The 57671-nt window shown below is 46.3% G+C and carries 48 protein-coding genes (1 of these 48 running past the window's edge); 21 read left to right on the top strand and 27 right to left on the bottom strand.

From position 1 onward, the window contains the following. From HMPREF9446_RS08740 to HMPREF9446_RS08725, 4 genes are all read right to left on the bottom strand, one after another. Positions 1 to 3, bottom strand: the start of a protein-coding gene (locus HMPREF9446_RS08740) for a DUF4491 family protein (RefSeq protein WP_009125228.1). It extends 309 nt beyond the left edge of the window; only the first 3 of its 312 coding nucleotides appear in the window; it begins with the start codon at positions 1 to 3; its stop codon lies off the left edge, out of view. Positions 4 to 42: 39 nt separating this feature from the next. Next, a complete protein-coding gene (locus tag HMPREF9446_RS08735) occupies positions 43 to 507 on the bottom strand; it encodes an Lrp/AsnC family transcriptional regulator (RefSeq protein WP_009125227.1) in 465 nt (154 codons plus the stop codon). 186 nt (positions 508 to 693) lie between these two features. Then, positions 694 to 1557, bottom strand: coding sequence for an FKBP-type peptidyl-prolyl cis-trans isomerase (locus HMPREF9446_RS08730; protein WP_009125226.1), 864 nt, complete (start codon positions 1555 to 1557; stop codon positions 694 to 696). Positions 1558 to 1575: 18 nt separating this feature from the next. Beyond that, a complete protein-coding gene (locus HMPREF9446_RS08725; protein ID WP_009125225.1) occupies positions 1576 to 2169 on the bottom strand; it encodes an FKBP-type peptidyl-prolyl cis-trans isomerase in 594 nt (197 codons plus the stop codon). 194 nt (positions 2170 to 2363) lie between these two features. Here HMPREF9446_RS08725 and HMPREF9446_RS08720 point away from each other — a divergent pair, with 194 nt between their 5' ends. Further along, a complete protein-coding gene (locus HMPREF9446_RS08720; protein WP_009125224.1) occupies positions 2364 to 3062 on the top strand; it encodes an SIR2 family NAD-dependent protein deacylase in 699 nt (232 codons plus the stop codon). A 275-nt stretch (positions 3063 to 3337) separates the two neighbouring features. Here the strand turns inward: HMPREF9446_RS08720 and HMPREF9446_RS08715 are convergent, their stop codons facing one another. Beyond that, positions 3338 to 4084, bottom strand: a complete 747-nt coding sequence (locus tag HMPREF9446_RS08715; RefSeq protein WP_009125222.1) for a glycosyltransferase family 2 protein — start codon at positions 4082 to 4084, stop codon at positions 3338 to 3340. After that, positions 4077 to 5342: a glycosyltransferase family 4 protein gene (locus HMPREF9446_RS08710; RefSeq protein ID WP_009125221.1), complete on the bottom strand. Its 1266-nt coding sequence runs from the start codon at positions 5340 to 5342 to the stop codon at positions 4077 to 4079. Before HMPREF9446_RS08710 ends, HMPREF9446_RS08715 begins: the two co-directional genes overlap by 8 nt. Before the next feature lie 117 nt (positions 5343 to 5459). Here HMPREF9446_RS08710 and wecC point away from each other — a divergent pair, with 117 nt between their 5' ends. Both wecC and wecB read left to right on the top strand, forming a co-directional pair. Beyond that, positions 5460 to 6659 carry a UDP-N-acetyl-D-mannosamine dehydrogenase gene (wecC, locus tag HMPREF9446_RS08705; RefSeq protein WP_009125220.1) on the top strand — a complete coding sequence of 400 codons (1200 nt, stop codon included), beginning with the start codon at positions 5460 to 5462 and terminating at the stop codon, positions 6657 to 6659. A 101-nt stretch (positions 6660 to 6760) separates the two neighbouring features. Beyond that, positions 6761 to 7909 (top strand): non-hydrolyzing UDP-N-acetylglucosamine 2-epimerase, encoded by a 1149-nt coding sequence (wecB, locus tag HMPREF9446_RS08700; RefSeq protein WP_009125219.1) that lies wholly within the window; start codon positions 6761 to 6763, stop codon positions 7907 to 7909. A gap of 20 nt (positions 7910 to 7929) precedes the next feature. Here the strand turns inward: wecB and HMPREF9446_RS08695 are convergent, their stop codons facing one another. Genes HMPREF9446_RS08695 through metG form a run of 6 tightly spaced genes read right to left on the bottom strand, consistent with a single transcriptional unit; the run spans position 7930 to position 15880 of the window. After that, positions 7930 to 9144 (bottom strand): glycosyltransferase family 4 protein, encoded by a 1215-nt coding sequence (locus HMPREF9446_RS08695; RefSeq protein ID WP_039968844.1) that lies wholly within the window; start codon positions 9142 to 9144, stop codon positions 7930 to 7932. Positions 9145 to 9165: 21 nt separating this feature from the next. After that, positions 9166 to 10296: a glycosyltransferase gene (locus tag HMPREF9446_RS08690; protein ID WP_009125217.1), complete on the bottom strand. Its 1131-nt coding sequence runs from the start codon at positions 10294 to 10296 to the stop codon at positions 9166 to 9168. Further along, complete coding sequence (locus tag HMPREF9446_RS08685; protein WP_009125216.1) at positions 10293 to 11471, bottom strand: glycosyltransferase family 4 protein; 1179 nt, start codon at positions 11469 to 11471, stop codon at positions 10293 to 10295. Before HMPREF9446_RS08685 ends, HMPREF9446_RS08690 begins: the two co-directional genes overlap by 4 nt. A gap of 2 nt (positions 11472 to 11473) precedes the next feature. Next, on the bottom strand, positions 11474 to 12391 hold the full coding sequence (locus HMPREF9446_RS08680; RefSeq protein ID WP_009125215.1) for a beta-1,6-N-acetylglucosaminyltransferase: 918 nt from the start codon (positions 12389 to 12391) through the stop codon (positions 11474 to 11476). After that, entirely contained in the window at positions 12388 to 13833 is a 1446-nt protein-coding gene (locus tag HMPREF9446_RS08675) for a lipopolysaccharide biosynthesis protein (RefSeq protein WP_009125214.1), read from the bottom strand. Before HMPREF9446_RS08675 ends, HMPREF9446_RS08680 begins: the two co-directional genes overlap by 4 nt. A gap of 4 nt (positions 13834 to 13837) precedes the next feature. After that, on the bottom strand, positions 13838 to 15880 hold the full coding sequence (metG, locus tag HMPREF9446_RS08670; protein WP_009125213.1) for a methionine--tRNA ligase: 2043 nt from the start codon (positions 15878 to 15880) through the stop codon (positions 13838 to 13840). 163 nt (positions 15881 to 16043) lie between these two features. Here metG and HMPREF9446_RS08665 point away from each other — a divergent pair, with 163 nt between their 5' ends. The 8 genes from HMPREF9446_RS08665 (at position 16044) to HMPREF9446_RS08630 (ending at position 27864) form a co-directional block, all read left to right on the top strand. Continuing rightward, on the top strand, positions 16044 to 16889 hold the full coding sequence (locus HMPREF9446_RS08665) for a PepSY-like domain-containing protein (protein ID WP_009125212.1): 846 nt from the start codon (positions 16044 to 16046) through the stop codon (positions 16887 to 16889). A 253-nt stretch (positions 16890 to 17142) separates the two neighbouring features. Further along, on the top strand, positions 17143 to 17709 hold the full coding sequence (locus tag HMPREF9446_RS08660; RefSeq protein ID WP_009125211.1) for an RNA polymerase sigma-70 factor: 567 nt from the start codon (positions 17143 to 17145) through the stop codon (positions 17707 to 17709). A 90-nt stretch (positions 17710 to 17799) separates the two neighbouring features. Then, positions 17800 to 18732, top strand: a complete 933-nt coding sequence (locus HMPREF9446_RS08655) for a FecR family protein (RefSeq protein ID WP_009125210.1) — start codon at positions 17800 to 17802, stop codon at positions 18730 to 18732. 227 nt (positions 18733 to 18959) lie between these two features. After that, complete coding sequence (locus tag HMPREF9446_RS08650; RefSeq protein WP_039968843.1) at positions 18960 to 22214, top strand: TonB-dependent receptor; 3255 nt, start codon at positions 18960 to 18962, stop codon at positions 22212 to 22214. Between the two features lie 27 nt (positions 22215 to 22241). Continuing rightward, a complete protein-coding gene (locus HMPREF9446_RS08645; RefSeq protein ID WP_009125208.1) occupies positions 22242 to 24020 on the top strand; it encodes a RagB/SusD family nutrient uptake outer membrane protein in 1779 nt (592 codons plus the stop codon). 53 nt (positions 24021 to 24073) lie between these two features. After that, positions 24074 to 24916 carry a discoidin domain-containing protein gene (locus tag HMPREF9446_RS08640; RefSeq protein ID WP_039968835.1) on the top strand — a complete coding sequence of 281 codons (843 nt, stop codon included), beginning with the start codon at positions 24074 to 24076 and terminating at the stop codon, positions 24914 to 24916. Positions 24917 to 25117: 201 nt separating this feature from the next. After that, entirely contained in the window at positions 25118 to 26605 is a 1488-nt protein-coding gene (locus HMPREF9446_RS08635; protein WP_009125206.1) for a sulfatase-like hydrolase/transferase, read from the top strand. A 98-nt stretch (positions 26606 to 26703) separates the two neighbouring features. Beyond that, positions 26704 to 27864: a metallophosphoesterase family protein gene (locus tag HMPREF9446_RS08630; RefSeq protein WP_009125205.1), complete on the top strand. Its 1161-nt coding sequence runs from the start codon at positions 26704 to 26706 to the stop codon at positions 27862 to 27864. Positions 27865 to 28022: 158 nt separating this feature from the next. Here HMPREF9446_RS08630 and HMPREF9446_RS08625 read toward each other — a convergent pair whose 3' ends face one another. Next, positions 28023 to 28694 carry a lipocalin-like domain-containing protein gene (locus HMPREF9446_RS08625; RefSeq protein ID WP_009125204.1) on the bottom strand — a complete coding sequence of 224 codons (672 nt, stop codon included), beginning with the start codon at positions 28692 to 28694 and terminating at the stop codon, positions 28023 to 28025. Positions 28695 to 28878: 184 nt separating this feature from the next. Here HMPREF9446_RS08625 and HMPREF9446_RS08620 point away from each other — a divergent pair, with 184 nt between their 5' ends. After that, positions 28879 to 30942, top strand: a complete 2064-nt coding sequence (locus HMPREF9446_RS08620) for an acetate--CoA ligase family protein (RefSeq protein WP_009125203.1) — start codon at positions 28879 to 28881, stop codon at positions 30940 to 30942. A gap of 54 nt (positions 30943 to 30996) precedes the next feature. On the opposite strand, the gene HMPREF9446_RS08615 is transcribed toward HMPREF9446_RS08620, so the two are convergent. The 4 genes from HMPREF9446_RS08615 to xerD form a co-directional block, all read right to left on the bottom strand. After that, on the bottom strand, positions 30997 to 32535 hold the full coding sequence (locus tag HMPREF9446_RS08615; RefSeq protein WP_009125202.1) for a YifB family Mg chelatase-like AAA ATPase: 1539 nt from the start codon (positions 32533 to 32535) through the stop codon (positions 30997 to 30999). A gap of 5 nt (positions 32536 to 32540) precedes the next feature. After that, complete coding sequence (locus tag HMPREF9446_RS08610; RefSeq protein ID WP_009125201.1) at positions 32541 to 33572, bottom strand: TlpA disulfide reductase family protein; 1032 nt, start codon at positions 33570 to 33572, stop codon at positions 32541 to 32543. Positions 33573 to 33684: 112 nt separating this feature from the next. After that, positions 33685 to 35379 carry a tetratricopeptide repeat protein gene (locus HMPREF9446_RS08605; protein ID WP_009125200.1) on the bottom strand — a complete coding sequence of 565 codons (1695 nt, stop codon included), beginning with the start codon at positions 35377 to 35379 and terminating at the stop codon, positions 33685 to 33687. A 137-nt stretch (positions 35380 to 35516) separates the two neighbouring features. Further along, positions 35517 to 36470: a site-specific tyrosine recombinase XerD gene (gene xerD, locus HMPREF9446_RS08600; protein WP_009125199.1), complete on the bottom strand. Its 954-nt coding sequence runs from the start codon at positions 36468 to 36470 to the stop codon at positions 35517 to 35519. A gap of 138 nt (positions 36471 to 36608) precedes the next feature. On the opposite strand from xerD, the gene aroQ reads away from it, so the two are divergent. From aroQ to HMPREF9446_RS08575, 5 genes are all read left to right on the top strand, one after another. After that, on the top strand, positions 36609 to 37025 hold the full coding sequence (gene aroQ / locus HMPREF9446_RS08595) for a type II 3-dehydroquinate dehydratase (RefSeq protein ID WP_009125198.1): 417 nt from the start codon (positions 36609 to 36611) through the stop codon (positions 37023 to 37025). 96 nt (positions 37026 to 37121) lie between these two features. Further along, the gene (pyk, locus tag HMPREF9446_RS08590; protein WP_009125197.1) at positions 37122 to 38579 is read left to right on the top strand and encodes a pyruvate kinase; all 1458 of its coding nucleotides are present in this window, start codon (positions 37122 to 37124) and stop codon (positions 38577 to 38579) included. A 22-nt stretch (positions 38580 to 38601) separates the two neighbouring features. Further along, complete coding sequence (locus HMPREF9446_RS08585; RefSeq protein WP_009125196.1) at positions 38602 to 39231, top strand: O-methyltransferase; 630 nt, start codon at positions 38602 to 38604, stop codon at positions 39229 to 39231. Between the two features lie 60 nt (positions 39232 to 39291). Continuing rightward, entirely contained in the window at positions 39292 to 39624 is a 333-nt protein-coding gene (rbfA, locus tag HMPREF9446_RS08580) for a 30S ribosome-binding factor RbfA (RefSeq protein WP_009125195.1), read from the top strand. Positions 39625 to 39642: 18 nt separating this feature from the next. Further along, the gene (locus HMPREF9446_RS08575; protein ID WP_009125194.1) at positions 39643 to 40872 is read left to right on the top strand and encodes an FtsX-like permease family protein; all 1230 of its coding nucleotides are present in this window, start codon (positions 39643 to 39645) and stop codon (positions 40870 to 40872) included. 229 nt (positions 40873 to 41101) lie between these two features. On the opposite strand, the gene HMPREF9446_RS08570 is transcribed toward HMPREF9446_RS08575, so the two are convergent. After that, complete coding sequence (locus HMPREF9446_RS08570; protein WP_009125193.1) at positions 41102 to 43621, bottom strand: YfhO family protein; 2520 nt, start codon at positions 43619 to 43621, stop codon at positions 41102 to 41104. A 150-nt stretch (positions 43622 to 43771) separates the two neighbouring features. Here HMPREF9446_RS08570 and HMPREF9446_RS08565 point away from each other — a divergent pair, with 150 nt between their 5' ends. After that, a complete protein-coding gene (locus tag HMPREF9446_RS08565; RefSeq protein WP_009125192.1) occupies positions 43772 to 44479 on the top strand; it encodes a 5'-methylthioadenosine/adenosylhomocysteine nucleosidase in 708 nt (235 codons plus the stop codon). 26 nt (positions 44480 to 44505) lie between these two features. Next, positions 44506 to 44991: an S-ribosylhomocysteine lyase gene (locus HMPREF9446_RS08560; RefSeq protein WP_009125191.1), complete on the top strand. Its 486-nt coding sequence runs from the start codon at positions 44506 to 44508 to the stop codon at positions 44989 to 44991. A gap of 153 nt (positions 44992 to 45144) precedes the next feature. On the opposite strand, the gene HMPREF9446_RS08555 is transcribed toward HMPREF9446_RS08560, so the two are convergent. The 8 genes from HMPREF9446_RS08555 to HMPREF9446_RS18685 form a co-directional block, all read right to left on the bottom strand. Next, positions 45145 to 46791 (bottom strand): AMP-binding protein, encoded by a 1647-nt coding sequence (locus tag HMPREF9446_RS08555; RefSeq protein ID WP_009125190.1) that lies wholly within the window; start codon positions 46789 to 46791, stop codon positions 45145 to 45147. A 95-nt stretch (positions 46792 to 46886) separates the two neighbouring features. Further along, positions 46887 to 47462, bottom strand: a complete 576-nt coding sequence (locus HMPREF9446_RS08550; protein ID WP_009125189.1) for a helix-turn-helix domain-containing protein — start codon at positions 47460 to 47462, stop codon at positions 46887 to 46889. A gap of 142 nt (positions 47463 to 47604) precedes the next feature. Then, positions 47605 to 48087 carry a hypothetical protein gene (locus tag HMPREF9446_RS08545; RefSeq protein WP_009125188.1) on the bottom strand — a complete coding sequence of 161 codons (483 nt, stop codon included), beginning with the start codon at positions 48085 to 48087 and terminating at the stop codon, positions 47605 to 47607. Positions 48088 to 48106: 19 nt separating this feature from the next. Next, positions 48107 to 50311 (bottom strand): peptidase domain-containing ABC transporter, encoded by a 2205-nt coding sequence (locus tag HMPREF9446_RS08540; RefSeq protein ID WP_009125187.1) that lies wholly within the window; start codon positions 50309 to 50311, stop codon positions 48107 to 48109. A gap of 274 nt (positions 50312 to 50585) precedes the next feature. After that, a complete protein-coding gene (locus HMPREF9446_RS08535) occupies positions 50586 to 52949 on the bottom strand; it encodes an outer membrane beta-barrel protein (RefSeq protein ID WP_009125185.1) in 2364 nt (787 codons plus the stop codon). A gap of 46 nt (positions 52950 to 52995) precedes the next feature. Continuing rightward, on the bottom strand, positions 52996 to 54270 hold the full coding sequence (locus HMPREF9446_RS08530; RefSeq protein ID WP_039968830.1) for a radical SAM/SPASM domain-containing protein: 1275 nt from the start codon (positions 54268 to 54270) through the stop codon (positions 52996 to 52998). A gap of 142 nt (positions 54271 to 54412) precedes the next feature. Further along, positions 54413 to 54625 (bottom strand): hypothetical protein, encoded by a 213-nt coding sequence (locus HMPREF9446_RS08525; protein ID WP_009125183.1) that lies wholly within the window; start codon positions 54623 to 54625, stop codon positions 54413 to 54415. 107 nt (positions 54626 to 54732) lie between these two features. Beyond that, positions 54733 to 54888 carry a bacteriocin gene (locus HMPREF9446_RS18685; protein ID WP_009125182.1) on the bottom strand — a complete coding sequence of 52 codons (156 nt, stop codon included), beginning with the start codon at positions 54886 to 54888 and terminating at the stop codon, positions 54733 to 54735. Between the two features lie 130 nt (positions 54889 to 55018). Between HMPREF9446_RS18685 and HMPREF9446_RS08520 the strand changes: the two genes are divergently transcribed. Further along, the gene (locus tag HMPREF9446_RS08520) at positions 55019 to 56392 is read left to right on the top strand and encodes a sensor histidine kinase (RefSeq protein ID WP_009125181.1); all 1374 of its coding nucleotides are present in this window, start codon (positions 55019 to 55021) and stop codon (positions 56390 to 56392) included. Positions 56393 to 56410: 18 nt separating this feature from the next. Next, the gene (locus HMPREF9446_RS08515) at positions 56411 to 57088 is read left to right on the top strand and encodes a response regulator transcription factor (protein ID WP_009125180.1); all 678 of its coding nucleotides are present in this window, start codon (positions 56411 to 56413) and stop codon (positions 57086 to 57088) included. 174 nt (positions 57089 to 57262) lie between these two features. On the opposite strand, the gene rpsO is transcribed toward HMPREF9446_RS08515, so the two are convergent. Continuing rightward, entirely contained in the window at positions 57263 to 57532 is a 270-nt protein-coding gene (gene rpsO / locus HMPREF9446_RS08510) for a 30S ribosomal protein S15 (protein ID WP_009125179.1), read from the bottom strand. Between the last annotated feature and the right edge of the window lie 139 nt (positions 57533 to 57671).

Below are 57671 nucleotides of genomic sequence, written 5' to 3'. Positions count from 1 at the left end.
CATTTTTATTGTAGTGAGCTATCGGTTATAATAACTCGGTTTTTACTTTTCAGGACAAATAGGTATCTCTTTCTTGATGCTCTGCTCCAAAGAAATTAGCGTTTCAGTGGCAGTGACACCCGGGATTTCCTGCATCTTGTTATTCAGCAGATCCATCAGGTGCTCGTTGTCGCGTGCATATACTTTGGTCAGCATGGTGTATGGACCGGTAGTGAAATGACATTCCACAACTTCGGGAATCTTTTCCATCTCGGTCACTACCGCTTTGTACATGGAACCTTTCTCAAGCTTGATTCCTACATACGTGCAGGTTCTGTAGCCCAAGGACTTGGGGTTGACATGGTAACCGGAACCGATGATAACTCCTAAGTCAATCAAGCGTTGTACGCGTTGGTGAATGGCAGCACGTGATACACCGCATTCAGCAGCTACATCCTTAAAAGGAATACGGGCGTTTTGGGAAATGATTTCCAAAATCTGCCGGTCAAGATTGTCTATTTTTTCCATAATAGTAAATAAGTAAAGTTCTTATTGTTATCAAATAGTAAGCAAATATAGAACTTTATTTTAATTTATCTATGAAAAGGGAAGAAAAAAAGCGGAAAAGATAAAAAAGAGGCGGACAAGACTGATGATTTTGATTCATCTGTCTTGCCCGCCTCAAATAACGTTCTGATAGAAAAACGGGGCGGATTATTTCTCGATGCCCAGCAGTTCTACTTCAAATATCAACGTAGAATACGGTTTGATTTGGCCGCCGGTTTCTCTTGTGCCGTATGCCAGGTCATAAGGGATGTAAAGTTCCCACTTGGAACCTACAGGCATCATGGTCAGAGCCTCTGTCCAGCCTTTGATTACTTGGTTGGCGCGGAATGTAGCAGGCTCATTGCGCTTGTAAGAGCTGTCGAACTCGGTTCCGTCAATCAAAGTACCCTTGTAGTTTACCTTCACTTTGCTGCTGTCGGCGGGGATGGCACCGTTGCCTTTCGTGATAATTTTATACTGCAAGCCGCTCGGAGTTGTTACAACGCCTTCCTTGGCTTTGTTTTCAGCCAAGAATTTCTCGCCTGCAGCTTTGTTGTCAGCGTATTTTTCAGCGTTTGCTTTTTCCTTGATGGCGTCCATTGAAGTCTGGGTAAAGGCACGGGCTTCTTCTTTGCTCATCACGCCTTTGTTGATTACACCTGCAACGAAACCTGCCAACAGATTTTCGCGGCTGATGGTTTTTGTAGAATCTGTACCGAAGATCTGCTGGTTGAGACCTTCTACCCAACGCTTGCTTACCATTTGTCCAAGTTGGAGACCGGCGATGTATGCGGCATCTTTCTTGCCCAGTTTGGTGGCGCCTTCATTGAAACCTTTCAGGAAATCTGCCATTTGGGTAGAGTCGATGCCCTGTTGCATGAAATACTGTTCAATACCTTCAGTCTGTGACATACCGAAAGCGTAGGACAGTGAGTCAACGTCTGTTTTCAGATTTGCTTTCGGACTTTGTGCAGTACAGGATGCCAGGCCGGCAGCTACTGCAAGAGCCATAAGAAATGTTACTTTTTTCATTTTGCTTTTACTTGTTTTTTATTTAGATAAAATTTTCATCAGTTCTACTTCGAATACGAGTGTGCTGTGGGGAGGAATCATTTCACCTGCTCCCTGTGCGCCGTATGCCAGGTCGGAGGGAATGTAAAGTTTCCATTTGGCTCCTTCGGGCATCAGCTGCAGGGCTTCTACCCATCCCGGTATAACCTGGTTCACGCCGAAAGTGGCGGGTTGTCCGCGTTTGATGGAGCTGTCGAACAGGGTCCCGTCAATCAAGGTGCCTTCATAATGACATTGCACCTGGTCGGTTGCCTTGGCGTAGTGTCCTACATTTCCTTCGTTGATGACCTCGTATTGAAGTCCGCTGGGCAATGTGACGACGCCCGGGCGTTTTGAGTTCTCTTCCAGGAATTTTTTGCCGGCCTCGATGTTGGCGGCATTCATTTTCTCCTCCAGTTCGGCGAAGTATTTATTTACTATATCGCGGGCTTCGGTGTGGCTGATTGCCGTCTGGTTGCCCTCCAACACGTCTTTGATTGCTTGTGCGAAGTCATCTACTGCGATGCCCTTAGCACCCATGCTTAAAAGATTCTGACCTATTCCAAGGCCGATAGCGTAACTGAATTTATCCATAAAATGATTTTGTTGGCGACCGGAGTGATTCTTTTCCAGTCTGTTGCAAATTAACGAATGGCAAAAGTAAGTCTTTTATTTGAATGATAAGACTTTTCGTTATTTAATTTTTCTTATTTATGTACCAACTTGAGCTATCTTTTGTATTTTTGTGAGAGAATGTAATTAATAATAGTAAGGGGAGGAGTAGGGAAATGAAGAACTTGGTTATTTTGTCCGGTGCCGGGATGAGCGCCGAAAGTGGTATCAGTACCTTCCGTGACGCAGGCGGATTGTGGGACAAGTATCCGGTGGAACAGGTGGCTACCCCCGAGGGGTATGCCCGCAATCCGGAATTGGTCATCAACTTCTATAACGAGCGCCGGAAGCAACTGTTGGACGTTGAGCCGAATGCAGGACACGTTGGAATTGCCGGGCTGGAGAAGGATTTTAATGTAACTGTAGTAACCCAGAACGTCGATAATCTGCACGAACGGGCGGGAAGCGCGAAGGTGATACATCTGCATGGGGAGCTGACGAAGGTCTGTTCCAGCCGCGACCCTTACAACCCGCACTTCGTCAAGGAACTGAAGCCGGAGGAATATGAAGTGAAACTGGGCGATAAGGCGGGTGACGGTTCACAGCTCCGCCCGTTCATCGTATGGTTCGGCGAAGCGGTGCCCGAGATTGAGACGGCCATTCGGTATGTGGAGAAAGCAGCTATTTTTGTCATCATCGGCACGTCCATGAATGTGTATCCGGCGGCTGGGCTTTTAAACTACGTGCCGCGTGAGGCAGAGGTTTATCTTATCGATCCGAAACCGGTGGATACGCATTCCATGAGGAAAATACATGTCATTGGGAAAGGGGCTTCGGAAGGGGTTAAGGAGCTGCGGCGGATATTACGGCCTTAACTAAGTCAACCCATTCTACGGATTGGAAAGGAAGCAGCCAACTGGAAGCGTCAAGTTCAGAAGCTATTTCCTTATATTACAGGACTCTATTTTGCCAAAGCTTGCCATCCTTTTGGCAAAGTTTTGCCACCGCTTTGGCAAAGAATTGCCACCGCTTTGGCAAAACTTTGCCAACGAATAGGCGAAACCTTGCCACCGAACAGGCAAAACCTTGCCGATAGGACGGCAAAACGCAGGCAAATTAGAACGGTTTTAGTTTGTAGTTTAGAGCTCTTTTACTTTTTCAATACCGCCCGCAGTACGAACCATGCGTGATGTGCCGTTGTGCTGAGCCATCCATAATGCCGCGCCATGATGCGGAAGCGTTCCCGGAGCGATGCTTTCCGGTTCTGTGTAGTTATTCCCTCTTCCAGATAGTCGATGATGGTAAGATGGGTATTGTGCAAAGTCCGTGCTTTTTTCATTACACGGATGCACCAGTCAAAGTCTGCGGAAAAGCGGTATTGCAGGTCGTAGGGTTCCACCAGGGAAGTTTTGGCGAAGAATGCCTGGTGGCAGACCAGCATGCCCTGCTTGAAACTTTTCCAGGTAAGCGCTTGGGGGGCCGAGAGGCGGCGCATGCGGAGGAAATGCCCCTCCTTATCTACCAATGCCGTTTCACCGTACAGGATGTCGGGCAGTTCTTTTCCGGTGATGGAGTGCACCATCTGTTGCAGGGTATCGTCTTCGTGAAAACTGTCGCCGGCGTTGAGAAAGCAAAGATAATCTCCCGTTGCCAGTTTGATACCCTTGTTCATGGCGTCATACAAGCCCTTGTCCGGTTCGCTCACGATGCGGGAGATATGTTCCTTGTAGCGGTTGATGACGGAAAGGGTATTGTCTTTGGACGCACCGTCCACAATGATATATTCCACATGGTGGTAAGTCTGTGAGATAACGCTCTGGATTGTATCTTCCAATACCGCTTCGGCGTTATAGGTCACGGTGATGACGCTGAATTTCGGTGTAAGATGATTATGCATTTCTTCCGGTCACTTTATTGTAAAGGTCTATATACTTCTTGGCAATGGTACTCTCCGAATAATGGGTGACGGCTTTCCGGCAGGCTTGTTCGGAAAGGTTCGGATAATCCGGGTCGGTCAGCGTCCAGTAGATGCCGTTGGCAAAGTCTTCAGATGACTTGTACTGTGCCACGTATCCGTTGTGCAGATGGTCTATCATCTCCGGGATGCCGCCTACGTTGAAGCCGATGCAGGGGATGCCGCAAGCCATGGCCTCCATGATGGTATTGGGCAGGTTCTCTTCCAGAGACGGGGTGACAAAGATATCTACGGCGTTGTAGATATCCACGAGTTGGTGTTCGTTAGTGACGAAATCCAACGGATAGACCTTGAAAGGCAATGAGTTTTCCAGTTGCCGGGCATGGTTGCCGAAGACTGCCACGCCCAACTGCTCCTTCAGTTCGGGATGTTTCTCCGCCAGTAGCCTGCACGACTCCATCAGGTAATCAATCCCTTTCCGCTTGTCTGTGATCTTGACGGAGCCGAACAGCATGAGTTTCTTGTCCTGCGGGAGCAGGCATTTGCTGCGGGCGTCTTTCTTGTTGCGGGGCTTGAAGAGGTTGGTATTGATGGGATTGGGAATGCATGTGATGGAATGCCCGCAGAAAAGGGCGCTTTTCCGGGCACGCTCTTCCAGCCAGTGGCTGCATGTCACGAAGCTGATGTGCCTGCCTTTATACAAGTCCTGCTTTTTCCGGAAGATGCGGTAGGAGAGGTCCCTTCTGCTCCCGCCGCCATGGATGAAGGGGCAGTTGTGGCATTCTTCCTGATAGCTGGTGCACTCGCGGGCATGATGGCAGATGCCGGTACACGGCCACATGTCGTGCATGGTCCAGACCACGGGCTTGCCGGATGCAAGGATTTTCTCGATATTTTTCAGTGACAGCATTCCCTGGTTTATCCAATGGAGATGGATGACGTCCGCTTGCTGGAACTCGGGCAGTGTGGTGATGTCCGTACCCGTGTTGGCTATATCTACGGCAAAGATGTTGTCCTTTTTGAAACGGTTGGCTTTCCAGATGACAATACGTTCCCACACGAACTTCCAGACCATGCGCCAGTTCTGGTTCAGTGACACGACGGTAATCTGGTCTGTCTGCTTGTCGCGTACCAGCAACTTGGCCTTGATGCCGTGGTTTTTCAGTGATTCCATGAGGCGGCTGGCGGCGATGGCTGCTCCGCCGATACGTTCGGACGTATTGATTAATAGTACTCTCATTGTTCTTTTAAGGATCTCGGAATGTTGATGCAAAAGTAGTGGTTTTCGTGGAGAAACGGTGCAAAGTCACATATTATTTGTACTTTTGCGGCACTTATAAGTATAGATTGTCAAGATATGAAGAAGGTTGTTTTTTTAGGCTTGGGATACATCGGTCTGCCTACGGCGGCAGTCGCTGCCCATCACGGTTACGAGGTGGTGGGAGTGGATGTGAATCCTGCGGTTGTGGAAACTGTCAACCAGGGAAAGGTGCACATTGTGGAACCGGACCTGGACAAAATTGTCAAGGAAGCTGTGCAAAGCGGGCGTCTGCGGGCCGTGTCGAAACCGGAAACTGCCGATGCTTTCTTCGTGGTGGTACCCACTCCTTTCAAGCAGAACCACCGTGCGGACGTCACATACGTGGAGTCGGCTACGCGCGCCGTCATCCCTTGCTTGAAACCGGGAGACTTGTTTGTGATTGAATCCACCTCTCCGGTCTTCACTACCGAGCGTATGGCTGACTTGATATTCCAGCAACGTCCCGAATTGAAAGGCCATATCTATATTGCCTACTGTCCCGAGCGGGTCTTGCCGGGCAATACGCTTCATGAACTGGTGCACAATGACCGTGTAATCGGGGGGATCAACCCCGAATCCACCGACAAGGCTGTGGAGTTTTATTCAGCCTTCGTACAGGGCAGGCTGCACCGTACCAATGCCCGTACGGCCGAAATGTGCAAACTGACGGAGAACTCTTCGCGTGATTCCCAGATAGCCTTTGCCAATGAACTTTCCATGATCTGTGACAAGGCCGGCATCAATGTATGGGAGTTGATAGAGCTTGCCAACAAGCATCCCCGCGTCAATATCCTGCAACCCGGTTGCGGTGTAGGGGGGCATTGCATAGCCGTAGATCCCTGGTTCATCGTTTCCGACTATCCCGAACAGGCACAGCTCATCAAGCGCGCCCGCGAAACCAATGATTATAAGGCCGACTGGTGTGCGAACAAAGTACTGGAATCTTGCCAGCATTTCGTCGAAAAGAACGAACGCGAACCGGTAGTGGCCTGCATGGGGCTTGCCTTCAAACCGAATATCGACGACCTTCGCGAATCTCCGGCCAAGTACATCGCTTCCCGCATTGTCAGCGAAAGCCGTGCCGACGTCCTGATTGTGGAGCCCAATATAACATCCCATGCCAGTTTCCACCTTACGGACTATAAAGAAGCGTACCGGAAGGCTGATATCATTGTGTGGCTTGTCCGGCATACTCCTTTTGTGGAGCTTCCGCGGGATGCGGAGAAGCTGGAGCTTGATTTCTGCGGTGTCCGATGAGCTTGCGGCAACAAGGTTTCCAACCACGATTGCTTGGATATATATAAGAATCTTAAAATGACAGAGAAACTTAAATAGCGCCCTGGGGGGAGGCTTCAATTATGAAGAAAATATTGTTAGTATTCGGGACACGCCCCGAAGCCATTAAGATGGCTCCGTTGGTCAAAGCCCTGCAAAAGGACACCGCCCGTTTTGAGACGAAGGTCTGTGTCACTGCCCAGCACCGTCAGATGTTGGACCAGGTGTTGGAAGTCTTCGAGATTACTCCGGAGTATGACTTGAATATAATGGCTCCCAACCAGGATCTTTATGACATCACTTCCAAGGTGCTGCTGGGACTGCGTGACGTGCTTAGAGACTTCCGTCCGGATGTAGTGCTTGTGCACGGCGACACCACCACTTCGATGGCTGCCTCGCTTGCGGCTTTCTATCAACAGGTTCCCGTAGGACATGTAGAGGCGGGGTTGCGTACTTACGACATGCTTTCTCCCTGGCCCGAGGAAATGAACCGCCAGGTTACCGACCGCATCTGCACTTATTATTTTGCCCCTACGGAAAGATCCCGCCGGAACCTTCTGCGTGAGAATGTGGAGGCCGGGAAGATATATGTGACCGGCAATACCGTTATTGATGCCTTGTTGATGGCGGTGGATATCATTGCCGGAAAGCCGGGAGTGCAGGAACAGCTGCATGAGGAACTCCGGGCGAAAGGATATACCGTGGGCAATCGTCCTTATATCTTGATGACCGGGCATCGCCGGGAAAATTTTGGAGATGGTTTCCTGCATATCTGTAAGGCCATTAAAGAGATTGCCGCCTTGCACCCCGAACTGGATATCGTATATCCGGTACATTTGAACCCCAATGTACAGAAGCCCGTCTATGAGTTGCTTTCCGGTCTGGAGAATGTGTATCTGATTTCACCGCTCGATTATCTGCCTTTCATCTACGCCATGCAGCACTCCATGTTGCTGCTGACGGACAGTGGAGGCGTGCAGGAGGAAGCTCCTTCTTTGGGAAAGCCTGTTTTGGTGATGCGCAATACCACGGAACGCCCCGAGGCTGTAGAGGCTGGAACGGTGAGGCTGGTGGGTACCGATGCGGCGACTATCGTTGGAAACGTGTCGGAACTGTTGCGGAATAAGGATATCTACCGCCAAATGTCCGAAACACATAATCCGTATGGAGACGGAAAGGCTTGCGAACGGATCGTAGAAGCGCTGGCCGGGGGCATGCAGGCAGGCTGTTGATATGGCTTCATGCAGAAAGATCACTTCCCGGACAGCTTCTTCATTTCCTTGAACGCCTCCAGGTACCGTTCGCTTACGGTTTCTATGTTTATCTTTTCCCGGATAATTCTTTCGGACTCCCGGCCCATTTCCTTGCACCGGGCGGGGGAGGCGAATAATGTTTCTATTTTTTCGGCCAGACTTTCCGCGTCGCCCTCTTGGAAGAAAAGCCCGTTTACTCCGTCGGTAACGAGATCCCGTTCCGTACCGTCGCATACGGAACAGAGTACAGGCAGGCCGTAGGTCATGGCATCGTTGATGGAAAGGCCTCCCATGCCGGCCAATACATAGACAGTCGATTCATTCATATAAGCTCCCAGCTCTTTGGGGTCATAGACTGCGCCAATGAAGCGGATGGTCTCCTTTGATAGTTTAAGTTCTTCCGCCTGCCGTTTCAGGTTGTTCAGTTCGGGGCCGTCCCCTACTATGACCAATTCGGCGTCGGGATACCGGCTGACTATGCGGGCAAAAGCATCAATCAGCAAATCTACCCGTTTCCATTTCACCAGACGTCCGATATGCAGCAGCCGTCTTTCCGATTTCGGCAATAACGGCGCGGCAGCCAGTACGGCTTCTTTCTCGCGTAGCAGTGCTTCGGTGTCGGTAGAGTTGTAAGTAACGTGTATCTGTTCCTTTTTCACTCCGTAGGAAGGCAGGATGTCGTAGGCGGCAGTCGAGTAATTGAGGGTACCCGCTACCTGTGCGTAGCAATACTTCCTTACTTTGGCGGTGAACCATTGGCGGAGGTAGAATGCGGTGCCCCGGCTCATCAGCCGCATGCTTTCATCGTACATGGGGTTGGTGCGGAAATATTCTTTAATCCTGCCGTATGGAGGGGTCTGGAAAGGTATTTCACGGATAACCGGCCGGGTGCCGCATGTTTTCATGGCGTTTCTTAAACGTGGCTGGAAGAATATTTGCAGGAAATAGGGCCAGCCCATGACAATGATGTCGGGCTGTTCCTGACGGAGGATGTCCGGCAAGGCGGGGTAAGCACTTTTTCCATAGAACATCTTCTTCTCGGGCGTCATAAGATGCCTGTATGTACCGCCTTCCACCATCTTTACCCCTTTACCGATGGTGGCATTCCCTTTTTGCGGGGTGACGACTGTAATTTCTATTCCTTTTCCATGCAGCTTGTTCAGCAGGGCGTTAAGGTAATGCGGTATTCCACCGAATGTAAAAAGAACTTTCATATCGTGATTGGTCATTAGTGGTTAGTGATGAGTGATGAGTTCCCGGAGGGCGTCCGGCAACTTCCGGCGGCTGTGCACGGAGGCATATGATGCAAAGTTTTCCGGCTTGGGAGCACCTTCCCGGCAAAGGCGTATGATGGCTGTCCGGCAGGCTTCCGCATCATTTTCGGGTATGGCAATGCCGGTGCCATAGTCGCTGACCCGTTGGCCCATGCATGCGCCTCTGGAAACGATGACGGGCTTGCTGTAGGCGGCGGCTTTGGTCAGCAGGTTGCTGCTGCCTGTAAAGTTGCGGTAGGCGGCAAAGAGTACGTCGCTTGCAGCCACAAGCGCATTGAAACATGCTTCGTCAGGAATATGCTCCAATGAGAACAGGCAGTTGGTACGGGTATTCTCGAAGGCTTTTAATTCCCGGGTCTGCGTATCGGTCAGCCAGGATTTGCCGGCAATGAGAAAAAAATATTCTTCTTCGGGCAGGAAGGGGATGGTACCCAGAAGAAGGCTGATACCCTTGCGGGTGCCGATGGAGCCTAACAGGGAGATGATTTTCCTTCCGTTTGCCTTTTGTTGCAGGGCCTGTAGCAGAGGATATTGGTCGTTGGGCGCCGTTAAGTCTGCAAAATCCGGCATTTGACGTACGTGAGGCTGGAAAGCTTTCAGTGCATCTATGGAGTATTCGTTCAGTACTCCGATTCCACAACAATGGCGGCTGCGCAAAAAAGGGCGTACATCCGGCAGGCCCGGTTTGTGGGGCGGCAGGGCCGACTGGACGAGCAACCCGCTCCATGTATAGGGCAGCAGCCGGTTGAAGAGCATCATGGGAGCCAATGTGGGCAGTATATCATCCAGGCAGGGGAAATAAACCAGGTCCGGACGAAAATCATCCAGTTGCTTGTGTATGGATGCGAGGTTTCTCAGGCGTATGAGGGCATTCTGCAAAACCACGGCTTTCTTTTTCAGCGGTTGTCCTGCGGGCAACGGAAGCAGCGGCCGGGAGTCTATCTTCCTGAAGGAGGCTATGCTTCCGGTACCGGAGTCTTGCGGGGCAATCAGCAGTACTTCTTGTCCAAGCTCCACCCACGTGCGGGTAAATTCTTTATAGTACGTCTCCCTGTGTCCGGAGACGGAGCAATCGATCACGGCTACTTTCATTTCTTTGTCCTTTCGATGCTTTGATAGATTTCTTTCAACTTTTGTCCGGCCAGTTTGAAGTCGAACCGCCCGGCAACGGATTGCCGGATGAGTTCTTTGTCAAACTGTTCATAATTATCATAAATTTCACACATCTTTCCGGCAAGCGCCTCTACATCACCGGGACGGATGAGATAACCGCTTTCAGGAGTGATGATGTCTTCCGGTCCTCCGCAGACGGTACCGATGGCAGGCATTCCGGTGGCCATGGCTTCTATGAAGACAATCCCGAAGGTTTCTGCATGGGAGGCCAGCACAAAGGCGTCACTGCTTGCCAGCAGCAGGGCGATTTCTTCTCGGGAGAGGCGTCCTGCCAGGGTGACTTGCTGTTCCAGCCGGAGGGTGCGTATCCTGTCTTGCAGATTGGCTTGCTCTTCCCCGTCTCCGGCAATGACAAGAGATACGTGAGGACGGTTGTGAAAACTCTGCGCAAAGGCGTCCAGCAGTTCCCCGAATCCTTTTCGCTTGCTCAGGTTGCCTATGCTGACGAAGGTGAATTTCTTTTCTTTCTCCGTGCGGTGGCCGCTTTGGCGGAAAGTGCCGATATCGACAAAGTTCGGTATTACGACCGCTTTATCGGGATGTTCGAGATAGGGAGTCAGATTCTTTTTCAGCAGCGTGCCTACGCAGATAACCTTCTGTGCATTTTTGTAGGCTGCCCGCAGTGTGGCCGCTTGTCCGGGCGTCACCTTCCCGCCGTTGATGGAAGAAGCGTGTTCCGTTATCACATAAGGGATGCCGTAGCATTTATAGACCAGGTTGGCCGCGTATCCCGCCCATGTGCCGAAGTGGGCATGTATGATGTCCGGCTTGCCGTAGCGGCGGATGTAGCTGCGTACCAGCAGCAGTGTCAGCAGCGACCAGATGAAACCTCCCGCACGGGTGGATAACTTCGGGTTCCAGGCATGCATGCGCAAGGTGATGAAGGTTCCGTTGTCCTCTTCGGTTATCTGGAAATGATTCTCTTTGCAGAATGTTTTCCAGGTAAATTCTTTGGGCAGGCGTTGCTCGGTATAGGCAAGCCCCACCCTATAGCCCGACCGGGCTATCTGCATGGCTTGTTCATAGAACATATAGCCCCTGTGCGGAGGGGCTCCCGGTTCCGGGTAGTACATGGGAAGTATCAGTATATGCATGGCTATGACTTTTTTTGTGGGTTACGGATATTGTCTATTTCTTCTACAAGCTTGTCGGAAACACCGCTTGCCACTTTCCGGCAGAACATTTTGCCGGATCTCTGCAAGACGGGCCAGTCATCGGCTGTCAATGTCTTGATTGCCTTGCCGTATTCTATATAGTGTAAAGGAGTCAGTCCGGACAGCCCGGGATAGTCTCCTTCATACAAAAGAGCCTGCTTGCCGAAAGGGGAATTGAATACAATGGTCTGTATGCACAATTCGCTGGGGACAAAACTGGTCTTGAAGTAACGTGTCATTTCTTTCTCCGTACACAGCTTCTCGTAGATATACCGTGCGCAGGGAAGAGTGATTGCCCAATAGTCGGAGCCGAAGAATACGTCCGCTTTCCGGCGGGCAATCATCGTTGTGGCTTCCTTCCGGAAAGGGAGGGCTTTCATCAGATGACGGGATGCTACGATCAGCTTGTTTTTCCACCAGTTGCTTTCCCATCCTAAATCCCGGAAGAAGTGGTAATTGATAATTTTGGAGCGTTGGTCTGCATGCCTGCAGCGTGTCAGGTTCATGCCCGTGATGAATTCGGTTTCCTGATGTTCGTTGAAATACCGGTGTATTTCCTGGTTGGACCACAGAGGATAATCTTGCCCGCTGAGGCATACTACGCGTGCGTACTCCACTCCGCTGCGAAGCACTGCTGCCAGTAATTCTTTCTGGTACCCTACCTGTTCCCAGCCTCCCCAGCTTACCCGGTGTCCGGGAACAAAAGTCGCCTTGTCTTCCAGTAACTCCTTGAAAGGGCGGAGGTCTGTTTTAAGGTCGATATGGATGTAGAAATCGGCCTGGTCATTCAGTGCGCTGACCAGGCGCGCCAGATGTGGCGCATCTTTATAGGCGGACAGGATATAGGCTATGCGGTTCATGCTCTTTTTCTCTTTAGAAGAAATTCAATGCTTTCGCGGAAAATGACAGACTGCAGCCTCCATAAAATGAAGGCATATAGTCCGGCTACCAGTATGATTTTTGCAATCATGCCCAGATAAAGGTTCTCAATGGGGCGGGTGGCATAATGCGTTCCGGTTACCAAGGCTGCGGACAGCAGCAGGTAAGGGGAGAGGTCCTTCAGCATGTCATACAGCCTCAGGTTTATCTCTCTTCTGACAAATCCGAACCATACAAACAGCCAGCCGATATTGATCGCGACAAAAATGCGCAGCATCCATTCAAGTCCGTAAGGATACATGGCACAAACGGCTGTTAGCTGCAAGATACTGAGGCAGATGGCATTCCACATATATACTGAAGAATGTCCGCGGCTGATAATTAGGTTTGAGAACAAGTTGATGATGGGGATAAATGCTCCCCAGATGCATAAGAGTTGCAGAATATAAGCACTGGGCAACCATTTTGCCCCGACGGTAATGACGATGAGTTCCTTGGATACCAGGCTTAACCCCAGCATGGCCGGAAAAGAGATGAATGCTGTAAAGCGTAATAATTTGCGGAATATGGCCAGTTGGCGTGCCTTGTCGTCGGCGACACTGGTAAAGACCGGCTGTGCGATTCCGTTTATCATGCCCGTGATCAATGTATGCCCCATACCGTTCCATTTGTTGGCTTGGGCGAAGTTACCCACCTCCCGGGCGGAATAGAACTTTCCGAGCAGCACGGAGAACAGGTTGTTGTTGATGATGTTGAATATATTCGTGATGATCAGCTTGCTGCTGAAACCTATCATTTCCCGGATAGGACGGAAATCAAATTCAAGTTTAGGCTTCCATCGGGAGAAGTAAAAGTTGAGTACGGTCATGACCGTAACGAATGTAATGGATTGTGTGGCCATACCCCAATATGCGAAACCGTTGGCAGCCAGTAGGATACCTACTGTACCCGATATGCCCAGACTGGAAATGGAAATGATGGTGGTTTCTTTGATCTTCAGGTTCTTGAACAGATATGCCCGCGGTGCAATGCTCATGCTGGCTATGACAAAGCCCAGAAAGGAGAACCGGGAAAGCGGAACCAGTTCGGGTGTTTGGTAAAAGCCGGCAATCAGCGGTGCGGCAAGGAAAAGCAGTATATAGATAATGATGCTGCACAGCATGCTGAACCAGAATACGGCATTGTAGTCTTTGTGGCAAACTTCCTTCCGGTTGGTCAGCGCCGATACGAAACCACCTTCCTGCAAGGCAGACGCTATGGCGGAGAAAATGGTGAGCATGCCCACCATTCCATAGTCCGAAGCATCCAGCAACCGCCCGAGCACTATGCCGAAGGCGAGATTCAGTAATTGTTGCGCTCCGTTACTGAATCCCCCCCAGAATAGTCCTTTGGCTGTTTTTTCTTTCAGTGATGATTCGCTCATCTTGTTATTTCACCTCACTGCCCGGCTTTACCTCTTTCAACAGAGAAGTCACGGCTAAGGATCCGTCATGATTTTCGGCAGAAAGTATCATGCCTTCACTTACCAGTCCGTTCTTGAATTGGCGCGGAGCAAGATTGGCAATGAAAAGCACCTGTTTGCCTACCAGTTCTTCCGGTTTGTAGTGTTCGGCAATGCCGCTTACGATGGTACGGTTCTCCAGTCCGTCGGCAATCTTGAATTTCAGCAGCTTTTTCATCTTGGGTACGGCTTCGCATTCAAGTACGGTACCTACGCGGATATCCAACTTCTCGAATTCATCGAAAGAGATGGTCGGCTTGATGGGATTGGCTTTGTAGTTGGCGGCTTCATTGGCTTTCTTTGTAGCCAGCAGCTTATCGACTTGTGCCTGGATCACGTCGTCTTCCAGTTTCTCGAACAAGAGTTCGGGAGTACCCAATTGGTGTCCTGCGGGAAGTAAATCGGTATGGCCAAGTTCGGCCCAGTCAAAACTCTCCATGTTCAGCATCCGGCGGAGCTTCTCACTGCTGAAGGGGAGGAAAGGTTCGAAGGCAATGGCAAGGTTGGCAACCAGTTGCAACGAGATGTTCAGTATGGTAGAGACACGTGCCATGTCTGTCTTGGCGAGTTTCCACGGTTCGGTGTCCGCCAGGTATTTGTTTCCGATGCGGGCCAGGTTCATGGCCTCTTTCTGTGCATCGCGGAATTTGAATACGTCGAGCAACTTTTCCACCTCGGCTTTTACATCTTCAAATTCTTTCAGCGTTTCACGGTCATAGTCGGTCAGTTCGCCTGCGGCAGGAACCACGCCGTTGAAATATTTTTTGGTAAGCTGCAAGGCACGGTTCACGAAGTTTCCATATACGGCAACCAGTTCGTTGTTGTTGCGTGCCTGGAAGTCCTTCCAGGTAAAGTCATTGTCTTTGGTCTCGGGAGCGTTGGCGGTCAGCACATAGCGGAGTACATCTTGCTTTCCGGGAAAATCGGCCAAATACTCGTGCAGCCACACTGCCCAGTTGCGTGAGGTGGAAATTTTGTCACCTTCCAGGTTCAGGAACTCGTTGCTCGGCACATTGTCGGGCAAGATGAAACTGCCTTCCGCTTTCAGCATGGCGGGGAATACGATGCAGTGGAATACGATATTGTCCTTGCCGATGAAGTGAACCAGGCGTGTCTCGGGGTCCTTCCACCATTTCTCCCAGGAGTCGGGCAATAATTCTTTCGTGTTGCTGATGTAACCGATAGGAGCATCGAACCATACATAGAGTACCTTGCCTTCGGCGCCTTCTACCGGCACGGGAATGCCCCAGTCAAGGTCACGGCTTACGGCACGCGGCTGCAACCCCATGTCGAGCCAGCTTTTGCATTGGCCGTACACGTTGGGACGCCATTCCTTATGGTCTTCCAGAATCCACTGGCGCAACCATTCTTCGTGCTTGTCGAGTGGCAGATACCAATGCTTGGTTTCGCGCATGACGGGCTGGCTTCCACTGATGGCGCTCTTCGGGTTGATCAGGTCTGTAGGGCTGAGGCTGGTACCGCATTTTTCGCACTGGTCACCGTAAGCCCCTTCTGCGTGGCAATGAGGGCATTCGCCGGTGATGTAACGGTCGGCAAGGAAGGTCTTGGCTTCCTCGTCATAATATTGCATGCTGGTTTTTTCAATGAACTCACCTTTATCATATAACTTGCGGAAGAAATCGGAAGCCGTCTCATGGTGGGTCTCGGAAGTAGTACGGCTATATACGTCGAATGAGATGCCGAAATCCTCGAAAGACTTTTTGATAAGGGTATGATAGCGGTCCACTACATCTTGCGGAGTGATGCCCTCTTTTTTGGCACGGATCGTGATGGGCACCCCGTGCTCGTCGGAGCCTCCGATAAAGATTACGTCTTCTTTTTTCAGTCTGAGATAACGGACATAAATATCTGCAGGCACATAAACTCCTGCGAGATGTCCGATATGGACAGGCCCGTTTGCATACGGCAATGCCGAAGTTACGGTGGTACGTTTGAATTTCTTTTCCATTGTATAATATGTATCTCTTTTGTTATGAACGCTTTTATAAGCTGCAAAGATAGCGGTTTTCTACCAAATATTTATATTCTTCCAGATTCTTTCCAGATTTGGGATTCATCTTTGCCATGCGAAAACGAATAAATGAGAATTAGAAACGTAAAAACAAAAAACTATGAAACTGAAAATGTATTTTTTACTACTTGCACTGGGTGCGCTTACGCTGGCTTTCCAGAGTTGTGACGACGACGATAATGACGGAATCTCTGTTCCTGCCGAACTGCAGAATGCATTGGCGGAGAAGCATGGCAATGCCCAACGCATTGAATGGGAGACAAAAGGTACATATTATGTAGCCGATTTTTATGAAGATAATTACGAGAAGGAAGCTTGGTTTACAAAGGACGGCGTATGGCAGATGACCGAAACCGATATTCCCGGTCTGGCAGCTTTGCCCGCTGTAGTGAAATCGGCCTTTGAAAGTGGCCGGTATGCTTCTTGGCATGTGGATGATATAGACAAGCTGGAGCGTAAAGACGTGGAAACTGTTTATGTAATCGAAGTGGAACAAGGTAAGCAAGAAATGGACTTGTACTATAGCGAGAGCGGCATATTCATCAAAGAGGTAGCGGATACGGACGGTGGGCACAACTCTGAAGGCTATCTTCCTTCTGACCTTTCCGCGGCTGTCAGGACTTTTATCAACGAAAACTACCCGGATGCCCGTATCGTGGAAATGGATGTTGAAAAGGAGATGACGGAAGTGGATATCATTCATGAAAATAAAGCGAAGGAGTTGCTGTTCACACCAGACGGTACATGGGTTTCCACTTCTTGGGATGTGCGTACTTCCGACTTGCCCGGAGCAGTGACGGCAGCTGTACAGGCCCGGTATCCCGATTACGTGATCGATGACGCCGATTATGTGGAAACAAAGGAGAATGACTATTATTGGGTCGAGGCAGAACGCGGCGAGGAAGAAGTTCATGTGAAGGTGACTGCGGAAGGAGTGATTCTATAAGACAAAAGATGCATTCCTCAGAACCGGTGGATGTGTCAAGATGAATCTCAGCCGTGTAGCAAGGTTGGATTTTGTGCCACCGTTATGGCATAGTTGTGCCATAGCGGTGGCACATTTGTGCCTGCACGGTGGCACAGAATTCGCAGCGTAGCGTGGTTTAACGGTCTTAGCATGTAATATATGTGAAACGCATAAGTCTTTTTCTGAAAAATTAAGCTATCTTTGCGGGGGTGTCAATAATATATATTGTTATATGCTCGTTTCTACTGATATAACTTCATTCAACCGTTTCTTCATGGAAAACCGCCAACGGTTCATTCGGTTTGCTGCTACTTATCTTCATGATGAAGCAGTGGCTGAAGATATTTTTATGGAAGCTATCATGGGATATTGGGAAAAGAGAAGTTCTTTCAGGGAGGAGGATAACATTCCTGCCTATATACTCACTTCCATCAAGAACAAAGCTCTGAACTATCTGCGTCATCAGTTGGTAGCTAACGAAAGAAGGGCGCTGAGTGATTATGCCGAATGGGAGCTTTCTACCCGTATTGCAACTTTGGAAGCTTGCGTCCCGGAAGATTTGTTTGCTAAAGAAATCCAGCAAATCATTAATAAAGTACTTTCCCACCAATCACCCACTACGGCCCGCATCTTTATGCTAAGCCGTTATGAAAATAAGTCTCACAAAGAAATTTCCGAGTTGATGGATATGACCGTCAAAGGTGTTGAATTCCATATAGCCAAGGTCACCAAGCAGCTTCGTATAGCATTAAAAGACTATCTTATTTTCTTTCCTTTCCTGTACCGTTTATTTCAGTAAAAGTGTTTTTTTGAAAATAATCTCTTTTTTCACTAGGGGAGAATGAGATTAGCGTGTCTTTAAAGTGAAAGATACTAAAATGGTTCGCATATGAACAGAGAAACACTATATCGTTTTTTTTACGGAACCGCTACCTCAAAGGAGGGAAACGAAATACGGAAACACTTAGAAGCTTCTGATGAAAACTGGAAAGAGTTTCTGCGTGAGCGCAAACTTTTCGACGCACTTCTTTTGAACGACAACTTGGAGATTTCTGGAAAAACCCATAATCGTAATGTCTTGTCTCATAAATTTATACGGGAAGCCATCAAGGTAGTTGCCATATTCTTGTTTGCTATAGGAATTTCTTTTTTGTGGATGCAAGAATCAGATAATCAAGACTCAAAAACTGTGATTACGACATTGAATGGGCAAATGGCTAATGCAATCCTTCCTGATGGAACTAAAGTTTGGCTGAATTCCAATACCCGATTAGAATATCCGGTATCGTTTGATAGGAACAAACGTGAAGTCCATGTAGATGGAGAAGTCTATTTTGAAGTAGCACACAATACGAAAAAGCCTTTTGTGGTATATACTCCTCAACAAGAGAACGTAGAAGTAATGGGAACAAAGTTTTATGTAGAGGCTTATTCCGGTCAAAACTCTTTTGAAACAGCTCTGATGGAAGGAAGCGTAAGGGTCAATGCGGGGACTAAGTCCGTATTCCTGTTACCTCTTCAGCGCGTTGTAGTTAAAGAGGGAAGAATGTCAGTAGAGAAGATTACGGATTTGGATGTTTATCGCTGGCGTGAAGGATTGATATGTTTTAAGAGCAAACATTTCACCGAGATTATTGAAGGACTTAAAAAATACTATGGTGTAAACATTAGCATTACTGACCGCAATATCAAGAATCCTCAACTGACAGTGAAGTTTCGACTGTCGGATGGCATAGAACATGCCCTGCGCGTGCTTCAGCATGATGTTCGCTTTTCTTATCTTAGAGATGACGAAAAGAATACATTCATAATACAAAAATGACATTGTTTAACTTTATTAATCTTGTAATTGCCTATGGAATAATACTATTAGAGATACAAAAAGCCGACAAGCACTGCAATGCTCATCGGCGGTTAGAAGAAAAACATCTTTCTTTTCTGCAAAAAAGAAAAATATCAATCAAACTTAAGAACAAAGATATGAAAAAAAAATCACATGTGGATTTGCCATACGGGGAAAATCCACCAATTAATCAAATATTTAGAATTATGAAAGTTACAGTTTTCTTGCTATGCTTTTGTTCATTGAGCATGGTGGCAAGTACCGTCAACTCTCAAAATGCAAGAGTATCTATTAAAAAATCGAATGCACCTTTGGAGGAAATCTTGAATGAGATAGAAAATCAGACAGATTATCTGTTTATGTATTCTGATGTTGTGAATGTGAAGCAACGTGTATCTGTCAAGGCAAAAGAGCAGCCGGTATCGAAAGTTTTGAGGGAATTATTCGATGGAAAGGTTGGATATAAAATGGAAGGTTCGCATATTATTCTTTCACCTGCTACAGAGGATGAACAGACGGCATCTTCCGAACAAACTTCCAATATCACTGTAAAAGGACAAGTATTGGATGAGACTGGGCAGACTGTTCCGGGTGTTAATATTATAGTGAAAGGCAACAGTAGCCTGGGTACAGTGACTGATTTGGACGGTAATTTTACACTGAATGTGCCCAAAGGGGTTACTATGGTAGTATCCTTTATTGGTTACAAGAACTATGAATTTGTCGCTGTTGCAGACAAAGCAGTTGTTATTAATCTGGTACCTGATACCGAGGTATTGGATGAAGTGGTGGTAGTGGGTTATACCACTGTGAAGAAAAGTTCCATCACCGGGGCTATCGGTTCGGTGAAGGCCGACAAACTGAAAGATGTGACTACTCCGGATGTGTCAGGTATGCTGCAGGGTAAAGTGGCAGGTGTGGTAGTGACTCCAACTTCCGGCAAACCGGGTTCTGAGGTCAGTATTCGTGTGCGTGGAATAGGTTCTATACGTGGTAACCAGTCCCCTCTATGGGTCATTGATGGTGTGGTAGGCGCATCCGGTGCAGAACTGAATCCTAATGATATTGAGGCCATCTCTGTATTAAAAGACGGGTCGGCTACTGCCCTTTATGGTTCGCGTGGTGCCAATGGTGTGATTCAGGTGACAACTAAACGTGCCAAGAGTGGAACTTCTCAGTTTGAGGCCGGTGCAAAGTTCGGCCTTTCTGAATTACAACGTGGTAATCTCCGTATGATGAACGGTGCAGAATACTATGATTATTTGTATGAAGCTTTTACGAATGCCGGTACACTGGAAGAGCAGCATTGGTTCCAACCTTATTTGCGCAATCAAAATTTTGACTGGTGGGAAGAAGCTACTCAAGTAGCTACTACCCAAAATTATAATGTGTCTTACAAATATGGTAATGATAAGATTCGTTCCTATATATCTGCCGATTACTATACGGAGGACGGTGCCATTAAGGGATACGACTATGACCGCGTAACGTTACGTACCAATACGGATTATGTTGTAAACAACCGTTTGACCTTGAAAGCGAGTCTCGCGTTGAGCTACAAGGAGACTTTTGACCAGCAACAATCTTTGAGCTATGCCAGCTATACACCATGGGATTCTCCGTATAACTCAAAGGGAGAGTTGAAGACCGGCCAGGAAGGATTACCCTCCAAGGAGGATGCTGCTACTGCCGATCCCCGTGACTATTGGTATTCTGATGGCGGTTACAATTATATGAATTATTACCAGCGTCATTGGAGCAAAAATCGTAATAATTCCATGAATATCAATTTAGGATTCCACTACAAATTACTTGATTTTTTGAAGTATGAGTCCAATAATCAGGTAAGTTTTATCAATAGTTATAATGAGCAATATACCGATCCGAAAGACCACGGGCAAGAGGCTGACCATGGTAAAGTATATAATGGCAACTCTAACAGCCGTCACCTTTATTTAAGCCAGATGCTACACTTGACTCGCATTTTCGCTGACATTCATGAGGTGGATGCTTACTTGGGCTATGATTATGATGAATCTCGTTATTTCAGCAATTGGGGACAAGCTAAAAACATTTATTCCGGAGCGGAAGTAATCGGTGCCGGTGCGGGTGACCAAACTGCCGGAGGTTCCAAATCCGAGCGCAAGAATGCCGCCGTGTATTTCAATGCCAACTATACTTATGATAGTAAGTACTTGCTTCAGGTGATGGTTCGTCGTGACGGTTCCTCGCGTTTCGGTACCAACAAGCGTTGGGGGACATTCTGGTCAGTAGGTGGGGGATGGAATCTTCACAAGGAAGCTTTTATGGAAGAACTCACTTTCATTGACGAATTTAAGCCACGTTTCTCTTATGGTATTTCCGGTAACGAACCGGGTGGCGCTTATGAGTGGACCACTAAACTGGACATCACCCAACAGTATGCCAATGAGATTGCTTTTTTCTCCAATTATGCCGGTAACCCTAATCTCTCTTGGGAGGAGACTGCCAGTTTGGATTATGGTGTGGACATGCGTCTGTTCGATCGTGTCAGCATCACTGTGGACGGCTATTACCGTAAAGCCAAGAATTTGATTTATTTGCGTCATTTACCCGCTGTGAGCGGTTATAACCGTCAGACAGCCAATGACGGCAGTATGGTCAACAAGGGATTTGAACTTACCGTTACTCCCGAACTTATCAAGACGAAGGACATTTATTGGGATATGACTTTCAATATGGGGTATAACAAGAATGAAATCACCAAAATGCCAAGCGGTGATGAGCTTTATACGCAAGCTACGGCCGAAGGTTATCCTTACATGAATTGGTACATGCGTGAATGGGCAGGTGTGGATCCTATGACCGGACGTCCTTTATGGTTCGTGGTAGATAAGGAAACAGGTGACAGAACAGTAACGGGTGATTACAATAAAGCTACCCGTCAATTGTTGGATGCCGTTCCTATTCCTAAAGTGAATGGTGCCATTGGTACTAATTTCTCTTGGAAAGGTCTTTCAGTGAACGCCAATTTTACTTTCAGTACCGGAGCCAAGATTTACAATAGTGCCCGTGCTGCAGCACTCGATCGTGATGCAGGCCGTACTTCTCAACCGCCAATGAAGTTGGCGGACGGATGGAACCGTTGGCAGAAACCGGGTGACCGGGCTACTCATCCACAATTGATTGCCGGAGGTAATAATAGTGCCGACGGCGAATCTACCCGTTATTTGGAGAATGGAGACTATTTTAAGTTGAAGTCTCTTTCTGTTTCGTATAGTTTGCCAGAACAGTGGATCAAACCGTTAAGTTTGAAGAGTGCAAGAATTAGTTTGGGAGGTGAGAATCTCTTTACTGTTACTAAGTTTTCGGGCATTGACCCTGAGGTGCTGTTCTCTTCTTCGTACAATGGTAAGGCAAGTTCCGGTAACTCTTATCCTAGCGTAAGACGTTTTACTATGGGGTTGAACGTAACTTTCTAATCTTAACTATCAAAATAATAGAAAAACATGAAAATTAAAAATATAGTAGGTGCCTTGAGCTTCTCAGTGGCAGTGACCGGATGTAGTTTAGATGTGAAGATGTATGATGGCGTAATGAGCGAAGACATTTCTTCAGAAAATATAGCAGAACTGACATATGGTAGCTACCGTCATATGAAAGGTAGCGGTATAATAAATAATGGCTTTGCATTCCGTGAATATGGTTCTGATGATGTTTCGTGGACCGGGACTTCTAACGGTAGCACCTTCAAAATTTACGACTATACTCGTGACATTGCAACTTCGAACACTGAATATGCTTGGGAACTGGGATATCGTGCCATTGGTAATACCAATCTGGTAATTGAATTGGTGGACGCTTTAGGTGAAAGGGCTTCACGAGAAAATATAATCCTTAGAGGTGAGAACTATTATCTGCGTGCATTGTGTTATTTTTATTTGGTAAATGAATTTGCTCAGCCCTATTCTAACAATCCTCAGAGTAATCCGGGGTTACCTCTGAAATTAGACAGTAATCCCGATGTGATGAGTCTGCCCAAAAGTCGTTCTACGGTAGCAGAAGTGTACGATCAGATTGTAAAGGATTTGAAAGACGCCATCGTTGACATGACATTGCCTGCGGGTTTTACTCCGAAGAACAACAACTTCGCCACTAAAGAGGCTGCCGAAGCCTTATTGGCGAGAGTATATCTCTATATGGGCGATTATGGAAGTGCCTATACAATGGCTGATAACGTGATTAAGTCTGGGCGTTTTAAATTGGAACAAGGTGAGCGTTATGCTAAATATGCGCAATGGTTGCCTGAAGACAATACAGAGACTATCTTCGCTATTCGCCATGTCAAGGAAAAAGATAGCAATGTTGGTGGTAATATGTTTATTAGGATTGACGGGAATGGTTATGAGGAGATTTCTGTTTCTGATCCATATTTAAGACTGCTGGAACTTTATTTGGATGAAAATGATATGCCAATCGATCTTCGTAGTAAGTATGTTGTAAAGCGTTTTGTGGAGGATGGTGTAAAGGATTTTGCGGTGTATGGGCATCCCGATAAAAAATATGAACGTTGGACATTTGTCTATAGTGAGAGAGAAACAAAAGCTGCCGGTTATAAATATACACAATTGAATATTCTGAAGAAAGATGGACAATTTGTTATTGCTGATGATCAGGCTGGTAATTTCCAAAGTGAGTATATCCAAAGTGAGCCTTATAATTTAGGCAAGCGTTATTATGTTTTAGCAAAGGATGGTACTAAGTACATAGGCCGTGTTGAGCCTAAGGTGTTTGATGCTGCTACTAAACATGGTAAGATGTCTCAGTATCTGGTGTATGCTTATAATAAAACCTCTTACCAAGAAGAGTACAAGTTACTTTATTCACCTGTCATTTCCCGTTTGGCTGAGATGTACCTAATCCGTGCAGAGGCTAATGCTGAAAAAGGTGAGGTGCAATTAGCTTTAGACGATGTGAATATTATCCGTCGTCGTGCAGGCATCCCTGAGTGGACTATTGAGAATATGCAAACAGCTGAGGCTGGTGAACCGAAAGACATCAAGAAAATTGTAGAAGAAGAGCGCCGACTGGAGTTTGCGCTGGAAGGATTGCGCCGCTTCGATGTGTTCCGCAAGCGTGGTACGTTGGATAGGAGATATCCCGGTTCGCACGCCACATCTGCCGGTGACAGATTCTTGGAGGTCCCTTACAACTCTCCGGCAGTTTGTCAGTTCATTCCGCAGGCGCAATACGATGCCTATCCTTATGAATTGGAACAGAATCCTTAATTATTATCTACCTGCTATTTTATCAGAAAAAGAACATTTAAATAAAAATAGAAATGAAAAGATTATCATATTTTATGTTATTCCTGTTGATGCTTCTCACTTATGGATGCGAAGAGACGGAGCAGCCGTATGTGGGATATATCGTGATAGAGCGTGCGGTGGTGGAGGCTGCCGCTAATTCTACTGTTACCTTGATTGCAGACACTGACATCGATTCTCCCATTAAACTAACGTTGGATGAAGAAGCTGCCGAATGGTGTTCTGTAAGTGTCAGTGGCAAAGAAATTCATGTGACAGCTACGCAAGCCAACACTGGTTCTGTTTTCCGTACTGCCAATGTGAGGGCTCGTTGCGGTTATCGTGAGACTACATTCACTGTTCTTCAAAAGTTCGAAGGTCAACAATATTTGGAATATGATTGGACCAAGTGGACGGCTACCGGCAATAGTTGTCAAGCAAATGATGGCGGTGGATATCCTAGCTTATTCAACGAAGACCGAACTACTTATTGGCACGACCAGTACTCGCCGAGTTCCATAGAAAAGCCATGGTACATTGTTGTGGATATGAAAGAAGAACTTGAATGTTGCATGTTCCAAATAGGTAGAAGGCATTATAGTAAAAATGGAAATAATTATGGTACTGTGAAGCATATGGATATTTATACAAGCACTGATAACGAAAACTTTACCAAAGTAGGTGAGTTTTCTTTCGATTTACCTTGGACTGCTCCTGACGGTACTGTAGTAGAAAGTAGTACTAGTCCTTTAATTCCTCCCTATGAAGAGGTTAGCTTAGCTGAACCTGTTACAGCCCGATATGTCAAGATGGTGATAACGGAAACTAACGGTAATCATGCTCAAGTGGCTTATTTTAAAGCATATGAAAAAATATAGTATGTGGAGTAATGATACGAAAGTGATTTGTTTTTCTACAAATAACCTTAATTGATAAGTCTTTTATGAATTTTTACTAATCAGTAACCAACATGAGTAGAATTTACTCATGTTGGTTCTGTATAATATTCATTCTATTGTCGTGCAGGTTCTGGAATGTCCTGCCAACAAAAAAGTGTATTCACAAAATAAGAAGTCTTTATGAATCATCTCAAATTATTATCAAAAATAGGTACTCTGTTGGGATTCCCCACATTTGTGTTTGGGCAAATAGTTCCTCAACAGCCCAATGTCGTTATTATTGTGGCCGATGATCTGGGGTACGGAGATTTAAGTTGTTATGGGGCAAAGGCCCTTAAAACCACCGGTATGGATCGCCTTGCAACAGAAGGGCTGCGATTCACCCAAGGGCATTGTACTGCTGCGACTTCTACGCCGAGCCGCTATTCGTTGTTGACAGGAATGTATCCATGGAGCAATCCCGATGCAAGGATTCTTCCGGGTAATGCGCCGTTAATCATTGATAAAGAACAAGTAACACTTCCTAAGGTAATGCGGAAAGCTGGATATGTGACGGGAACCGTGGGTAAATGGCATTTGGGACTTGGAGACGGAGGAGTGGACTGGAACAAAAACATATATCCTGGTGCGAAGGAGGTGGGTTATGACTATTCTTTCATTCAAGCTGCGACTAACGATCGTGTGCCGTGTATCTTCATTGAAAACGGTAAAGGGGTAGGCTTAGAGGGAGACGATCCCATTTATGTCAGCTATAAAGAGAACTTTCCGGGAGAACCTACTGGAAAGGAAAATCCAGAGTTGCTCCGGATGCATCCTAGTGTGGGACATAGTGGCGCCATCGTAAACGGTGTACCGCGCATCGGCTTCCAAACAGGTGGAAAGGCAGCCCAATGGAGGGACGAGGACATGGCAGAACTTTTCTTGGAAAAAGCCAAGATGTTTATGCGCGAAAACAAGGACAAGCCTTTCTTCTTATATTATGGTTTACACCAACCGCATGTGCCTCGCGTACCGAACGAGAGATTCGTTGGCAAATCTGGAATGGGACCTCGCGGAGATGTTATTTTGGAGGCGGACTGGTGTATTTCCGATTTTCTGAAAGAGATGGATAGATTGGGACTGACAGAAAACACGTTGGTTGTTTTTACCAGTGATAATGGTCCTGTTTTGGATGACGGATATAAAGATAACGCAAAAGAGTTGATTGGAAGTCATAAACCCGCAGGACCTTATAAGGGGTGGAAATGTTCCATGTACGAAGGTGGAACTTGCGTCCCTTTCTTGATTCGTTGGCCTGCAGTGGTAGAACCGGGTGTTTCAGATGCTTTGATTTGCCAGATAGATTTGTTGGCTTCGTTATCTGCGCTTGTTGGCCAAACCTACACAGAACGTACAGACAGTCAAAATACATTGTCTGTGTTTTTGGGGAAAAGTAAAGAGGGGCGTCAAGAATTAGTAATTGAAGGAATGCATAATTATGCTTTCCGCCAAGGAGATTGGGTAATGATTCCGCCTTATCGTCCGGGAAAGGCATACGAATTATACAATGTGAAACTGGATCCGGAGCAAACAATGGATAAATCCAAGGAGAATCCAACTCTGTTAAGGAACATGATGAGGAGACTGGAATATCTGAAACGTGCCACAGGAAAGCTTACAAATGATTAAATCTTTTTCATTCCTTTTTTTCATGGCTTATCAAAGCTGTAAGATTTGGTGTTTAGCATTATAATATTGTATCTTGATATTTAATTAAAAGGATAAAGATGAAGGAATTATTATTTTCAATTTTCATGGGCTGTTCCATTCTTGGAGCATCTGCCCAAACGTCATTTACAGTAAACCATGGCCCTTATTTGCAGGAGGTCACGCAAGAAGGAGCCACTGTCGTATTTACCACTTCTCAAAAGGCGTTCTCTTGGGTAGAATTGAAGCGGCATAATGCGGAAGACGGAGAGGCTATAAAGTATTTCAATTCCAGGGATGGACTAAAAGAGGCTTGGAATACTTTCGGTTCCGTGCGTGTGGAGAACTTGAAGCCGGGTATGAGTTATGACTATCGCATTGTCTCCAAAGAAATGCGTTCTTTTGAACCTTACAAAGTTGTATTTGGTGATAGCATCGCCACAGAGTGGTACACCTTTTCTACCGTCAATCCCCAAAAGCAGGGAGGTTCCATTTTCATTACCAGCGATATGCATTTTGATGCTGCCAAGCTAGAGAAATTGCTTCGTGCGGCGGATTACCAAACATGTGACGCTTTCTTCTATGTTGGCGATATGACCAGTTATATCGAAGATTTCGATGCTCCATTTACTTCATTCATTGATACCAGTGTCAAGTTGTTTGCCTCTTCCATTCCATTTGAAGTGGTAAGGGGCAATCATGAGACACGCGGCAATTTAGCCCGTACTTATTCTTCTTATTTCCCTAAAAAGAGCGGGAAAATATATGGCTCTTATCTGCTTGGTGATGTGATGATTGTAATGCTGGACAGTGGTGAGGACAAGGCGGAAAGCCATTGGGTATATGCCGGACTGACCGATTATGACGCCTATCGTACAGAACAGGCCGAATGGTTGGAAAAGTTAATCGAGACCGAGGAGTATAAAAAGGCCAAGTATCGTATTGTCCTTTCGCATTTCCCTATGGTGATGGGAAGTAAATGGAAAGAAGAAAAGATGTGGTATGGTTGGGAAGATGCCATCCATAAGTTCCTGCCGATATTGAATAAGGCAAACGTGAATCTATTGGTTTCAGGGCATACACACCGTTACTTTTTCCATGATTGTAATGTGGATGGCAATGCTTTCCCTGTATTGGAACAAGGAGCGGATTCTGCTGTCCGCTTGGAACTTCACGGGGGAAAAGTGACATTAAAAGTAATGGATGTGAATGGAAAGGTGCTGATGGAGAAAATGTTATAGGAATTACAATAAAATCCTTAATCAGTCTCTGTTTGAAAAGAATGTTTTCATTTTTTCATGAGCGGTCTTGCATTAAGCTTGACCGCTTAATTTAAATTCATTCCATTCTATCGGTTTTACTTGCGCGGAGAATTATGGCAGATAGTTTATTGCCATACTCAAGGTAACCGGGAGGGCAAAGTCATTTTCTTTATTTTTATTACTTGGTAAACACCGGCATAATCAGCAGCAAATCCTTCCCCGGACTTCCCCAAATCAATAACTTCCAATTCCGCGTGAACGGTTTTCCCGTTTTTCACCCCTTTTGTTATATTATCATATCTTTGTATGAGTTCTCCTGTCTCATCTATGATCCAATAATTACAGGAATCTCCTTCAGACGTAAAAGAACGTACTTCGTGTCCGATAACCAATTCCCCTTTTACTGACAGGAGTTTTTTTGCAGGAGTGATCAATGTAGCGGGTATTGTTTCCTTGCCCGGTATCCCGCTAGTTTTAGAGTATCTCAAAAATAATTTTCCTTTCTTGAGAATCAGGCTGTCTTGTGTCAACTTCTCTATTGTCAGTGTGTCTGTGAATGAAATATTCTGATGATTGCCGATACTGACTCCTGAAAGAAATAGCAAGTTTCCTTCCTTTCTCCATTTTTCATATTTCAAGGTAGCCATGTGAATGGAAAAAGCACTGCCATCGGTCTCGAGAGTGAAACCTTGCTGCATGCCGGGCATTCCGGAAATGGTTTGAACCCAAGAACCCTCTATCGTGGCATTGTTGCAAGAGAATAAGGTATATGTACAAAAGGCTATGATTAAGTTTCTAAATGTCTTCATCTTTCTTGCTCTTTAAATTATCTATCTGTATATTTTATTATCAAAAGTATATATTATGTATTAAAACACAAAATATTCCCATTAGAATTATGACCCTTTGAGAATATACCGGAACAAATATTTTCACTTCTGGATAAATAGTGTATATTTGTGCAAGATATCGTAAACTTAACATGGAAAGACTATGATAACAAGCCAATTGCTGCATCCTGCCAGCATCGTAGTGGTGGGGGCATCCAACAATGTACACAAGCCGGGAGGTGCTATCTTGAAGAACCTGATAAGTGGAAAATATGCAGGGGCACTTCGTGCTGTCAATCCTAAGGAGACAGACGTGCAAGGTGTGCCGGCCTTTGCTGACGTGAAAGATATTCCCGATACAGACCTCGCTATCCTTGCCATTCCCGCTGCTTTATGCCCTGATGCTGTTGAAGTGCTTGCTGCTGAAAAGCAGGTGCGTGCTTTCATTATACTCTCAGCGGGATTTGGAGAAGAGACACATGAGGGCGCATTGCTGGAGGAGCGCATTCTGGAGACGGTGAATAAATATGGGGCTTCTTTGATAGGCCCTAACTGCATCGGTTTGTTGAACACTTCGCATCATAGTGTTTTCAGCCAGCCTATTCCGAACCTGCATCCACAGGGAGTGGATCTGATTTCCAGTTCGGGTGCCACTGCCGTCTTTATATTGGAGAGTGCTGTGACTAAAGGTTTGCAGTTCAATTCGGTATGGTCCGTGGGAAATGCCAAACAAATCGGTGTGGAAGATGTGCTTCAATATATGGACGAGCATTTCAATCTTGAAACAGATTCTAAAATTAAACTGCTGTATATTGAAAGTATCGGTGACCCCGACCGCTTGTTGTTCCATGCTTCTTCTCTGATAAAGAAAGGTTGCAAAATCGCTGCCATCAAAGCAGGAAGTAGCGAGAGCGGCAGCAGGGCGGCTTCTTCCCATACAGGTGCCATTGCAAGCAGTGACTCGGCTGTAGAGGCTTTGTTCCGTAAAGCGGGGATTGTACGTTGCTACTCCCGTGAGGAGTTGACGACTGTAGGGTGTATCTTTACTTTACCGGAATTGCGAGGTAAGAATTTTGCTATTATTACTCATGCCGGTGGTCCGGGGGTGATGCTGACGGATGCTTTGAGTAAAGGTGGGCTGAATGTACCGAAACTTGAAGGTTCGCTTGCCGATGAATTGAAGAGCAAGCTTTTTCCCGGTGCGGCAGTAGGAAATCCTATTGATATTCTGGCTACGGGGACTCCGGAGCATTTGCGTCTTTGTCTGGAATATTGTGAAGAAAAGTTTGACAATATTGATGCTGTGATGGCTATTTTCGGTACGCCGGGATTGGTAACCATGTTCGAGATGTATGATGTGCTGCATGAAAAGATGCAGATTTGCAAGAAACCTATTTTTCCTATTCTTCCTTCTATTAATACGGCAGGAGCCGAGGTAGCGGCTTTTCTGGCCAAAGGGCATGTGAATTTTGCAGATGAGGTGACCTTGGGTACGGCGCTTTCCAGGATTGTCAATGCTTCCAGGCCGGCCAATAATGAGATAGAACTTTTTGGGGTGGATGTACCCCGTATTCGCCGGATTATTGATTCCATACCCGAAGATGGATATATAGAGCCTCATTATGTGCAGGCTTTGCTTCGCTCTGCAGGTATTCCTGTCGTGGAAGAGTTTGTATCTGCCAATAAGGAAGAAGTGCTCACCTTTGCGCGTCGTACAGGCTTCCCGGTAGTGGCCAAGGTAGTTGGCCCCGTACATAAGTCGGATGTCGGAGGGGTTGTCTTGAACATCAAGGGTGAGCAGCATTTGGCTTTGGAGTTCGAGCGTATGATGCAAATACCTGAAGTGACCGGTATCATGGTTCAGCCGATGCTCCGGGGAATTGAGCTGTTCATAGGTGCAAAATATGAGAAAAAGTTCGGACATGTAGTCCTTTGCGGTTTAGGTGGCATATTTGTGGAGGTGCTGAAAGACGTTTCTTCCGGTCTGGCACCTTTGTCGTATGAAGAAGCTTATTCTATGATTCGTTCATTGCGTGCTTATAAAATAATCAAAGGAACTCGTGGACAAAGAGGGGTGAATGAAAATAAGTTTGCCGAGATTATTGTACGACTCTCTACGTTGCTCCGCTTTGCCACAGAGATAAAAGAAATGGATATCAATCCGCTGCTTGCCACGGAAAAACAGGTGATAGCGGTAGATGCGCGTATCAGAATAGAGAAAAAATAGCCGTTGTTCAAAAAGAAGAAAGTATCCTTATGATGATAGTGATTTATTGGGCAGTTAACCTGCCCAATCCTCCCTATCCAGATTCCTGTATCCTATAGCTTCCGCCAAATGTACTGCCTGTATCGATTGGCAACCTTCAAGGTCGGCAATGGTACGTGATACCTTCAAGATACGGTCGTAAGCCCGTGCTGAGAGATTAAGTCGGTTCATGGCATTCTTGAGTAGGGTGAGCCCCTTGTCATCCGGGCGGGCATGAAGGGCAAGTAACTTGCTGTTCATTTGGGCATTGCAATAGATGCCGGGAATATCTGCATACCTCTCTTCTTGAATTTGGCGGGCACGTATCACACGTTCACGTATGGTGGCGCTTGATTCTCCGGGACGGTTGTCCGCCATTTTCTCGAAAGGCAGTGGGGTTACTTCGATTTGGAGGTCGATTCTGTCCAGTAAAGGCCCCGATATGCGGTTCAGATACTTTTGTACTTGCCCCGGACTGCAAACGCAAGCCTTGGTCGGATGGTTGTAGTATCCGCACGGGCAAGGATTCATAGACGCTACCAGCATGAAGCTTGCCGGATATTCCACGTTGCACCTGATGCGGGCAACAGTTATTTTCCGGTCTTCTAATGGCTGTCGGAGTACTTCCAGAACATTCCGTTGGTATTCGGGCAATTCGTCAAGATATAGAATCCCGTTATGGGCCAGGCTGATTTCACCGGGTTGGGGAAAACTGCCTCCGCCGGTCATGGCTACTGTAGAAATGGTATGGTGGGGATCACGGAACGGACGTTTGGAAATAAGTCCTCCTTCTTTTCCCAGTTTGCCCGCTACGGAGTGTATCTTGGTTGTTTCAAGGCTCTCGCCCAATGACAATGGCGGAAGTATCGAAGGAAGGCGCTTGGCCAGCATGGATTTGCCGCTGCCGGGAGCACCGATGAGAAGAACATTGTGGCTGCCCGCCGCCGCTACCTCTAAAGCACGTTTTACGTTTTCCTGCCCTTTTACTTCTGCAAAGTCGAGGTCAAAGTCAGTTTGTTGGGCATAGAATTCTTCACGGGTATTGATGAAGGTTGGATTGAGTTCTTGTTTGCCATTGAAAAACTCAATGACTTCTTTGATGTTTCCTACGCCATAAACTTTCAGATTATTCACTACTGCTGCTTCACGAGCGTTTTGCTGAGGCACAATCATACCTTCAAAACCAAGTTCCCTCGCTTTGATGGCGATGGGAAGCACTCCCTTGATGGGTTGTAAACTGCCGTCAAGGCTCAATTCTCCCATAAGTAAATATCGGCTCAGCTTCTCCGGTTGGATAATCTCACTGGCTGCCAGTATGCCGATGGCTAATGGCAGATCATAGGCAGAACCTTCTTTGCGGATATCTGCAGGTGCCATGTTGATGACAATGTTGCTGGTCGGCAGCCGGTAACCGTTGACTTGTAGGGCGGAGATGATACGTTGATGGCTTTCCTTGACTGTCGAGTCCGGTAAACCGACTAGATAAAACATACAGCCTCTGGAACTGTTGACTTCGATAGTGATGAGGGTTGCATCAATACCTTGAACAGCCGCTCCAAAAACTTTTATGAGCATAAGGATTATTTTTTCTCTTTTTGTCCTATTTCCTTGATTTTCTTTTCTATGTCTTCTTTACTCAGATTCTTTCCCTCAATTTTGCCGGATGGGCTGAGTAGGATATTGGCGGGCAATGCCTGGATGGCAAATTGTTTGACCGCCCCTGTTTCCCATCCGGAGAAGTTACAGACCTGTTCCCAGCTTAGTGTATCTTCTTTTATGGCTTCTTTCCAAGCATCTTTGTCTATGTCTAGAGAGATGCCCAAGAGTGCAAAATCCTTGCTTTTCTGTTCTTTCTTATAAATTTGCCGCAAGCCGGTATTGTTTTCTCTGCTTGGTTGGTCCCAAGACGCCCAGAAATGCACCAGCAAATACTTGTCCTTGAAATCGGAACGGCTGATATTCTTACCTTTTGCATTGGGAAGATGGAAGTAAGGAGCTGTTTTGCCGATAGATACTTTCTCTTCTTCTTGAATGCGGTCCAGAAGTTCATCTACATAAGGGCGGTCTTTCAATTCTCCCGTCATGCGGTCTGTCAGACTTTTGATAAGGATAAAGTCCGGTTGAGGTTTCTGTACGAAATATTTATCCAGCAGATAGATGCTCACCAAGGAAGAATGATGGCTGCTGATGAAAGCTTCCGCTTTTTCTTCCAATACTTTGTCGGATGGCTTTCCCAACCCTTTCAAGCTTTTCTGGAAAGCGGTAAATTCTTCATTGGGTGTGTTTCCCGTTATCTCCAATGAAGTCAGGTCAGAAGCAGAACCTTTGACCTGTATTTTATCTCCCTTGTCCAGGTAGAGGGGATATTCGGTTCCGTTGCTGAATTGCAGCCGGGTGGATACCAATGTATCAGTGGAAAGGATTGCAGAGAACTTGTCGTCTTTTACAATCAAGGTATCCGTACGGTTATACAGTTTGTCCGTACCGTATATATAAAGCGTGTCGGTTCCCAGTCCTTTGATTTCTCCCCTCAAACTGACCGAATTTGTTTCTTTGCTGCTACAGGCAGACAAAACGGCAACTAGAAAGTATATGAGATAAATATTCTTCATTTTGTTTCTTTTTCTGATACGTTGCTGCGAAAGTACTTCTTTTTGGTGTGAATAAAAAAAAATGCCCGATATATTTCTATACCGGGCACTTCCTTTTCATTGATAACCTTTATTATTTGATGATATTCATAAAGTCTGCATTCGTGAAATACTTGGCGAATTCCAGATCGGAAGCAGCCTTTTTGGCCAAAGCCGGATCTTTGGCAACGGCAGCCTTCAGGCTACTTGTTACCATGGAAGTGTTGTTGGTTCTTGCACCCAATACAGCCATCAGATAATCTGTGTATGCATCCGGTTTCTCGATGCTTGCCAAAGTGTTCTTGGCTTTGTTGTAATCCTTAGCCAGGATTTGTGCCAGGGCGGCGCTATTGGTCTTGGTATCACCAAATGAGCTTACAGCCTTGTCGTATTGTCCTTGAGCTACATACAGGTTGCCCAAAGCTTCATTCAGCTCCTTGGAACCGGAAGCCTTGCTCAGATAAGTTTCGGCAGCAGCCTTGTCACCCTTGGTCAAAGCAATCAGGCCGAGGTTCATGTTGGCTTCGGGAGCGTCTTTGATGGAAACTGCTTTTTTGAAGTAGCTTTCTGCCTTGTCAAGGTTGCCTGCCTGGTAAGCCAGCTTACCTAAGTTATTGTAAGCACGGAAATCGTTCGGGTAGATTTGAGTGGCTTTGGTGTAGATCGCTTCTTGCTTGGCAGGATCAGTTGTCAAGGTTGCAGCGTACAGTAACTCTTCGATGTTCAGTTGCTTGGCATCAGTGGCGGCGAGGTTGGCGATTTCTTCGTCAGATTTGCCGATGATTTCATAGTTCAAAGTCAGGCGGGAACGGCGCAGCTGCGGCAGGATCTCGTCAGCCAAAGTCTTGTAAACAGAAGAGATGTTTTTGATTTCCTGTTCTCTTTGTTCTGGTTCAGAGTACATGGAAAGAACGCGGAGAATCAATTCTTTGTCCTGGATGTTTGATTTGGAAACCAGTTCCTGGAAGCCTTCCCAGTCTTCTGCGGTATAATTGACATCTACTGCTGCATCAATTTTGGCTTTCTTCAAGTCCTTGTCAATGATTTTGGCAGTATTGTTCTGACGGTTTTCAGCCAGTTTGGTGTTCAAGTCCATGCCACCGTCCGGAGAAGCGTAAGCAGACACTTCGATATTGCTGATTTTCTTGTTTACGGCACTGTTTACGTCCTTTACCTCGTTACCGAATTCTTTGGCGGTCTTCAGTTCGCTGGCACGTACGTTGGCTTGTTGAATCAAGAACATGATATTGGCATCGTGCTTTTCTTTGATGATGCGTTGGAAAGCGTCGTCACCGTTGGCGGGATTGGCGCTGCCCAATGTCTGGCCGATCATTTCGGAAGTAGAGATGACACCGTCGGCTACCTTTACGGCAGGAATGGTGACAGTCTTTTTGCCGATAGTTGCTTTGAATTCCAGATACAGTTCAGACTTGGCCATTTCGGGGACATAGTCAAAAGAAGTTTTCATGGTGTAGTTGCCGCCCATCTTGTAAGAGATAGTCTGGTCGTTGCCTTCTACTTTCTCTCCTTGGAATACAGCGGGTTGTCCCTTGGCTTCACCGCCATTCCATTTCAATACGGGAGTTACTTCTACTACGGCCTTCTTGTTAAAGTACTTTTCCGGGAATTTGCCGTTGATTGTGGCGGGAACTTTACCGCCTACGGCTTCAAGGACTTGAGGGGTTACAGTGAAATAATCTGATGACAATTCACCCATTTTGCTGCTGCATGATGTTAACAATGCAACTGCGAACGCCATTAACAAAGGCAGATACAATTTCTTAGTCATTTTCAGGTATAAATTAATTGTTTGTAATTGAAATTTGTCTATTCCATTTTTTGTGTACTATCCCTTGGGGACATAGTTTCGCAAAGATATTAATTCTCCCTATAGATTGTTAACCGGAACTACAGATTTATTATAATTTAATGAATTTCTCGCTCTTTGCGGTATTTTATGTTCCGGGGATGGTGCTCGATGATTTCACTTCTCAACATGTTACGGTCAATATGCGTGTAAATTTCTGTTGTTGCGATGGACTCATGTCCCAGCATGCATTGTATGGCGCGCAGGTTTGCGCCGCCTTCCAGCAAGTGGGTGGCAAAAGAATGGCGGAAGGTGTGCGGACTGATATTTTTGGTGATTCCCGCCTTTTCTGCGAGTTCCTTGATGAGGTGGAATATCATGATGCGTGAGATACCGTTGCCCCATCGCGCCAAGAATACATAATCTTCGAAGTCTTTCTTGATTTTCCACTTTTCGTTACGGTCTGCAAACCAGTTCTTGATTTCCTTGATGGCGCGGGGAGAGATAGGCACGAGCCGTTGTTTGCTGCCTTTTCCTTCTACCTTGATAAAACCTTCGTCGAAATATAAATCGGAGATTTTGAGGTTACATAATTCTGATACGCGTAAGCCGCAACTGTACAAGGTCTCAAGAATGGCCCGGTTACGCTGTCCCTCGTTGGTGCTCAGGTCAACGGTGGAAATGATTTTGTCTATCTCCTCGACTGTCAGCACTTCCGGCAGCTTGAATCCTATTTTGGGGCCTTCGAGCAATTCGCTGGGGTCGCCTTCCAGATAATCGGCGAGGACAAGAAAATGGAAGAAGGACTTGATGCCCGATAATATGCGTGCCTGTGACCTTGGATGGATACCGATGTCATGCAGTCCGGCTGTAAAACGTTGCAGGTCGTCCAGGGTAACGGCAAGGATGTCTATCTTTTCAGCCTCCAGAAAGCGCAGCAGTTTTTCCAAATCAGTCCGGTAAGCATCCAGCGTATTGGGTGAAAGCGATTTCTCCAATTTCAGATATTGGTTATACTTCCTGATTATCAATGCCTGCTTCTCCTTATTCGTTGCTTTTTCTTCTGATTCCATTTCTTTTTTCTACCTTTGCCCCGCGAAAGTAGGCTGCGCCCCAGCAGAGTGCAAATAAATTTGCTTCTGTATCCGGCTTGCACTATCTTTGCAACCTGATTGGGTGTTTTCTGGAACAAAGGTATAAAAAAATGTGTTATGAGGATACAAATAATTAACGGCCCCAATATAAATCTGTTGGGTAAACGTGAACCTTCTATTTATGGCAGCGTTACTTTTGAAGACTATCTTGCCGGACTTTGTAAAGAATATGCGGATGTAGATATTGACTATTTCCAGTCTAATGTCGAAGGAGAGCTGATAGACAAGATACAGCAAGTAGGTTTTGATGTGGACGGCATTATTTTGAATGCGGGTGCTTACACGCACACATCCATTGCTCTGCAAGATGCGATCCGTTCGGTCACTTCTCCGGTGATTGAGGTGCATATCTCTAATGTACATGCCCGCGAGTCGTTCCGGCATATTTCCATGATTGCGTGCGCTTGTAAAGGGGTGATCTGCGGTTTCGGGTTGAACTCCTACCGCTTGGCGCTGGAAGCGCTGAAAGAATGAAAAAGAATTGTGAATGAAGAATTGTGAAGTATGGATTATGGAACGCCGCGAGGTCATTCATAATTCAAAACTCATAATTCATAATTAAATAAGATTATGTTATTGAAACAAACGAAAATCGTTGCTACCATTTCGGACCAACGCTGTGATGTGGACTTTATCAAAGAGTTGTTCAACGCCGGTCTGAACGTGGTGCGTATGAATACAGCGCATTTGGGGCGTGAAGGAGCCGAGAAACTGATCAACAATGTCCGTACAGTATCCAACCGTATTGCTATCCTGATGGATACCAAAGGACCTGAAGTACGTACGACCGTACTTGCCGAACCTATCCCTTTTAAAGTAGGAGACCGTGTGAAAGTAGTGGGTGATCCCGACCGGGAAACGACCCGTGAGTGTATTGCTGTTTCCTATCCCAACTTTGTACACGATTTGAATATAGACGGCCATATCCTGATTGATGACGGTGACCTGGAACTGGTTGTCATCGAAAAGTGTCCCGACTACCTGCTTTGCGAAGTTCAGAACGAAGCGACGCTGGGCAGCCGTAAAAGCGTAAACGTGCCGGGTGTACGCATCAACTTGCCTTCTTTGACAGAGAAGGACCGTACAAATATTCTTTATGCAATTGAAAAGGATATCGACTTTATTGCCCACTCTTTTGTACGCAATAAGCAGGATATCCTCGACATAAAGGCCATTTTGGATGCTCATGACAGTGATATCCGTATCATTGCCAAAATTGAGAACCAGGAAGGTGTTGACAACATCGATGAAATCCTTGAAGTGGCCGACGGTGTGATGGTGGCCCGTGGAGACTTGGGCATTGAGGTGCCGCAGGAACGCATCCCGGGTATCCAGCGTTTGCTGATCCGCAAGTGTATCCTCGCCAAGAAGCCGGTAATTGTGGCCACTCAAATGCTGCATACCATGATTTCCAATCCGCGTCCTACCCGTGCGGAGGTGACGGATATTGCCAATGCCATTTACTATCGTACGGATGCTTTGATGCTGAGTGGCGAGACCGCATACGGTAAATACCCGGTAGAAGCCGTCAAGACAATGACCAAGGTGGCTGCCCAGGCTGAGAAAGACAAGATGTCGGACAACGACATCCGCATTCCGCTGGACGAGAACAGCAATGACGTAACCGCTTTCCTTGCCAAGCAGGCGGTAAAGGCTACTTCCAAACTGAAAATCCGTGCCATCATTACCGATAGTTATAGTGGACGCACCGCCCGCAACCTTGCCGCTTTCCGTGGAAAGTATCCGGTACTTGCCATCTGCTATAAGGAAAAGACCATGCGTCACCTTGCCCTTTCATACGGTGTAGAGGCCATTTACATGCCCGAACTTGCCAATGGACAGGAGTATTATTTCGCTGCCCTGCGCCGCCTGCTGAAGGAAGGCCGTTTGCAACCCACCGACATGGTAGGCTATTTGAGTAGCGGCAAGGCCGGCACACAGACGTCTTTCCTTGAAATCAACGTGGTGGAAGATGCCTTGAAGCATGCTACTGAGAGTGTACTTCCCAACAGCAACAGATATTTGTAATAATGAGGCTCGTTCATTTGCCATGTCAATAGACGAATATATCCTGCAGCACATTGATGAAGAAGGCGAGTATCTGAAAGCCCTTTATCGTGACACGCATTTCAAATTGCTTTATCCCCGTATGGCGTCCGGCCATTTGCAGGGGCGCATGCTTAAGATGTTTGTCAGGATGATACGTCCCCGGCAGATATTGGAAATAGGTACGTATAGCGGTTATTCTGCCTTGTGCATGGCCGAAGGCTTGCCGGACGGGGGAATGCTGCATACGTTCGAAATCAATGACGAGCAGGAAGACTTTACTCGTCCATGGTTGGAAAACTCGGCATATTCGGATAAGATCAAGTTGTATATAGGCGATGCTTTGGACTTGGTTCCCAAGCTTGGCCTGGCTTTCGACCTTGCTTTCATTGATGGCGACAAGCGTAAATATATCGATTATTATGAGATGGTTTTGAACTGCCTTTCCGACGGAGGGTATATCATAGCTGACAATACCCTGTGGGATGGGCATGTGCTTGAAGAGCATCCTCATGGTAAAGACCTGCAAACGATCGGCATCAAAGCTTTCAACGATCTCGTCGCGCGGGACAAGCGGGTGGAAAAAGTGATTCTTCCCTTGCGTGACGGATTGACGATTATAAAAAAGCTGTAAACGTAGCAGTCAAGTGATATATTTACGTAACTTTGTCATTAAAATAAAGAAATAGAATTTATGGAAACAACCCGTCAGAATAAAATAGCCCGCTTGCTTCAGAAGGAATTGAGCGAAATCTTTCTGTTACAAGCCAAGTCCATGCCGGGAGTGCTGGTTTCGGTCAGTGCCGTGCGCATCAGTCCCGATATGAGTGTGGCACGTGCTTATCTCAGTATTTTCCCTTCGGAGAAGGGCGAGGAGATGATAAAGAATATTAATGCCAACATGAAGTCTGTCCGCTACGAGTTGGGGACCCGTGTGCGGCATCAGCTCCGTATCGTTCCCGAACTGAAGTTCTTTGTGGACGATTCGTTGGACTATCTTGAAAAGATAGATGAATTGCTGAAATAAAATAGATGAATCGCTGAAGTGAACCTTCCTTTCTACATAGCCAGGCGCTACCTCTTCTCCAAGAAGAAGCATAATGCCATTAATGTCATTTCCGGCATTTCGGTGTGCGGGGTAGCGTTGGCCACATTGGCGTTGGTATGTACGCTCTCTGTGTTCAATGGCTTTCAGGACATGGTGGCCGGTTTCTTTACGGCTTTCGATCCGGAATTGAAGATCACCGTCCGTGAAGGAAAGGTGTTTTCTCCCGGCGGGAGTGCCTTTGAGGAGGTGAGGGCCTTGCCGGAGATAGAGGTCTGGACCGAGACGCTGGAAGAGAATGCCATGGTGCAGTACAAGGACCGCCAGGCCATGGCGGTGATCAAGGGTGTGGATGAAAACTTCGAGCAATTGACCTCCATTGACAGCCTGTTGTATGGTACCGGAAAATTTATCCTGCATGACGAAGCGGTCGACTACGGTATTCTAGGCGTGGAGCTGATATCCGAATTGGGCACGGGCATTCAGTTTGTCGATCCCCTCCAAGTGTATGCCCCCAAGCGTAATGTGCGGGTAAACATGGCCAATCCTTCCGCTTCTTTCAACCGTGATTATCTTTTTTCACCGGGTGCGGTGTTTATCGTGAATCAGCAGAAGTATGATGCGAACTATATCCTCACTTCCCTTGATTTTGCCCGCCGTTTGTTCAACTATGACACGGAAGTGTCCGCTATTGAGCTGAAATTGAAACCGGATGCCAGTCCGGATGCTGTACAGAAGAAGATTTCCCGCATCTTGGGGAATGGGTTTTCGGTACAGAACCGCTATGAACAGCAGGCCGACGTGTTCCGCATCATGGAGATAGAGAAACTCATCTCCTATCTTTTCCTTACTTTCATTCTTGCCATCTCTTGTTTTAATGTGATAGGCTCCCTGTCCATGCTTATTCTCGATAAGCGCGAAGATGTGGACACTTTGCGGAATCTCGGTGCGGACGACAGGCTGATTGCCCGCGTATTCCTCTTCGAAGGCCGCTTGATATCCGTGTTCGGTGCGCTTGCCGGTATCCTTTCGGGATTGTTGCTCTGCTTTCTTCAGCAGCGTTTCGGCATTATAACTTTGGGTGCCGGAGGCAGTTTCGTAGTCGATGCCTATCCGGTCAGTGTACACTTCACGGATGTGTTGCTGGTCTTTATAACGGTGATAGCTGTTGGTTTTCTTTCTGTATGGTATCCTGTACATTACCTTACCCGCAGATTACTGAAAAGGTAATTCGTCGGTAAAATCTTCCTTTCTGTAGATTTGATTTTTTATCCATTCCCACATCCCCTATCTTTGTACAAGAATCACATAATCCGGGTATAGAAAAGACTCTCTCTAAATAGCGTTTTTTCATGTATTATTGACTGTGGCCGTTTTTGCCCGTGAGGGCAGAAACGGCATTTTCACATCTGTTTCTCTCACAGCTGGCTGATGATTCGGTTACACATAGCCTGCAAGATTATTGCAGTGTTGTCCTCATCCGCTTTTGGGCTATCAGCACTATGGCTATGACACCGATCACCAATAGTGCCAGCGCACCGTAGGCGATTCCTTCTGTTACATGGAGGCTTGTCGGGTCGAAGCGCATTTCGATGGTATGCTTGCCGGCGGGAACGTACATGGTGCGCAGGATATAGTCGGCACGGGCAATCTTTGCCGGTTTTCCGTCGATGGTTACCTGCCATCCGTCCGGATAATAGATTTCGGAGAATACGGCAATGCCGTCTTTGGCATTTTCCGTCTCGTAAACCAGACGGTTCGGCTCGTAGCTTGTCAGGCGGATGGTAGAGAGACTGTCCTGATAACCTGCGGTCGCTCCTTTCAGGACATCCTTGAAACGTGCATCGACTACGGCCGTCTCGGTAGGAAGAATGCTGTTCAAGGCTTCAATCTCCTGGTTGGCATTATCCACATATTGCACTTTGTCCACAAACCAGGCATTACCGTATGCATACGGGTTGAGGACGGGAACGGTCTGTCCCTGCTTTCCGGAAGGGAAAATGAAATATTTGGTATTCAGCATATTCAATACACGGAACTTAGCGGCATCCACACTGTCCATTTCACCGCCGGCAGCGGCAACGGCTCCGTAGGCGGCTTGCATCTCGGGTTTGATGTGATGGTCTATCATTTCCTGGTAGCGGCGCAGCTTGGCGGCGTGATACCCGCCTACGCTCTTATGCCAGTAGGCGGTGTTGTTTTCGTCGAACGTGGCGGCAGCAAAGTTCAGTACGCGGTAATCCAGGCTTTTGTCTTGCAGGATCAGTTCGTCGGTTGGGGTCTTGTTAAAGGTTTCCGTCTGGATGGAGCGGGGCACGAACTGGTCATCGTGAAGGTAACGTTTGTTGACAGTCCACATGTCTGCCAGACAAAGCACCGTAATTCCGGCAATGGTCAGTGATTGACGTAGTTTGCCTGCCATATAGAACCATAGCAATGCGCATCCGATACAGATAATGATGAAACTCCGCAATGCGTCTGCGCTGACAAGTGCCCCTCTCATCTCTCCTAAGTTGGCGAGAATGCCGGACAGTTCGCTGGCAGGTATCATCTTTCCGTCAACGGCATTTTGCAGCATTTGTGCTTCCTGTGCGGGTACAAAGCCCGAACTGAGGCTGCCCGGTGCCACAACAAGCAGCAAGGCCACACCTGCGGTCAGCGCAAGGCTGATGCCGAATGCCCGTTTGTTTTCTTTCCATACACCGGGTTCTTCCAAGATTCGCTTCAAGGCAAAGATTGCTAACAGGGGAATCGTGAACTCTGCTACGACAAGGATGGACGATACGGCGCGGAACTTGTTGTACATCGGCACGTAGTCAATGAAGAAGTCGGTCAGCGGCATGAAGTTTTTGCCCCATGCCAGGACGATGGAGAAGAAGGTGGCTCCCACTAATGCCCATTTCAGGGGGCCTTTCACGGTGAAGCATCCCAAGACGAAGAGAAACAGGACGAATGCGCCCACATAGACGGGGCCGGCTGTCCAGGGCTGGTCGCCGAAGTATTGCGGGAACGAGTTGTACAGGCTGCTGTACATCGGGTTGGCTTTTTCCATGGCGGTTTCGCTCTGGCTGAGGGGGGCAGAGGAGGAACCGCCCTTGAAGTTGGGCACAAGCAATGTCCATGTTTCGCCGATACCATAACTCCAGTTGGTAATGTAATCGCGGTCCAGTCCGCTGCTGGTTTGCTTGGCGGCATCTCCGGTCTGGACCAGTTCACTCTTGCCGCGCATGGTTTCTTTGCTGTATGTATAGGTATGGTACAGGTTCGACAGGTTGGCTGCCACGCCGATGAGGGCTGCCACCACCAGTACGGCGCTTGCCTTGAAGAACTGCGGTAATGTCTTGTTCCGCCACGCGCTTTCAAAATAGGCCCCTACGAAGAAGAGGATGACGAACAGGAAGTAGTAGGACATCTGCACGTGGTTTGATGTAACCTGCAGGGCAATGAAGATGGCGGTGACGATGCCTCCCGCCAGCAGTTTTCCCCGATAAGCCAGGACAATACCGGCCAGGGTAGGCGGTACGTAGGCCAAGGTGATGAATTTCCAGATGTGTCCGGCGGATATCAGTATGAAGAAGTAGGACGAGAACGCCCACATGATTCCTCCTAATCCGGCCAGCCACACCGGTATGCCGAATGCCCGCAGCAGTATGTAGAAGCCCAGCATCAGTATGAAGGTCAGGCAGACATAGTTGGGCAGAAACAGCTGATATGCTTTTTGTACCCATTGCAATGGTTTGGCCGAGTCGTAGGACGGCGCTATCTGGTATGTCGGCATACCGCCGAAGATGGAGTTGGTCCATCGGGTGCGTTCACCGGTTTGCTCGTAGTACTCTTTGGCTTCTTGTCCGGCACCTGCTCCGGCTGCCATGTCGTGCTGGAACAGGATACGGTTCTCTATGTCCGCCGGGAAAAAGTAGGCGAAAGAAATCAGAATGAATGCCAGGATGGCAATCAAATCGGGAAGAATCTTCTTCATGAATTATGAATTATAAATTTATGAATGATGAATTATGGGGACAAAGATAGTGAAATGCAGATTGTTATTGTCTTGTTATCGGTAGAAATGTTGTACCTTTGCTCTCCTGAAGAATTAAAAATCATAAATTGTAAATCATAAATCTGTAAAATGACGATAGGCATTATCAGTGCGATGGACAGTGAACACCGCCAGCTGGCGGGGCGTTTGCAGGAGAAGAGAGAGAGGGATGACGGTGGTTTCCGTTATGTGGAAGGTGTGTTGGGTGCCAACCGGGTGATACTTACACAATGCGGCATCGGAAAGGTAAGTGCAGCGGTAGGAACTACGGAGTTGATACGGCGTTTTTCTCCGGATTGTATCATCAGCACCGGTGTGGCAGGCGGCATTGACGCTTGCCTGAAGGTGACGGACGTAGTGGTGAGCGAACGGCTGGTTTACCATGATGTCTGGTGTGGGGATGGTAACGAGTACGGACAGGTACAGGGGTTTCCTGCCGCCTATGAAGGATGCCCTTCCTTGCTGAAGCATGCTTTGTCGTTGAACGATGCCGGACTGGAAAGCCGTATCCATAGCGGGCTGATCTGTACCGGCGATCAGTTTATTACCGACCGGACCGAACTGGATGCCATCAAACAGCGTTTCCCTGCCGGCCTTGCCGTCGATATGGAGTCCGCTGCCATTGCGCAGACCTGCTATCTCTACGGCATTCCTTGTCTGAGTTTCCGTATCATCAGTGATACGCCGGGTGTGGAAGACCATTCCGCCCAATATGCTGATTTCTGGGGAATAATGGCGGAACGTTCATTTCTTACGACATGGACCTTCCTTTCCACCTTGCCGGAGTCGATAAATTAATTTTTAAAACAATCAAACTATAGATCATGAAGAAGATTCCCAGTTTTACAATTGACCACATCCGCCTGTCGCGCGGTATTTACGTATCACGTAAGGATGAAGTGAACGGAGAAGTTATCACCACTTTTGATATTCGCATGAAAGAGCCCAACCGTGAACCGGCTTTGGGACAAGGTGCTCTGCATACCATCGAACACCTGGCTGCCACTTATCTGCGCAATGAACCGCAGTGGCAGGACAAGATCATTTATTGGGGGCCTATGGGGTGCCTTACCGGTAACTATCTGCTGATGAAAGGTGACCTGCAGCCGCAGGATATCGTTTCCCTGATGCAGGACACTTTCCGTTTCGTGGCCGAGTATGAAGGGGAGGTTCCCGGTGCCGCTCCGCAAGACTGCGGCAATTACCTGCTTCACGACCTGCCTATGGCAAAATGGGAATCTGCCAAATATCTGCATGAGGTATTGGAGCAGATGAAAGAGGAGAATATGAAGTATCCGGAAAAGGAGTGAAGTTTAACGAAGGTGTATCAATGCTGATGGAAGAACGCAAATTACACAAGTTACGCAAAGAAACGGACCGGACAATCGCTGATTATCAATAGTCATTAAAAGGTATGGTTTGTGTAATTCGTGTAATTTGTGTTCCGAGCCTTTATTGGGGCTTTATATAATTTCGATTCCCTGTTCCTTGCAAAGTTGCAATCCCAGGTCCTTCAGTTTGAATTTCTGAATCTTTCCGCTTCCGGTCATGGGGAATTCCTTGATGAAGAAAATGTATTTGGGAATCTTGTAGCGTGATATTTTACCGATGCAGAAGTCGCGCACATCCGACTCGTGCATATCCACTCCTTCATGCAGGATGATGAAAGCGCCTACGGCTTCACCGTATTTCTTGGAAGGAATACCGGCTACCTGGACATCTTTTACCCCCTCAAGCTTATAAAGGAATTCTTCAATTTCACGGGGATAGATATTTTCTCCGCCACGGATAATCATGTCCTTGATGCGTCCTGTGATACGGTAATTGCCGTCCTCATCCTTTATGCCCAAATCACCGGAATGCAAAAAGCCGTTTTTGTCTATCACTTCGGCAGTGGCCTGCGGATTTTTATAGTATCCTTTCATGGTATTGTATCCGCGGTTACACATTTCACCCTGTACTCCATCAGGACATTCTTCTCCGGTTTCCGGATCGATGACTTTCACTTCCGTATATTCGAAATCACGTCCCACTGTATTGCAGCGCACATCAAACGGGTCGTCTATGCGGGTGGCGGTCATGCCGGGGGAGGCTTCGGTCAGACCGTAAACACTGGTGACTTTCATGTACATCTTCTCTTCTACCTGTTTCATCAGTTCCACGGGGCAGAGAGAACCTGCCATGATGCCGGTGCGCAGGCTGGACATGTCGAACATTTCGAACATCGGGTGGTTCAGCTCGGCTATGAACATGGTAGGCACGCCGTAGAGTGCCGTACAGCGCTCTTTGTGGATGGAGGCCAATACGACCAGTGGGTCGAAACGCTCTACCATCACCTCTGTACAACCGTGTGTCAGGCAGTTCATGGTAGCGAGTACCACACCGAAACAGTGGAACAGCGGCACGCAGACACATAGCTTGTCATCGGCGGTGAACTTCATGTGTTCACCCGTCAGATAACCGTTGTTGGTAATGTTATGGTGTGTCAGCATTACCCCCTTGGGGAATCCTGTAGTACCGGAGGTGTATTGCATGTTTGCCACGTCGTGGCAGGTCACCTGGCTTTTGAGCTCATCCAGGCGGCTGTCTTCCACGTTGTCGCCCAAGAGCAGTATTTCGGCTGTATTGTACATGCCCCGATGCTTCTCCTGTCCCACATAAATGACATTTTTCATATAAGGGAAGCGTTCGCTTTTCAGATGTCCGCGTTCGCAGGTCTTGAGTTCCGGAAGCATGGTGTAAGTCATCTGTACGAAGTCACTGTCTTTCTCGCCGTTGACGATGCACAAAGTATGCATGTCCGAGTTTTCGCACAAATATTCCAGTTCGGCTTGTTTATAGTTTGTGTTTACCGTTACATAGACGGCACCTATCTTGGCGCAGGCATAAAGAAGAGTCAGCCAGTCGGGCACGTTTGCGGCCCAGATGCCGACGTGTGTTCCCCGTTTCACTCCGATGGCGATAAGTCCTTTTGCCATGTCGTCCACCCGGTGGTTGAACTGGCTCCATGTAAAGCGGAGATTACGGTCCGAGTAAACAATGTATTCTTTGTCAGGTGTAGTTTCTGCCCAATGTTCCAGCCATTGGCCGAGCGTTCTTTCGTATAACATGATGTTTGGGAATTTTGAATTTTGGATTTTGAATGATGAATTGCTGCGCTATCATACCGCAGGGTCATTCATCATTCAAAATTCAAAACTCACAATTAAATGGGTGTATAAATCACTGCAAGTATTTTTGCTGCCTGTCCCTCGTAGGCGTGTACATGGTGCGGAACGATGGAGTCGTAGTAAATGCTGTCTCCTTCTTCAAGCAGATAGGTGTGTTTACCGTAGCTGATTTCCATTACACCTTCCATAACCATGATGAATTCCTCTCCTTCGTGTGAAGAGAGAACAAAGTCCGTATCATCCGTAGGAGACACGTCGATGATGAACGGTTCCATGTGACGGTCGGCCTTGGACTTGGAGAGGGAATGATATTCCATGTGCTTGCGGCTATGGATGGCGTTGTTGGAGAAGCTGATGCTGTCTTGCGCTTCTTTCTTGCGGCATACCACCGGCCCCATCTCATCCTGGTCGTCCAGGAAAGTACCGAGGCGCACGCCTAATACACGGGCTATTTTAATCAGTGGAGCCAATGACGGAAGATCTATATTGTTCTCGATACGTTCAATCTGCTCGATGGCGAGTCCTGAACGTTGCGCCAACTCTTCCATGCTGATGGATTGGCTTTCGCGGAGTGACTTGATTTTTTCTCCTACAATCTTACTTGTATCCATAATGATAGTGTTTTCAGTCTAAAGGTTATAATTTATAGCTGTTAAACCGCAAAAATAAGATAAACTTTGAGTTGGTGCAACAATATGAAGGTAAAAAGTTGAATGTTGGTATTACCGGCTGTCAGTCATTCGGGCTACTCGGCTACTTTCCTAACATATATTGAAGGATACTCTTGTCCGAGATTGTAATCGTGGCGACGCCTTGCATATTCCATTTTACATCATACTTAAAGGGAACTTTCAGAGTAAGATATGCACGAAAATAATTAGTACCGTTCCGGCTGATGAGGCTGTCTTCTACCGCTTCAATTACCCCACTGTTGTAGCCATATCTTTGGGCGGTGAATCCCTCCATTTCCACGATAATATCTGTACCGTCTTCTATCCGGTTGATGAAGCGGTAGGGGATATAAGCTTCCGCTTGAATATGCTGCCTATCTTTGTATGTCACGATAATCCCGGTGCGTATGTTTTCGGGATAGGGAATGATTGCGGCTGCAATGAAAAGGACGAAGAGCAGGAAGGCAATATAGACAGTGCCACCTGTAGCCAACTCGGGAGGTACTCTGCCGATGATATTCCGTACTTTCTCGCTGCGCAGTTCTATGTTGTCATATTCAGTCATAACTTATTCTCCTATGCTTTTAGTTTCCTAATTCCAGCTGATTTTTTACTAAGTTGTAGTAAGCGCCTTGTTTCCGGATGAGCGAGGCGTGATCTCCTGTTTCTACAATGCGCCCTTTGTCCATGACGATAATCTGGTCAGCATCCTTCACCGTGCTGAGGCGGTGTGCCACTACGACTACGGTACGTCCCAAGTAGAAGTCATGCAGGTTTTCCACGATGACACGTTCATTTTCGGCATCAAGCGCATTGGTGGCTTCGTCCAGGAATATGTATTGCGGATTCTTGTAGATGGCGCGTGCTATGAGAATACGCTGTTTCTGCCCTTGGCTCAAGCCTACGCCGTCCGGTCCTATTTGTGTGCTGTACTTCAGCGGCATTCTTTCGACGAATGTCTTGACATTGGCCAGTTCTACGGCACGCTTCAAACGGTCGAAGCTCATCTCCCCGTCATCCACGGCTATGTTTTGGCCGATGTTTTCAGAGAAGATAACCCCGTCTTGCATCACTACTCCGCACTGGCGGCGCCACCACTTCAAGTCAAAATGGTCGAGGTTGGTATTTCCTATCTTGACCTCGCCCTGCGGCACGGGGTAATACCCCAACATCAGTTTCAGTAGTGTGGTTTTTCCGCTGCCGGATGCACCTACTATGGCGGTGGTCTTTCCATAGGGAATGGTGAAGTTTATCCCCTCCAATGTCCACTGCGGGTTATGCGGGTCGTATTTGAAGCTGACATTCTCGAATTTCAGGTCCTTGTCCTCTTTGTTAAGAACTGTCAGTCGCCGTTCCGGGCTTTCTTCATTCCTTATGTTGTGAATTTCGTTGATACGTTCCAGGCTTATCTTGACATCCTGCAAGGAATAGAGGAACTTCATCAACTGTTCTACGGGGCTGTTGAGCTGCCCGATGATGTATTGCACGGCAAGCATCATACCCAGTGTCATGCTGCCTTGTATCACGGCTGCGGCCGCCACTACGGTGATGACGATATTCTTTGCTTCATTGATGAAGATGCTCCCCGCCTCCTGCTGCTGTTGCAGTTTCAAACTTTTCATCTGCACGTCGAAGAGATCGGCTTGCACATCTTCCCACTCCCACCGGCGGCGTTGTTCACAATCCTGTAGCTTGATTTCTTGCATGGAGGTGATGAATTGGTAGGTCTTGGTGTTGTTCACGGCCTGTTTCTCGAACAGTTCGTAGTCCAATACTTTGCGGCGGCTTAGGAACATGGCTATCCACCCCCCGTAGAGGATACTGCCACCGAGGAAAAGGACGAATATCAGCCAGTCATAGAAGAACAGGACGATGCCGAATACGACAAAACTCAGCAGGGAGAACATCACCGAGAGAGTCTGTGTGGTAAGGAACTGTTCCACACGCTTATGGTCGGCCATACGTTGCAGCAGGTCGCCCATCAGTTTGGTATCGAAGAAGGACATGGGCAGCTTCAGCAGTTTGATGAAGAAATCCGATACCAGCGAGATGTTGATGCGCATGCTGATGTGCAGCAACAACCATCGACGTATGAAATCGACGGTGGTCCGACTGATGGTGAGCACCAACTGGCCTAAAAGTATCAGCCAGATGAGCGTCAGATTCTGGTGGGTGATGCCGACATCGACGATGGCCTGGGTGAGGAAAGGCATTGCCAACTGAATGAGGCAGCCCACGATCAGTCCGAGAAGAATCTGTCCGAAATACTTCTTGTGTTGTTTGATGTAGCCGAAGAGGAAACTGAAGGAACGTTGTCCTTTATGTTCCTCTGCCACATCGTTCAGACTCTCGAATGCCGGAGTAGGGTTGAGGAACATGGCTACCCCTTTTTCTTCGCCTTTGGATTGGGTGCTGAGCCAACCGTCCTTGAATTCTTTTTCGGTATATTCCACTCGTCCTTTGCCGGGGTCGGCAACGTAATAACGGCAGCCTTTCCGGGTTTTCTTTACTTTGTAGAGTATCACGAAGTGGTTTTGGTTCCAATACACGATGCAGGGCAGTTGCACTTTGCCCAATTGATCGGTGGTGGCACGTCCGCAGACGGTGTGCAGCTCCAGCTTCTCTGCCGCCTGGCTGATGCCGAGCATGGAGACCCCCTCATTGGTGGCGAAACATAGCTCGGAGAGACGGGCAAGGGTGTATTCCTTGCCGTAGTACTTGCATATCATTTGCAGGCAGGCAATGCCGCACTGCATGGCGTCGTGCTGTATGTAAAGAGGAAATTTCATATCATTCAAGCCTCATTAAATGTTCCTTTATCCGTATCTTTGTTTTGTATCTTCCGCTTTATCTAATGGGATATATACATTACAGTTGCCGGAGAAAGATTTGTCGTTCCATATTTCCGGTATTTCTTTCAGATTGTTTTTTTTTGTTTTATAGCCTAGAGATTCAACCACAAAATGATATTTCTTTGTATGGTCGTAGAGCCTTATATTATAGTTACCATGTAGTCCACATACTGTGAAATATTTTAATTCATTTGGCTTGTTATAATCATATTTATTGTTCTGCTGAAGATTTGTCGAACGAGCTGCCTTTTATAATGGAAATATTCTTTATTTTCTTTCCTGTATTGAAGCGGTAAGTGACTCCGACGATAAACTCGGTCTTGGGATTTCTGTTCAGTGCATAAGAAGTGAGTATATTAGGCGAGACAGTCGTTATGCGGCTGGCAGGAGTAAATAGGTTGTGGACCTGTAAGTTGATTAAAAGCTTTCCTTTTAAGAAGGATTTATCCATGCCAATGTCTATACCATAATTTTCTTGGTATTTGTAATCCGCATATTTCCTCCTGCTGAAATAGTTGCCGGATAAAGTGCCACCCCAAGTAGGGGTGAACCGGAGGTTTAGTATTGCGTTTGCTGTGTAGAACCATTGTTTGAAAGTATTGTTCCCGAAGTTTGCGTCTTCGTAGTTCAGCCGTCCGTTTAGGCGGATATGGTATGATTTTCGAATGGGAATCGTGTAGTCCACGTGCAATGTGTGCAAGTAATCATTGCCTGCATTGACGGGTTGCGTGTAAGTAGTCATATCGTTGTCGTTATCTTTGAAGGTCAGTACTCTGATTAAATCTTTGCCGGCTTTAAATGAATAGATAATATTCAGGTGGGCATTATGACTATAAGTCAGTTCGGCGAGATGAAACAGCTCATGGTCTATGTTAGGGTTGCCAATGGCATAACTGTTGTCTGAATAGATGATGCGGGCCGGAGAGTAATAGCCGAAATTGGGCAGTGAGTGATAATGACGGTAAGACAAGCTCAGCATTCGCTTCTTCTTCTCTTGCAGTAGATAGGAAAGTGTGAAAGTTGGATATATTCCTTGGTAATTCTTTTTAATTGTGGCATTTCCTTCCGCATGATATCGAAGCACATCTTTTTGATAACGCAAACCGGCGCTTGTCCACCATTTTTTATGGAATGGCAGGCTGTAATTGAGGTATGCGGCATAGTCGTTTCCCCGCATTTTGTAGTTCTTTCCACTGTTGGGCACGATGTCCCATTGTCCGCTGGCATTGGATAAAAAGGCAATGTCATTATCGTCATCAAGATAAGTGTACGCCAGCCCCGATGCCAGTGTACCTTTGTTGGCAAATCGATAAACGATTTTGGGCTCTATCTGCGTCACCTTTGTGACACTGTTGTTTGATTCTGTTTCCCGATATGACAGCTTCTCTTTAGAGTAGTCATATATTCCGTTTGTCGATGCTTTCCGATAGGAGTACGTACCCTTGATTTGAAAATAACTGCCTCTCTTGTCTATCCGATTCCGATAACTTGCCGTGGCGTCCAGTTTGTTGTATTTTCTTTTGCCGTTGCCATTCATGACTGCACTGAGGGGCTTTTCTCCCTCCACAAATAGGTTGTTTGCAGATTCTTTGAACAAACTGTCATTGAGTTGCTGGACGGACAAGTCTATTCCAATTTGCTGCCTTTCGTTTATGTTGTATTGCAAATCGAAAATGTCGGCCCATGCGAGTCGGGTACGGGTGCGTGAATAATACTTGCCGCTCGTGGAATTGCCATTGTTGTGGAGAGTTGTCTTTTCCGTGTTTTGGGGATGATAATTCCCAAATCCCCCCATCACCATATTGTAAATGCTCCAACGACCTTTCCTGTATTGGAATGTGTTGTTTAGCATTTCCGTCTTCAAACCTTTGCTGTCCGTAATGAGGCGATTGCCGAACATGACGATGCTTCCTCCCTCTTGTGTCTTGCGGGTTTCTATCTTGAGGATACCGCCGTTTGCCGACAGCCTGTATTCGGCATTTGCTACCGGAATGATTTCTATGTTTTTGATTGTTTCCGCATCTAACATTTGTAGTTCCTGTGAGTTCTTTACCTCTCTGCCATTGATATATACAATGGTTCCTTCCCGTCCGTTGATGGAGATTTGGTTGTTATGTACATTGACTCCGGGTAGAAAATTCAGAGTGTTCATGGCGCTTTTCCCTTTGGATAGCTGGCTATTTTGCATGTTGACGATAAATCCATTGCCTTTTCGCTGCACTCTGTCTGCCTTGATTTCCACTTCGGCCAATGTCTGGGCATCTTCCTGCAGCTTGATGGTGTCTATGGCGAGATGTTGTTCTACTTTGATTTTTAAAGTCTTTGTCTGGTATCCTAAGAACTGACAGGAAAGGATATATTTCCCTTGTGGAATATTTGTGAGAGTAAATCTTCCGTTGCTTTCGCTTGTGCAGCCATTCCGGATTTTTTGTTTGTTTATCTCCCAAAGTGCTATTGTGGCAAACTCTATGGGGTTATCGGCAGAGTCCGAGACAACTCCTGTTATGTTGAATTGTTGTGCAGCCAGGCTGGAAATATAAAAAAACAGAAGGCAGGCTAAATGTATTCTTTTCATTGTTCCTTAGGATTTATTTGTTGAATTTCATGCTTTTCCGGAGAATTCATCTCAGCCGGTTCACTAACGTATGTACTTTGTTTTTCACGTTTGATTCAATAAACTCTTTCCTGCATGCCACCTGCATTCCTTCTATCCTTTTTTGGATGCATGCGGATTTGCAGGATGGTAACAATTCGCATTTTAAGCATATCTCATTTTCAAAGGCAGATGGGGTGGCGTAGTATTTATAATATAGTGGAGTAGGAATGAAAACTCCATCGGCGCTGATATGCCCGATAGAGAAACGTTTGTCGTTGAAATCTCTGGCGGTGCATTTATATACGTTCATGTCATAGTTGATGACATATTGTTGCATGTTTTCCGCATAGCATGAAAGGGCAGAATGCGTATGTGCACAGAAACTGTCTTTTATAATGTACCCGGCGGCTTTGAATAGTTTTTCTTTCTGGCATATAAGCTTTATTTCTTTCTCCATTTCATGCTTCTGTTGCCATACCACTTGCATGGATATGGTTATTAGTGGCCGGATCTCTTTTGGAAATGTTTCGATGATGTCATCAATTGTACTTATATTTTCTTTTGTATAGTTTAACCTTAAGGTCAGGCTCGGCCTTTTGATTCCTGCACACAAGAGTTCGATGTTTCTGCAAATGCGGTCGTAAGAATTTCTGTCTTTCTCCATAAAGCGTGTCTTGTTGTGAAATTCTTTTGCTCCGTCTAATGTTATCTGAAATGTATTTAATTCTATTTCATTGAATAAAGTTATCATGTCGGGAGTGATGTAATAACCGTTGGTCGTGATGATGTTTTTGAACGAGATGCCGTTTTGCTCGCATGCTTTTTTGATCTCTTTGGATATTGTGTAAACGTGTTTTTTAAAGCACATCAAAGGCTCTCCTCCAAACCAGTCTATGATGAACTGCCGGGGGCGTTGCTGCTCTATGATATTCTTTGCAAAGGCAATGGTTGTTGCTATGTTTTCTTGTGTCATGACTTTTTTCTCATGACTCTCATAGCAATACCAGCAATTAAAGTTGCAGTTCATTGTTGGCATTATGGTCATTCTGACTGCTTGGTTGGCATAGCGGGCCTTTTTATTCATTGCCACTATCAGATCCGATTCTTCTACAGATGTGTCGCAAATTAGTGCCATTTTTCTCAATTGTTCTATGGTGTCGGTTTCAATTTGTGCTATATCGGATTGGCGCAAACTTTCAAAAAGATTCTTATCTACTTGAATTAGGGCAGAAGACAGTTGGTGATAGATGTAAAATTTGTCATCTTGCATGTGATATATGTTGTAACGGCTGCTTTTCATATACTTTTTTTATGGTAGGTGATTGTTTGTTGTTCCTTATGTTTGGGCGAAACGGTTTTATATGTTATTTGGTAGGACTAAAAGGTGATTCCCTATCATAATTAATGATAGGGAATCACCTTTTCCGGCAAGGCTTGAATGCTTAATGGATACTGACGTCCTTGTCTTGTTCCTTGATGCTGGAATCGCTATCGCAATTGCATCCTAAGCTTTCATTACTGTTGTCGCCTGTTCCGGAGCAACTGCAGAACCAAGCATCATTGTCGTTTGCAAGCAGATTGCTTCCACCTTTGATGCCCTGTGACTGTTCTTCATTGAAAACTTCGCCTTCTGATAAAATGTTTAAAATTTTCATTTTTATATAAATGTTGAGTTAATCCTACTCATAAGCTTTTCTGCATCCGCTCCTATGTTTAGACAGAATAGGGCTGTACTATTTAAATAGATTCACCGGTTTCTCTTTTAAGGGTTTGATGGAGGAGGAGGGATACTTCCCAAATCGCGAGACCCAATCCAAATCCATCCTTCAGAAGTAAGAATCCATTTTCCTTTATTTTCTCCACCTTTAATTTGTGACATCTCTTTTGTAGATAGTTTTTCTATTCTTTTTGTATTCATTACTTATGTTTATTAGGTTCACTGCAAAGTACGGGATTTTACTTGGTAGCCTTTAAAACAAAAAAATAATCTTTTTATAATAAGATATGTATTGCTTTGATTATATTTGTAGATAGTTTTGATTATATCTATGAAGAAATCCTATTATATAGCAATTGTTGCAATTATTGCAATCGTTTGTTTGCAAGCTGGTTATGTACTTAGTTTATATAATAATTATGTGGATGAAAAGAGGCTTGCAATAGATGAGTACTTACATATAGTTATAGATAAGGAATTGCATCTACGACAACTTTTGAGGGATGGATTAAAGCCCCAAGAAACACGAAGCTTGATTATTAAGCGTGCTTCGGAAATGACTCCTCAGGAATTGGATAGTTTAGGCTTTATGGAAGCTGATTCTATAAATCTTGATGCGGCAAAAAAGGCGGGAGTTGCAGATACTGGGGCAGAAGCTTTTATGCAATTATCCCAAGACTGGATTTGTGAAGATGGTTTTCCTTTAAATTTGCAGAAACTCGATAGTATTTTCAAATGTGAAGTGAAAGATAAGCTTTTGTATTATGAGATTGATTTGCTGGATAGTAATAAAAGAATAGTAGAAAAAATAGATAGACTGAATGGCGAAACACCAGATTGCTCTTCCGAATTATACCCAATAGGGACCAAGGGATTACAATATGTACAGTTAAAGGCGCATATTTCTATTTCAACCTTTATTAAAAATGAGATATGGATATTAGTTTTGTCTGCATGCTTCATGGTAATGGCTATGCTTTGCTTGTTTTTCCAATTAACGGAAATCCGTCGTAAAACAATCTTGCTTCGTAAGCGCGAAGATACCATTAACGGCACAGTACATGACTTGAAAACCCCGCTGAATAGTGTAGTGGCGACTTTAGGATGGCTTAAATCTGCTGAAACGAATGTATCAAAGAAGAGAGCGGTGGAAATCAGTCAAGCGGAGGTGAAGCATCTGGTATGCAATATAGAATCTCTTCTGGTGACGGTACGCAAGGATAGGAAACGGCTTGTTTTGAAGAAAGAAGATATTGACATCCTGCATCTGGCAGAGATTGTGAAAAGTAATATGGATGTGCTCTATTCTGCCAAGCCGCACAGCATAGAGATTGTGAGTGAATTGCCGGAGGGGGTGAAAATCTTTGCCGACGGCATGTATATAGAGAATGTCATCAGAAACTTGGTAGAGAATGCTTTGAAGTATTCGGATGACGGGGTAGCTGTTAAAGTTACTCTATCCGTAACAGGCCGTATATTGCAGGTATCTGTGCAGGACAACGGATGGGGCATTGCCCCGGCATATCAGAAGAAGTTGTTTCAGCAGTTCTATCAAGTTCCTCGTGGTGAAGAACGGATTCGGAAAGGTTATGGCATAGGTTTGGCGCAATCGAAATACATCATCGACGAACACGGAGGAAAGATTGCCGTGAAGAGTGCCGAAGGAGAAGGTAGCGTGTTCGCTTTTACTATACCTCTTGTATAATAAATAAAAACGCAGGTTATGGATAAAATCAAAGTATTGTTTGTAGATGATGATATGGTGTTGGGGAATATCGTTACTTTGGCATTGGAAGATTCGGGATATGAAGTGCATTATCAGACTTCGTTGGCGGGTATCAAAATGGTAGTGAAAGAGATGCAGCCGGATATCATGGTGCTGGATGTAGAGATAGGTGCGAAGAACGGGATTGAAGTTGTGCCCGAATTGAAGGCGATTGTGCCGGAAACTCCAGTCTTGATTGTTTCATCACATGTGGAAAGCGAGAATGTGATGAAGGCATTGGAAGCCGGTGCTGTAACCTACTTGAAGAAGCCTTTCGAGATTGTGGAACTACTGGCGTATATCCAGCGGTTTGTAAAGACGTTCCGTGTAAAGGGACTTGAAGTAGGTAGGCTTCATCTCAAGGCAGAAGAGAGCCTGTTGATGAAAGGTGATGAAACGGTGCGGAAACTGAGTACCCTTGAATGTAAGCTGCTGAAGATGTTGGCGCTGAACTTGAACAGGACAGTCACCCGTGAACAGATTGAACTGGAATTGTGGGGAGACTATGTTACGGAGAGCAGTGAGCAAAGCCTGAACAACTATATAGCCAAACTCCGGAAGTATCTGGTAGAAGACAAACGGCTTGAACTGGCGACTATTCCGAAAGTGGGGTATAAGCTGTCGGACGGAGAATAAATGTAGGATTATCTACGACTCCTTTGCCCCCTCCGTAAGGTATATTGTAAGCTACGCCGAAGTAGAGCAAGTGGGAATAGACACAAGTCTTTGTTGGTTCCTGCCGCACACAAAAGAAGCGGGAAGTTTTCGAAAGAAAACTTCCCGCTTCTTAATGCGTTTGTCGCAAGTAGATTACTTACGCAAGCCGAGTTCTTTGATGATGGCACGGTAGCGGTTGATGTCGCGGTCGTACAGGTAGTTCAGCAACGCACGGCGTTTACCTACCAACATAGTCAAAGCTCTTTCAGTACTATAATCCTTTCTGTTGAGCTTAAGGTGCTCAGTCAGATGAGCAATACGGTAGGAAAACAAAGCTATCTGAGCCTCTGCTGAGCCAGTATCAGTGTTAGACTTTCCGTATTTGCCGAAGATTTCTTGCTTTTTAGCAGCGTCTAAATACATAATGTTTAATTAAAAATGGTTATAAATATTCCCTTTCGGGGCTGCAAAGATAGGTATTATCTTTTATACCGCAATGATATTCAGCAAAAAAAATCATATCTATGCCACGGCTCTTTCATTTAAGCTTTGAATTAGATCC

This window comes from Bacteroides fluxus YIT 12057, from assembly GCF_000195635.1.
Classification (GTDB): Bacteria; Bacteroidota; Bacteroidia; order Bacteroidales; family Bacteroidaceae; genus Bacteroides; species Bacteroides fluxus.
Note: the sequence above shows the minus strand (reverse complement) of the source record. Positions and strands in the feature narration are given on the sequence as shown.

What these genes read in the sequence shown, in the direction of transcription:
- HMPREF9446_RS08530 (WP_039968830.1), bottom strand. Translation starts at nt 54,270, where the DNA reads ATGAAAAGCAGCCGTTACAACATATATCACATGCAAGATGACAAATTT.
- metG (WP_009125213.1), bottom strand. Translation starts at nt 15,880, where the DNA reads ATGGAAAAGAAATTCAAACGTACCACCGTAACTTCGGCATTGCCGTAT.
- HMPREF9446_RS08520 (WP_009125181.1), top strand. Translation starts at nt 55,019, where the DNA reads ATGAAGAAATCCTATTATATAGCAATTGTTGCAATTATTGCAATCGTT.
- HMPREF9446_RS08680 (WP_009125215.1), bottom strand. Translation starts at nt 12,391, where the DNA reads ATGAACCGCATAGCCTATATCCTGTCCGCCTATAAAGATGCGCCACAT.
- wecC (WP_009125220.1), top strand. Translation starts at nt 5,460, where the DNA reads ATGAAGAAGGTTGTTTTTTTAGGCTTGGGATACATCGGTCTGCCTACG.
- aroQ (WP_009125198.1), top strand. Translation starts at nt 36,609, where the DNA reads ATGAGGATACAAATAATTAACGGCCCCAATATAAATCTGTTGGGTAAA.
- wecB (WP_009125219.1), top strand. Translation starts at nt 6,761, where the DNA reads ATGAAGAAAATATTGTTAGTATTCGGGACACGCCCCGAAGCCATTAAG.
- HMPREF9446_RS08625 (WP_009125204.1), bottom strand. Translation starts at nt 28,694, where the DNA reads ATGAAGACATTTAGAAACTTAATCATAGCCTTTTGTACATATACCTTA.
- HMPREF9446_RS08555 (WP_009125190.1), bottom strand. Translation starts at nt 46,791, where the DNA reads ATGTTATACGAAAGAACGCTCGGCCAATGGCTGGAACATTGGGCAGAA.
- xerD (WP_009125199.1), bottom strand. Translation starts at nt 36,470, where the DNA reads ATGGAATCAGAAGAAAAAGCAACGAATAAGGAGAAGCAGGCATTGATA.
- HMPREF9446_RS08685 (WP_009125216.1), bottom strand. Translation starts at nt 11,471, where the DNA reads ATGCATATACTGATACTTCCCATGTACTACCCGGAACCGGGAGCCCCT.
- HMPREF9446_RS08515 (WP_009125180.1), top strand. Translation starts at nt 56,411, where the DNA reads ATGGATAAAATCAAAGTATTGTTTGTAGATGATGATATGGTGTTGGGG.
- HMPREF9446_RS08615 (WP_009125202.1), bottom strand. Translation starts at nt 32,535, where the DNA reads ATGCTCATAAAAGTTTTTGGAGCGGCTGTTCAAGGTATTGATGCAACC.
- HMPREF9446_RS08675 (WP_009125214.1), bottom strand. Translation starts at nt 13,833, where the DNA reads ATGAGCGAATCATCACTGAAAGAAAAAACAGCCAAAGGACTATTCTGG.
- HMPREF9446_RS08725 (WP_009125225.1), bottom strand. Translation starts at nt 2,169, where the DNA reads ATGGATAAATTCAGTTACGCTATCGGCCTTGGAATAGGTCAGAATCTT.
- HMPREF9446_RS08650 (WP_039968843.1), top strand. Translation starts at nt 18,960, where the DNA reads ATGAAAGTTACAGTTTTCTTGCTATGCTTTTGTTCATTGAGCATGGTG.
- HMPREF9446_RS08665 (WP_009125212.1), top strand. Translation starts at nt 16,044, where the DNA reads ATGAAACTGAAAATGTATTTTTTACTACTTGCACTGGGTGCGCTTACG.
- pyk (WP_009125197.1), top strand. Translation starts at nt 37,122, where the DNA reads ATGTTATTGAAACAAACGAAAATCGTTGCTACCATTTCGGACCAACGC.
- HMPREF9446_RS08645 (WP_009125208.1), top strand. Translation starts at nt 22,242, where the DNA reads ATGAAAATTAAAAATATAGTAGGTGCCTTGAGCTTCTCAGTGGCAGTG.
- HMPREF9446_RS08610 (WP_009125201.1), bottom strand. Translation starts at nt 33,572, where the DNA reads ATGAAGAATATTTATCTCATATACTTTCTAGTTGCCGTTTTGTCTGCC.
- HMPREF9446_RS08525 (WP_009125183.1), bottom strand. Translation starts at nt 54,625, where the DNA reads ATGAAAATTTTAAACATTTTATCAGAAGGCGAAGTTTTCAATGAAGAA.
- HMPREF9446_RS08660 (WP_009125211.1), top strand. Translation starts at nt 17,143, where the DNA reads ATGCTCGTTTCTACTGATATAACTTCATTCAACCGTTTCTTCATGGAA.
- HMPREF9446_RS08550 (WP_009125189.1), bottom strand. Translation starts at nt 47,462, where the DNA reads ATGGATACAAGTAAGATTGTAGGAGAAAAAATCAAGTCACTCCGCGAA.
- HMPREF9446_RS08695 (WP_039968844.1), bottom strand. Translation starts at nt 9,144, where the DNA reads ATGAAAGTTCTTTTTACATTCGGTGGAATACCGCATTACCTTAACGCC.
- HMPREF9446_RS08545 (WP_009125188.1), bottom strand. Translation starts at nt 48,087, where the DNA reads ATGACTGAATATGACAACATAGAACTGCGCAGCGAGAAAGTACGGAAT.
- HMPREF9446_RS08570 (WP_009125193.1), bottom strand. Translation starts at nt 43,621, where the DNA reads ATGAAGAAGATTCTTCCCGATTTGATTGCCATCCTGGCATTCATTCTG.
- HMPREF9446_RS08735 (WP_009125227.1), bottom strand. Translation starts at nt 507, where the DNA reads ATGGAAAAAATAGACAATCTTGACCGGCAGATTTTGGAAATCATTTCC.
- HMPREF9446_RS08560 (WP_009125191.1), top strand. Translation starts at nt 44,506, where the DNA reads ATGAAGAAGATTCCCAGTTTTACAATTGACCACATCCGCCTGTCGCGC.
- HMPREF9446_RS08690 (WP_009125217.1), bottom strand. Translation starts at nt 10,296, where the DNA reads ATGAAAGTAGCCGTGATCGATTGCTCCGTCTCCGGACACAGGGAGACG.
- HMPREF9446_RS08565 (WP_009125192.1), top strand. Translation starts at nt 43,772, where the DNA reads ATGACGATAGGCATTATCAGTGCGATGGACAGTGAACACCGCCAGCTG.
- rbfA (WP_009125195.1), top strand. Translation starts at nt 39,292, where the DNA reads ATGGAAACAACCCGTCAGAATAAAATAGCCCGCTTGCTTCAGAAGGAA.
- HMPREF9446_RS08715 (WP_009125222.1), bottom strand. Translation starts at nt 4,084, where the DNA reads ATGCATAATCATCTTACACCGAAATTCAGCGTCATCACCGTGACCTAT.
- HMPREF9446_RS08540 (WP_009125187.1), bottom strand. Translation starts at nt 50,311, where the DNA reads ATGAAATTTCCTCTTTACATACAGCACGACGCCATGCAGTGCGGCATT.
- HMPREF9446_RS08730 (WP_009125226.1), bottom strand. Translation starts at nt 1,557, where the DNA reads ATGAAAAAAGTAACATTTCTTATGGCTCTTGCAGTAGCTGCCGGCCTG.
- HMPREF9446_RS08535 (WP_009125185.1), bottom strand. Translation starts at nt 52,949, where the DNA reads ATGAAAAGAATACATTTAGCCTGCCTTCTGTTTTTTTATATTTCCAGC.
- HMPREF9446_RS08640 (WP_039968835.1), top strand. Translation starts at nt 24,074, where the DNA reads ATGAAAAGATTATCATATTTTATGTTATTCCTGTTGATGCTTCTCACT.
- HMPREF9446_RS08655 (WP_009125210.1), top strand. Translation starts at nt 17,800, where the DNA reads ATGAACAGAGAAACACTATATCGTTTTTTTTACGGAACCGCTACCTCA.
- HMPREF9446_RS08635 (WP_009125206.1), top strand. Translation starts at nt 25,118, where the DNA reads ATGAATCATCTCAAATTATTATCAAAAATAGGTACTCTGTTGGGATTC.
- HMPREF9446_RS08605 (WP_009125200.1), bottom strand. Translation starts at nt 35,379, where the DNA reads ATGACTAAGAAATTGTATCTGCCTTTGTTAATGGCGTTCGCAGTTGCA.
- rpsO (WP_009125179.1), bottom strand. Translation starts at nt 57,532, where the DNA reads ATGTATTTAGACGCTGCTAAAAAGCAAGAAATCTTCGGCAAATACGGA.
- HMPREF9446_RS08720 (WP_009125224.1), top strand. Translation starts at nt 2,364, where the DNA reads ATGAAGAACTTGGTTATTTTGTCCGGTGCCGGGATGAGCGCCGAAAGT.
- HMPREF9446_RS08620 (WP_009125203.1), top strand. Translation starts at nt 28,879, where the DNA reads ATGATAACAAGCCAATTGCTGCATCCTGCCAGCATCGTAGTGGTGGGG.
- HMPREF9446_RS08585 (WP_009125196.1), top strand. Translation starts at nt 38,602, where the DNA reads ATGTCAATAGACGAATATATCCTGCAGCACATTGATGAAGAAGGCGAG.
- HMPREF9446_RS18685 (WP_009125182.1), bottom strand. Translation starts at nt 54,888, where the DNA reads ATGAATACAAAAAGAATAGAAAAACTATCTACAAAAGAGATGTCACAA.
- HMPREF9446_RS08710 (WP_009125221.1), bottom strand. Translation starts at nt 5,342, where the DNA reads ATGAGAGTACTATTAATCAATACGTCCGAACGTATCGGCGGAGCAGCC.
- HMPREF9446_RS08630 (WP_009125205.1), top strand. Translation starts at nt 26,704, where the DNA reads ATGAAGGAATTATTATTTTCAATTTTCATGGGCTGTTCCATTCTTGGA.